A 57,385-nucleotide genomic window follows, 5' to 3' on the forward strand; every position below is an offset into this window, starting at 1 on the left:
TGGGGACGTAAAGCGAAGCAGTCCCCACACCAGGCCCCGCAGGCCCGTCACCGCACCCACAGCCCCGCGCAGCGGACCCCGCCCGCCGCAGGCGCAAACGCGGGCGCACCGCGCAGCGGCACCGCGCAGCGGCACCGCGCAGCGGCACCGCGCAGCGGACCTGGCCCGCCGCAGGCGCAACGGCGAGCAAACCCCACGACGGGAAAGACAAAAACGTGGGAAGGGCCTAGGACTCGGGCCCGATCCGGCTGCGGACGGCCGTCTGGACCTCGGCCTCCTCCGCCGGATCGGCGGCCAGGCGGCGCAGTTGTTCGACGACCCGGTCGTCGCCGGTGGCGGCGTGCCGGGCGGCCAGCTCGCGGGTGGTCTCCTCGCAGTCCCAGAGGCACTCGACGGCGAAGCCGGCCGCGAAGCCGGGATCGGTGGCGGCGAGCGCACCGGCGGCCCGGCCGCGGAGGTGGGAGGAGGACGTCTCGCGGTAGATGTGGCGCAGGACGGGGGCGGCGCAGGCGACGCCGAGGCGTCCGGCGCCGTCGACCAGCTCCCACAGCCCGTCCGCGTCGGGGCCCTCCTCGCGGACCGTCCGGCGCAGCGCGGCCAGCACCGCTTCGGCGTCGCGCCGCCCGCCGCGGCGGGCGAGCAGGGCGGCGGCGGCCGCGCCCAGCAGGTCGGCGCGCGGCGCCCAGACCCGGGCCCGGGCGACGGCGGCCACGCTGCGCATCCGCGCGAAGGCGGCGAGCGCCGCGGAGGCCAGCCGCTCGGAGGAGAAGGGGTCGACGACCGCGTCCTCGATCAGGTCGAGGGCGTCCGGATCGCCGCGTTCGGCGAGGTGGTGGAGCACGGCGGCGCGGGCCCCGTCGGGGGCGCTGCGCGCGGCGCGCACCAGCTCGGGGCGGTCCTCGGGGGCGGCGACGGCGGCCAGACAGCGGGCGGCGGCGATGTGCCGGTGCTCCTCGGGGGCCTCCGCCGGTCCCTGCTCTGCCCAGTGGAGGACCTCGGTCACGCTCCAGCCGGGGCGCGGCCCGCGGGGGCGCAGCTGCCGCTGCCAGCGGTCGAAGGAGCCCTGTTCCCCGGCGGTGGCCAGTCGCGTGCCGTAACGGGGGTCCTCGGCCCACAGGCGCCAGGGCCGGGGCTCGAAGGCGTCGCGGACAGCGGCGGCCAGTGCGCCGTCGCCCTCCTCGGTCTCCGGGAAGCGGGCGAGGACGGCGGGGGCGAGCGTCATCAGCCCGGCGTCGTCGTCACGCAGCGCAAGCTCGTCCAGGGCCCAGCGCCAGTTGCTGCCGGCCGCGGCGTAGCTGCGCAGCAGCAGCCGGGCGGCGTCCCTGCCGTAGGCGGCGAGGTGGCCGAGGACCGCGAGGGCGAGGCCGGTGCGCTCCTCGCCGGTGTCGACGAGGTCGTCGGGGTGGAAGAGGTGGCGTTCGATCTCCTCGAGCCCGCCGTCGAGCTGCATGTAGAGGCGCGCGTAGTAGAGGGAGCGGTTCTCGACCTGCCAGTCGCGACGGGGATCGCGCAGCACGCTGTCGTTGAGTGCCGCGAGCGCCTCGGCCCGCGGCGCCGCGAGGGCATGCAGGGTCCCGTCGCCGCGGCCTCGCTGCAGGAGGCCGAGCAGGGTGCCACTGGGCGCTATGTCTGGATCGAACATGAGGTCAGCATCCGGTGCGGGGGGCAGGCTGGCAACGGGATTTCCGCTGACCGGCATTCTTGCCGGTGACCGCGGGCCGTAAGCCTCGTTCCCACCATGGATCGGCGGAAGCGCCAGCTGACGGCGGCCGAAGCCTAGCTTGGAAGCTGTCATTCCGCCGATTCGCCCCGGGATTGCCCCGGAAAGCCGGGGGCATATGCCAGATGCACCACCGTATCGGGTAGTGCCAAATCCCTTACGGACGGTCGCCGCCTGTGCAACAGTCGTTACCGGCCCTCAGCCCGGCGCCGCCTGATCACGGAGTACGTCATGCCGTCCCCTCTCTTCGCGGATCACCCAGCCGACCGGCCCCCCGAGCGCGACACGGTCGAGTCACTCATCACGCAGGCCCGCCGCCTGCGCGGCGACCTCGATGCGGTGCGCAGGGAGTCCGCGGCGGACCCCGGCCTCGCCGCCGACCCGCAGCTGCGCTGGCAGCGGGCGCTGTGCGATCTCGCCGTGCATCACCTCGACGACCTGGGGGGCCACCTCGACCAGCTGAGAGAGGGGCTGCCCGCCGAGAGCGCGGACGAGACCGTGCCGGAGGCCGGACTCCCGCCGGCGGCCGAGGAGAGCACGCCCCCGGAGCGCGGCGCGCTGCTGCGCCGGGTCGGCAGCGCCGAGTGGAACCTCCTCACCGACGAGGTCAGCTGGTCCGACGAGCTGTTCGCGATGTTCGGCAGGGCGCCGTCCGACGGTCCGCTCACCCTCGACGAGCTGCCGTCCCTGGTCCACGCCGACGATCAGGAGGGGCTGGCCACGATGGTCACCGACTGCCTGGTGGACGGCCGCCCGATCGACGGCGAATTCCGCATCGTGCGCCCGGACGCGAGTCTGCGCACGGTGCACATGGTGGGCGAGCCGGTGCTCGACGCCGACGGCAGCACCGCCTGCATGTGGGCCGTGCTGCGGGACGTCAGCGAGCTGCGCCGCAGCCAGCAGGCGGTACGCGAGACCCGTGACTCGCTGCACCGCGAGCGGCACATCGCGCAGACCGAGCACCGGCTTGCGGTCGAGCTGCAGGAAGCCGTGCTCCCCCCGTGGCGCGGCTCCCTGCGGTTCCCGCAGGGCGGCCCGGTCGCGCTCGACCTCGCCGGGCGCTACCTGCCGTCCGGCACCCGCGCCCTGGTCGGCGGCGGCTGGTACGACGCGCTGCAACTCCCGGACGGCACCACCCTGTTGAGCGTCGGCGATCTCACCGGCCATGGCGCCACCGCCACGTCCGGGATGGCGATGGTGCTCGGCGCGCTGCGCGGTATGGCGGTCGCCGGACACCACCCGGGCCCCCTGATGTGCTTCCTCAACCAACTGCTCGACACCGCCGCCCAGCCGGCGCTGGGCAGCGCACTGTGCGGCCGCTTCGACCCCGCCGCACGGACCCTGGAGTGGTCCCAGGCCGGGCACCCCGCACCGCTGCTGTTCCGCGGCGGCACGGGGCGCGCGCTGGACCCGCCCGAGGGTGTCCTGCTCGGGGCGACCTCGGGTGCGGTCTACACCCAGCACACCGAGCAGCTCGAGCCCGGTGACCTGCTCGTCCTGCACACCGACGGCCTCGTTCCCCGCCGTACGCACGGCGCGAACGCCCCGCACGAGGGCACCGAGCGGCTCCTCTCCCTGGCGCCGCGGTTCGCCACGGCCCGCAGTGCGCAGGACAGCGTCCGCATCGTCGTCGAGGAGTTCGGCAGCACCGAGCGCGAGGACGACGCATGCGTGCTGGTCGCCAGGGTCGGCGACTGACGCGCACCGCGGTGGCGGAGGGCGGATGGGCGGTTCCGGAGCCGGCCGCCCCGGAGGCACCGGCGGGCGAGCCGCCGTTCGACGGGTGAGGCGGCGAGACCGAGGAGGACGCCCCGCCCCGAGGTGACGCGCCGTCACACCCGCCCCGTCCGCGCCCCTCAGGCCGAGAAGTTCCCTCCCGGACCCGTGCCGATTCCTGGGCCGAGACCCGACTCCTTGGTCTTCGGCTTCGCCTTCGGCAGGACATGCTGGATCTCCTCGCGCAGGTCCTGGATCTTCCCGTAGCTCGCGTACTGCCCCGTGAGCCGGAACATCTCGCGGAGCCGGTCCCAGGTGCGGTGCGAGGAGTTCTCCCCGATGGACACCAGCGCCAACCGGGCGTAGCGGTCGGCCTGTTCGGGGTCGTTGCCGATGAAGCAGGCCGAGGCCATCGAGATGTAGTCGAAGATCTGCGACCGCTGGCGGCCGTTCTCCCGTAGCCGCAGCGCCCGTTTGGCGTGGTCCTGGGCGATCCTGGCGGCCGACGGATCGTGATCGGCGAGCGTACGGAACGCCAGCGCCTGCATGCCGTGCAGATCCGCCTCGTCGAACATCTGCATCCAGCTCGGCGGCGGGACATCGCCCTTGTCCGAGACGAAGAGGTCCTCCGCCTCGCCCAGGGTGCGGCGCATCGCCTGGCCGTGCCCCTTGGACGCCTGCGCCCAGGCCTCGATGGTGTGCAGCATGGCGCGGGTGCGCGGCAGGGTCTCCTCGCCGGAGCCGGACTTGGCCAGCTTCATCAGGTCCAGCGCATCGTCGGGGCGGCCCAGATGCACCATCTGGCGGGCGGCACGGGAGAGCGCCTCGCCGGCGCGCGGGCGGTCGCCGCCCTCGCGCGCGGCATGGGCGGCGATGATGAAGTACTTCTGGGCGGTGGGCTCCAGGCCCACGTCATGGGACATCCAGCCGGCCAGCACCGCCAGGTTGGCGGCCACCCCCCACAGCCTGCGCTGCAGGTGATCGGGGTGGCGGTAGGCGAGCATGCCGCCCACCTCGTTGAGCTGGCCCACCACGGCCTTGCGCTGCAGCCCGCCCCCGCGGGCGGCGTCCCAGGCGCGGAACACCTCGACCGAGCGCTCCAGCGCGTCGATCTCCTGGGAGCCCACCGGGGCCGCCTCGTAGCGGTCGAGGCCGATCTGGTCGAGTGCGTCGAGGGAATCGGAGGAGTACGGGTCGGGGTGGCCTGCGGCGCCGGCCGGGGCCGGGTCGGTGTGCAGCCAGTCGTACATGGCGCCGGTGAGTGCGGAGCCCGCGGCGAGTGCGGCGCCCGCACCCACCAAGCCGCGTCGGTTGAGCATGAGGTCCATTCCCGTGAATTCCGTGAGGACCGCGGCGGTCCGTTCGGGAGCCCACGGCAGACCGTCCATGGCCTGCCGCTTCCCCGAGCGACCGGTTCTGGCGAACCCGAGGTCCTCGATGGTTACGACACGGCCGAGGCGCTCGGTGAACAGGGAAGCCAGGACCTTGGGCACCGGGTCGCGCGGGGTCTCCCCCATGTCGATCCAGCGCCGTACCCGCGAGGTGTCGGTCGCCAGCTGCGGATGCCCCATGGCCGCCGCCTGCCGGTTGACCATTCTCGCCAGCTCTCCTTTGGACCAGCCGGCCAGGCCGAAAAGGTCCGCGAGACGGGTGTTCGGCTGCCTGTCCACGTCAAGCCCCCAGGTTCCTCGACTGAGTTGACAGTAACGGCCGCTGACATGGGCTGTGGTCATTCGCCAGGGTTCGCCAGGGTGCGCCAGATGGTCTGCCACCCGCAGTCACGTGTTCTGTAGATATGCCGCCCCCGGCCTGGTGGCGGGACCGCATTCCCCAGGGTGCGCGCCCTTCACGGGGACCCTGGATCGGCCTCCTGCACGGGGCCCGTTCACGGGTTCCCACCACCGGGCCGGGAGCGCACGCAACTCGCCGGCGCACGAAGGGATCTGTTTCACCCATGTATGCAGCATCGTCCGCCGTGACCGCCCCCACCCGGCCGTACCGCCCGCATCCCACAGGAAGCGGGCCGTATCTCGACCCCTCGCCTTCCGCGGGGGCGGTCACCGGTCTCCCCGGCGGCCGTACCCGGCGGACGCAGGGGACGACGGGCTCCCAACCGCTCAGCGGGAGACTCGACCTGTCCGGCCCCCAGGGCGCCCAGTTGCGCGCCGCCGTCGCCTCGGTGCACCGCATCTGCCCGGAGTTCAACCCGGTGCAGGTGCTGCGACGCAGCAGCAGGTCCGTCCTCCTCGTCGGCACGACGGGCCGGATGACCGCGGTGGCCAAGTGTTTACTGGACCAGTCCCCCGCCTGGGCGGAGAGGTTCCGGCAGGAAATAAGTGCATACCGCGCGTTCGTCCGGCATCGTCCGCCGGTACGGGTGCCGCGGCTGGTGGCGGCCGATCCCGACAACTGCACGCTGATCGTCGAGCGGATGCCCGGCCGGGTCGCGGCGCTGACCCGGCACCCGTCCGAGGCACCGCCCCGTGCGGACGTACGGGCGGCGCTCAGCGCGATCTGCCGGATCAACCTCTGGCGTCCGCCGGCCGGGCTGTTCGACGCCCCGCTCGACTACGCGGGCCGGATCGGCCGGTACCACGACCTGGGGCTGCTCACCGACCGGGACCTGGGTGATCTGCAGAAGCTGATGCACGGCCTGTCGCACACCCAGGGCCAGTTCTGCCACGGCGACGCGCTGCTGAACAATGTGCTGCTCTCCCCCGCGGGCCCGGTCCTGCTGGACTGGGACAGCGCGGGCTGGTACCTGCCGGGCTACGACCTGGCGACCCTGTGGTCCGTTCTCGGCGACGCGCCGGTGGCCCGGCGGCACATCAGTCAACTCGCCCAGAACGCGGGACCGGCGTCACGGGACGCCTTCCTGGTGAATTTGATGCTGGTGCTCACCCGCGAGATCCGACGGTACGAAACCGCGATCCAGCGCACCATGCGCGAGCCCACGCCGACGAGCACACCCGGTCCGGGACTACCCGGTGTGCCCGCGGCGGGCGAGGAGCAGCGGCTGCTCCTCCGCCGGCTGCACGACGACTGCCAGATGGCTCGCCGTGCGGTGCGGGCGGCGGTCGGCACCCGCTGACCGCCGACAGGTGCCGGACACCACCGGCACCGCAAGGGGGGATCGTGAGCGGCGCGCCCGGGTACGGGGTGCGCCGCTCACCCATGTGCTCCTCCGGCCCGGTCCTCTTCTCCCGGCCGGCCGCGCCGGCCCGCTGCCCGGGTCCGGTGACTGGTCCATTCCACTGACGCCCCGCAGGCCGGGCAGCTGTCCGGGAAGGCTCCTCTGGAGATGCCCTGACATGCGGAATCCCGAGACGGCACGGTGATTGACGGACCCTCGGCAAACGTATAGCTCTAAGCCGACGGGGGCTCTAGTCTCGGGTCCCGCCCGTGCGGCCGTTTGCGCACCCACCGTCACACCGCCCCGGCTCGGGCCGGCTCGAGGAGGTTGCTTTGCGAGGATCCGCCCCGGAAGACGAGAAGAGATTCCACCGCCCCGCCCTGCGCAGGTCCGTCACCGCCGTCGCGGCCGCGGCCCTGCTGCTGCCGCTGTCGGGAGCGCCGTCCGCGCACGCCGGCCAGCCCCGGTCGGACGCACTGCAGCGGGCCTTCACCGATGCCGCCGCCCGCTTCCATGTGCCCCGCAGTGTGCTGCTCGGCGTCTCGTACCTGGAGTCCCGCTGGGACGCCCACAGCGGCGCGCCCAGCGTCTCCGGGGGCTACGGTCCGATGCATCTGACCGATGCCCGCACCGCGCTGACGCGGACCCCGGAGTTCAGCCAGGGCTCCGAGGACGCCCGCGGCGACGGCGCACGGCCTCGTAAGAAGGTGCCGTCCGCGGCGGCGAAGCGGTCCGCGCTGCCCGCCCAACTCCCGGCCCGGCTGCGGACCTTGACGACGGCCGCCACGCTGGCCGGCCTCCCGGCGGAGCGACTGCGCACCGACCCCGCGGCGAACGTGCTGGGCGGGGCGGCGCTGCTCGCCGCGGAGCAGCGCAAGCTGGGGCACACCACGGGCGGCGACCCCGCGCAGTGGTACGAGGCGGTGGCGCGCTACGGCGGCCAGGACAGTGCGCGTGGCGGCCGGGCCTTCGCGGACGAGGTCTACGACGTGATGCGCCGGGGCCAGGCGCGGACCACCGACGCGGGACAGCGGGTCACGCTCCCCGCCACGCCGGAACTGGCCCCCGACGCCGAGCAGCAGAAACGTCTCGGCACGCCGGCCACGAAGGCGGCGCCGGGGCGGGCCGACCACGCGCCGCAGTGCCCGCACCACGTCGCGTGCGAGTCGGTCCCGGCGCCGTACGAGGAGTTCGGGGACGGCGACTACGGCAACCACGACAAGGCGGACCGGCCCGAGGACCTGCGGATCAGCACCATCGTCATCCATGACACCGAGGGGTCCTGGGAAACCACGCTCAAGCTGATCAAGGACCCCACCTATGTGTCCTGGAACTACACCATCCGCTCCTCGGACGGCCTGATCGCCCAGCATGTGCGGGCCAAGAACGTCGCCTGGCACGCGGGCAACTGGTACATCAACTCGCACTCCCTCGGCATCGAGCACGAGGGCTTCCTCGCCGCGCCGGACGCCTGGTACACGGAGGCGATGTACCGCGCCTCGGCCCGGCTGGTGAAGTACCTGAGCAGCAAGTACGACGTGCCGCTCGACCGGCAGCACATCCTGGGCCACGACAACGTGCCCGGCACGACCACAGCCACCGTGGCCGGGATGCACACCGACCCCGGCCCGTACTGGGACTGGGCGCACTACTTCGCCCTGCTGGGCAAGCCCTTCAAGGCCACCTCGGGCGCGCACGGCGGGCTGGTCACCATCCGCCCGGACTACGCCGGGAACAAGCCGGTCTACACCGGCTGCGAGAAGGCCGGCGACACCTGCCAGCCGCACGGTTCCGCGGCGGTCCGGCTGCACACCGCGCCGGACGCCGACGCACCGCTGGTCAAGGACATCGGGCTGCACCCGAACGGCAGTGACTCGACCACGGGCGTGAACGACACCGGTGCCCGTGCCTCGACCGGCCAGCGGTTCGCGGTGGCGGGCCGGTCCGGCGACTGGACGGCCATCTGGTACCTCGGGCAGAAGGCGTGGTTCCGCAACCCGCACCACGCGCCGACGGCGGTGAACGCCGAGGGGATGATCGCCACGCCCAAGGCCGGCCGGGAGGACATCCCGGTCTACGGCCGCGCGTACCCCGAGAAGGAGGCCTACCCGGCCGGGGTGCCCTACCAGGCGGTCTCCCCCCTGCCGTACAAGCTCGCCGCCGGCCAGAAGTACGCCGTCGGGGACCGGATGAAGGGCGACTACTTCTACGCGCCGACCTTCGACCTCGCCCAGCACGCGATCGTGCGCGGCGAGGACGTCTACTACGAGATCCAGCTCGGGCACCGGGTCGGCTATGTGCGGGCGGCCGACGTCGACGTGCGCCGCTCGGATTCCTGAGCCCGCTCGGGCACACCGATCGGGTGAGCGCGTCGCGCCCGGTGGACGGGTCTCCCGTCCACCGGGCGCGACGGTGTCCGCTCCGGTACCGCGCCGGGGCTCAGCCCTGCTGGAAGAGCTCCGCGGGCAGCGGCTTGAGCAGCGCGTAGAGGTCGTCGGTGATCGGCCGGTCCCAGCTGGCGATGGTGACCAGCACGCCGTCGCTGCGGTCGAACTGGGCGCAGGAGATCCGGCTCTCCGAGCACTTGATGCGCTTGACGATCAGCAGGTTGTCCTCGTGCATCACGGGGGTGTCCTCGCTCTCGACGACCGTCACCGGCTCGTCGTTGCCGAGCGCCGCGAGCAGCTGGGCCACCTCGAAGGGCACCTGGTCGTCCTCCAGCTCGCGGGCGGGGGACCCCTCCGGCAGATTGCCGATGATCATCGCGGGACCGCGGCCGCCGAACAGGTCGTAGCGGAGGAAGACGCCCTGGCAGCTCCCGTCGGGCGCGGGCAGCAGCCCGGCTCCGAGATTGCCCGGCCAGTCCCCGGGGTCCATGGCGAGGACGTCGAAGTCAGGCCCGGCGGGCGTGGCTGCGCTGCGGCGGCGGAGGAAGGACATGCCGCCATCGTACGTGGCCCGGCCGGGCACGCGGCGCGGGCGTCGGGGTGAACGGCGACCCGTGCGCGCAGCCGCCGCCTCCTCCGCCGCCGGTCGTCATGCCTGGTCGGCCAGGGCGCGCAGCCGGCGCAGCGCCTCGTCGGTCGCGGCGTGCGGCACGAAGAGGTGGTCGTGGTGGAAACCGGCGACGACGTTGCAGCTGAGGCCGGCCTGGGCGAGGGCGGTGGCGACGGCGGCGGTCAGTCCGACGGCGTCCAGCGCGGAGTGCACCCGCAGGGTGATCCAGCCGGCGACATAGTCGTACGCCAGGCCCGCACGGTCGGCCTCCTCCTGGTGGACGACGAGGGTGCGGCCCTCGGGCTCGGTGACGGTGACCACCGGCGTCAGTCCGTCGGGGACCGCGCCGGGCACGCTCACGAAGACAAAGCAGCCCTCGTTCCGCTCGGGACGCATCCCGCTCAGCAGGGCCCGGAGATCACGTTCGCCCGTCATGCCACCACCCTACGGGGCGCCGGTCCGTCCTTCCTTGCGTCGCTCGTGGTGGCGGGCGACGCGGGCGCGGTTGCCGCACGAGGGGGTGCACCACTCCTGGCGGGCGTGGTCCTTGACGAAGTAGCGCACGCAGCGCGGAGCGGGGCAGGCCCGCAGCAGCGCCAGGTCGGGGCCGGTGAGGAAGTCCAGGGCGGCGCGGGCCAGGGCCGCGAGGATCCGGTCGGCGGGCGGCGCGGAGCCCGCCGGGTGGTGCCGCACAGCGGGCGGCGCGCCGGGCTCCCAGCCGAGCCGGGGCACCGTGGGGACGAGTGCGGCGGCGGCGTTCAGCCGGCGCAGCGCCTCCTCCTCGGGGAGCAGCCGGTGGGCGTCGGCGGAGCTGGGCGGGCCCGGCCGGACGGCACGGGCGAACAGCGACCGGACCGCGGCCCGCAGCTCCCGCACGGCGGTGTGCAGCGCCTCGTCCGGGAGGCGGGGGCCGGCCGTGCAGTCCAGCGGTGCGGCCCGCTCGCGCAGCCAGACCGCGAGGCCCTCCGGCTCCGCCAGGTCGTCGGCGACGCCACCGTGGCCGTCATGGCGGACGGTGACGGCGAGTTCGAGGGCGAGCCGTGCTGCGGTCATGACGCTAATGGTAGCGTCGCTGCCAACCATTACATACCTGAGGGGGCGGTATGGCCGACGTACGTCAACTGCTGCGTGATCTCCCGGTGTTCGCGGGCGACCTGCCCGCGTTCGATCCGCTGGAGACACCCGACGATCCGGTGGAACTGTTCACCGCCTGGCTGCTCGGCGCGGTACGGGCCCAGGTCCCCGAGCCGCATGCGATGACGGTCTCCACCGCCGGATCCGACGGCAATCCTTCGGCCCGGACCCTGATCCTCAAGGACATCGACGCGGACGGCTGGCGGTTCGCCGCGCACCGCGACAGCACCAAGGGGCGCGAGCTGGCGGATCGCCCGTTCGCCGCGCTGACCTTCTACTGGCAGCCTCTGGCCCGCCAAGTGCGCGTCCGCGGACCGGTGGTGCGGGAGAGCGCTGACCGCGCCGCCGCGGACTTCCTCGCCCGCAGCCCCGGCGCCCGGGCCGAGGCGCTGCTCGGCCGGCAGAGCCGCCCCCTGGGCGACCTGGCCGAACGGGACGCTGCGGTGGCGGAGTCGGCGGCCCGTCTCGCCCGCGAACCCGGCCTGGTGGCGCCCGGATGGACGCTGCACACGGTGCATGCGGAGTCGGTGGAGTTCTGGCAGGGCGACAAGGACCGCAAGCACACCCGGCTGGCCTACCACCGGGCCGACGGCGGCTGGCGCAAGGAGCTCCTGTGGCCATGACGGGTACGCACACGCTGCCGGCCGAGGCCGTACGGGCCGCCACCGAGACGGGCCAGGAGCGACTGCGGGCCCTGCTGCCCGCGCTGACCGACGAGGGGGTACGCGAGCCGAGCGAGCTGCCCGGCTGGACCCGTGCCCATGTCCTCTCGCACGTCGAGGGTGTGGGGCTGGCCCTGGCCCGGCAGGCCCGGTACGCACTGCGCGGTGAGCTGATCGAGCCGTACGACGGCGGGCGTCCGGCGCGCGCGGCCGCGATCGAGGCCGGTGCGCGGCGGGACGCGGCAGCGCTCGGGGACGCCGTACGGGCCGCCCTGGCCGAGGCGTCCGCGGCCTGGGCGGCGGCCGGTCCGGCCGACTGGTCGCGCCCGGTGCGGCACCGCAACGGCGATCTGCGCTCCGCACTGCTGGCGTGGTGGCGGGAGTTGGAGATCCATACGGCGGACGCCCGGATCGGCCACGCTCCGCGCGACTGGCCACGAGAGCTGTGCCACCACCTGCTGGATCACCTCTCCTCCCGCATACCGGAGGAGCTGCCTCTCGTCCTGACGGCCACGGACGACGCCTTCTCCCGGCGGTACGGTGACGCGGGCGCACCGGCGGTCACCGTCAGCGGCCCCCTCACCGACCTCGCTGCCTGGCTGGCCGGCCGCACACCGCACCGCCCGCCCGACTGCCGCCGGTCGGGCGCGCCCGTCCCGCCGCCCGAACTGCTCGCCTGGCCCTAGCCGGCGCCCACGGCACCGCTCCCGGAAGGAGACCACGGCCCCATGCCCCGCCCCGGTTCCGCCGCGCCGCCCGTCCTCAACCTCTGGAAAGCGGGCCTGCGTTCGGTGCCCGCCGAGGTCTGGCGGCGCGCGGACTGGGAGGTGCTGATCCTGGCCGGCAACGCCCTGACCGAGGTCCCGGCGGCGCTCGGCGGGCTGCGTGCGCTGCACACCCTCGACCTCGGTCACAACGCGCTGACCGCGGTCCCCGCCGAGATCGGTGCGCTCGCCGGGCTGACCCGCTTCCTCTACCTGCACGACAACCGGCTCACCGCCCTGCCGGACACGCTGGGCGACCTGGACCGGCTCGGCTGTCTCAACGTCGGCGAGAACCCGCTCGGCGCGCTGCCGGCATCGCTCGGCCGGATGGCCGGGCTGGTCGAACTCCGCGCCCAGCAGGCGGAGTTGACCTCGTTGCCCGACACGCTGGGGCGGCTCGGGCGGCTGCGGGAGCTGTGGCTGGGCGGCAATGCGCTGACCGAGCTGCCCGCGGGCGTCGCGGCGCTGCGCGAGCTGAGGGTGCTGGAGCTCCGGGACAACGCGCTCCCCCGGGTGCCCGACGCGCTGCGCACGCTGCCGCTGCTGCGCCGGCTGGACCTGCGCGGGAACCGGATCGAGGTGCTGCCGCCGTGGCTCGCGCGGCTGCCGTCGCTGGAGAAGCTGGATCTGCGCTGGAACCGCGTGGACGATGCGGCCGAAGCGGTCCTGGCGCTGCGGCGGCGGGGGTGTGTGGTGCTCACCTGACGCTTGCGCCACGACCGGCGGGCGTGCGTGAGGGGCGGCCTCCTCGCGAACCCGGCCGCGAGGAGGCGCCCGCCCGCCACCGGCGTCTTCCCGGCCGGGGCGCCGGGCACGCCCTAGGTCAGATCGAAGGCGCCCTCGCGGGCGTCGAGGACGAAGGCCCGCCACTCGGCGGGGGTGAAGATCAGCGCCGGGATCTCCGGGCTGCGGCGGTTGCGCATCGCGATATAGCCCTCGACGAAGGCGATCTCGACGCCGCCCACGCCCTGGGTGCTCGACTGCCACTCGGCCTGCGTCAGGTCGAGATCGGGCCTGGGCCCGCCCACGAGCCGCTGCTCGGTGATGCTGTCGGTCACGTGTCCCGCTCCTCCCGGTTCGTCGTCCGCGGTCAGCCTAACCACTGCGTCCGGGGACGGACAGGGGACGTGGCGAGGCGGTGGAGTGGTGGTCGGGGAAGGGGCGCGCCGACGTGGCGCGCCCGCCCCCGCCGGGTGTCAGGCGGCCGGTGCGTCGGCGCCCACCAGCCACATCGAGAAGAACTGGGAGCCGCCGCCGTACGCGTGCCCCAACGCCCGCCGGGCGCCGTCGACTTGGTGGTCGCCGGCCCGGCCGCGCACCTGGAGGGCGGCCTCCGCGAAGCGGATCATCCCGGAGGCACCGATGGGGTTGGTGGACAGCACTCCGCCGGACGGGTTGACCGGGAGGTCGCCGTCGAGCTCGGTGACGCCCGACTCGGTGAGCTTCCAGCCCTCGCCCTCCTCGGCGAAACCCAGGTTCTCCAGCCACATCGGCTCGTACCAGCTGAAGGGGACGTACATCTCCACCGCGTCGATCTGCCGGCGCGGGGCGGTGATGCCGGCCTGCCGGTAGACGTCCGCGGCGCAGTCCTTGCCGGCCTGCGGGGAGACGAAGTCCTTGCCGGCGAAGAGGGTGGGTTCGCTGCGCATGGCGCCGCCGTGCACCCAGGCCGCCGGGTACGGTGCGCGGGCGGCTCCGGTGCGGTCGGTGAGGATCATCGCGCAGGCACCGTCGGAGGAGGGGCAGGTCTCGGAGTAGCGGATCGGGTCCCAGAGCATCGGGGAGGCCTGGACCTTTTCGAGGGTGATGTCGTGTTCGTGGAGATGAGCGCAGGGGTTCTTGAGGGCGTTGCGGCGGTCCTTGTAGGCGACCAGGGACCCGACGGAGTCCGGGGCGCCGGTGCGCCGCATGTAGGCGCGGACGTGCGGGGCGAAGAAGCCGCCGGCGCCGGCGAGCAGGGGCTGCTGGAAGGGGATCGGCAGGGACAGTCCCCACATGGCATTGGACTCGGACTGCTTCTCGAAGGCGAGGGTCAGGACGGTGCGGTGGACCCGGGCGGCGACGAGGTTCGCGGCGACCAGGGCCGTGGAGCCGCCGACGGAACCGGCGGTGTGCACCCGCAGCATCGGCTTGCCGACGGCGCCCAGGGCGTCGGCGAGATACAGCTCGGGCATCATCACGCCCTCGAAGAAGTCGGGGGCCTTGCCGATCACCACGGCGTCGATGTCCGCCCAGGTCAACTCGGCGTCGTCCAGGGCGCGTCGGGCCGCCTCGCGGACGAGTCCGGCGAGCGAGACGTCGCGGCGCGCGGCGACGTGTTTGGTCTGGCCGACACCGACGACGGCCACGGGCTCCTTGCTCATCACTCACCTTCCAGGACGGCGACGAGGTTGTGCTGCAGGCACGGCCCCGAGGTGGCGTGCGCGAGGGCTCGGTCGGAGGCGCCCCGCTGGATGCGGGCGGCGGCCTCGCCGATGCGGATCAGGCCCGTGGCCATGACGGGGTTGGCGGCCAGCGCGCCACCGGAGGGGTTCACGCACACGGTGCTGTCCGGCGCGTCGAGGCGCAGGGCGCGGCGCAGCACGACCTCCTGGGAGGTGAAGGGGGCGTGCAGCTCGGCGGTGTCCACCATGGGGGCACCTCCCGTGCCCTGGTGGCCAGGGGGGAGCTCGAAGGCGCCGGCACGCTCGGCGGCGAGCCGGGTGGAGGGCGAGTCGGTGAGGTCGCGGACACCCAGGGCGTGGGCCTCGATGCGGTGGTCCAGGCCTCGGATCCAGGCGGGGCGGTCGGTCAGCCGGCGGGCGGTGTCGCCGGCGGCGAGGACGACGGCGGCCGCGCCGTCGCCGATGGGCGGGCAGTCGCCGGTGCGCAGGGGGGCGACGAGCGGTTCGCCCATGGGCACCTCGCCGCGCAGCTGGGCGTGCGGGTGAGTGACGGCGGCCGCGCGGCTGCGGGCCGCGATTTCGGCCAGCGCCTGCGGGTCGGTGAGTCCCGCGTCGATCAGGGCCTGGGCCTGGAGGGCGGCGAGCGCGACGGCGTCGGGCCACAGCGGGGCGACGTAGTAGGGGTCGAGCTGGCGGGTGAGGACGTCGCGGACGCTGCCCGGCGAGGACTTGCCGTAGGAGTAGACGAGTGCGGTCTCCGCCTCGCCGGTGAGGAGCTTCACCCAGGCCTCGTACAGTGCCCAGGCGCCGTCCATCTCGACATGGGACTCGGAGATCGGCGGCCAGGCGCCGACGCCGTCCAGGGCCATGGTGAAGGAGAAGGCCCGGCCGGCGAGGTAGTCGGAGGAGCCGGAGCAGGTGAAGTCGATGTCCCGGGCGGCCAGGCCGGTCTGCGCCAGTACGTCGTGCAGCACCGGCATCAGCATCTCGACCTCGGAGGTCTCCGCGCTGTCGCGGACGTGATCGCTCTGCCCGAAGGCGACGACGGCGACGTCGCGCATCAGATCAGCTCCTTGTAGCTGTCGTAGCCGGCATCGGGCTCGCCGGTGGGGCGGTAGTGGTCGGGGAAGCGACTGCCCTCGGTCCAGACGGGTTCGACGCGCAGCCCCATGCGGACCCGGTCGTAGGGGATGCCGCCGATGCGGGCGTGCAGGGCCAGGTCGGCGCCGTCCAGGGCGATGTGGGCGTAGACGTAGGGGACGTCGATGTCGAGGTTCTTGGCCTTGATGTTGACGATGCAGAAGGTGGTGACGGTGCCGCGGGGGCCGACCTCCACCTGGGTGCCGGTGGCGACGCCGCAGGTGGGGCAGGCGCCGCGGGGCGGGACGTAGACCTTGCGGCAGGACGGGCAGCGCTCGCCCACGATCCGGTGCTCCGAGAGCGCCTGGAGGTAGCGGGACTGGGCGCGGCCGGGTGCGTAGGTGTAGTCGAGCCGGGCGGGGAGGGTGATCTGGGTGACGGGGTCGGCGAACGCGCCGCTGTGCGGGGCCGGCCGGCCGTTGCCCGCGGCGGTGTCGTCCGGCTCGAAGCAGGCGATGTCGGTGATCGCGCCGGTGCGCTCCGGGGCCCAGCGGACCCGGACCCGCATGCCGGTGCGTACGGCGTCGGGGGCGGGCGCGTCCAGTGCGTGCAGCAGGGCGGTGTCGGCGCCGTCGAGCCGGACCAGGACCCAGGCGAAGGGGGTGGTGAGCGGCTGGCCGCGGCGGGGGGACGGGTTCCAGGCCCAGGTGGTGACGGTACCGCTGGTGCCGACCTCGACCAGGTCGCGGATCTCCTCGGCGGTGACCGGGTCGTATTCGGTGGGCGGTACGACCACCCGGCCGTCGCTCGCCGTGACGCCGAGGACGGTGCGCTCGCGCAGCCCGGTGAGGAAGGCGCTCTGGACGGGCCCGAGCGAGCGGGTGAAGGGGAATTCCACGACGAGGGGTGCCGTGAGGACCTCTGGCATACGGGGCTCCTTGGGTCAGGCGCGCCGGTAGACGGGTGGGCGCTTCTCGGCGAAGGCCCGGGAGCCCTCTTTGGCGTCAGCGGTGTCGAACACGGGCCAGCCGCGGGCGAGTTCGGCCTGCAGCCCGTCGGTCTCGGTCATCTCGGCGGTCTCGTAGACGGAGGCCTTGACGGCTTCGACGGCGAGCGGTCCGCAGCCGTTGATCAGTTCCGCGATCTCCAGGGCCTTGTCCAGCGCGGTCCCCTCGGGCACGACATGGCCGATCAGCCCGATGCGCGCGGCCTCGCGCGCGGGGTAGGGCCGGCCGGTGAGCAGCATCTCCAGGGCGTGGGTGCGGGGGATCTGGCGGGCGAGGCGGACGGTGGAGCCGCCGATCGGGAACAGCCCGCGCCGGACCTCGTAGAGCCCGAAGGTGGCGCTCTCGCCGGCGACGCGGATGTCGGTGCCCTGGAGGATCTCGGTGCCGCCCGCGACGCAGTGGCCCTCGACGGCGGCGATCACGGGTTTGCGGGGGCGGTGGTGCCGCAGCATCGCCTTCCAGTGCAGGTCGGGGTCGGCGCGCAGTCGGTCGCGGTACTGCTCGCCGGTCATGCCGTCGCCCGCGAGGGCCTTGAGGTCCATGCCGGCGCAGAAGGTGCCGCCGGCGCCGGTGAGGACGACGGAGCGGATCGCGTCGTCCTCGTCGGCGGTGATCCAGCCGTCGTACAGGCCCACCAGCATCGGCAGCGAGAGCGCGTTCTTCGCCTCCGGCCGGTTGAGGGTGAGCACCAGTGTCGCGCCGACGCGCTCCACCGACAGATGTTCCGTGCTGGCCATACCGTCCTCCCGTCTCACGACGTAGAACAGGTTGCAGTAGCCGCACACCGACTTCAAGACCTTTCTGACAGGTAGTCAGATTTCTTCGCCACGGCCCTTCCCTGCTCCTTCCGGCAGCGCTCTAATGACCGCCAAGCCGACGCCGCCCGGTCTGGAGGAGACGTGGAGTACAACCTTGCCGACCTCTTCGAGTCGATCGTCGACACGGTCCCCGACCGCGAGGCGCTGGTGTACGTCGACCATCCCGGGACCGGCAGCGAACGGCGGCTGACCTACGCCGAACTCGACCGCGCCGCCAACCGCCTGGCCCACCACCTCGAGAAGTGCGGCATCGGCCCGGGGGCGCACGTCGGGCTGCACCTCTACAACGGCGTCGAGTACCTCCAGGCCGTCTACGCCTGCCTGAAGATCCGGGCCGTCCCGGTGAACGTCAACTACCGTTACGTCGAGGAGGAGTTGGTCTACCTCTACCGGGACGCCGACCTGGTGGCGCTGGTCTTCGACGCGGAGTTCACCGCGCGGGTGGCCGCCGCCCTCCCCCAGACACCCGGGCTACGGCACCTCGTACGGGTCGGCACCCCGCCCGCCGGCGCCCCCGAGCCGCCGATCGCGCCCGTCGCGCTCGCGGACGCCGAGGCCGCCGCCTCCCCCGCGCGCGGCTTCGGGCCGCGCTCGGCCGACGACCAGATCGTGATCTACACCGGCGGCACCACCGGCATGCCCAAGGGCGTGATGTGGCGCCACGAGGACCTCTTCTTCGCCGGGATGGGCGGCGGGGCACCGACCGGCGAGCCGGTGCGGCGGCCGCCGGAACTGGCCGAGCGGGTCGCGGCCGGCGGCGACGGCATCGTCTTCTTCCCCGCTCCCCCGCTGATGCACGGCACCTCCACCCTCACCGCGTTCATCGCCTTCCACTTCGGCCAGAAGGTCGTCATCCACCGCAAATTCGTGCCCGAGGAGGTGCTGCGGACCATCGAGCGGGAGCGGGTCACCAGCGTCTCGCTGGTCGGCGACGCGATGCTGCGTCCGCTCGTCGACGCGCTCGCCGGGCCGCTCAAGGGCACCGACTGCTCCTCGCTGTTCAGCGTCAGCAGCTCCGGCGCGATCCTCTCCGAGACCGTCCGCGCGCAGTTCGCCGCGCTGCTCCCGCAGGTCATGCTGCTCAACAACTTCGGCTCGTCCGAGTCCGGCTTCAACGGCACCGCCACCGACGACTCGGGCCCCGGCAGGGGCTTCCGGCTGCACGTCAACTCCCGTACGGCGGTGGTGGACCCGGCGACCCACGAGCCGGCGCCGCCCGGCGAGGTGGGCCGGATCGCGCTGCGCGGGCATGTCCCGCTGGGCTACTACAACGACCCGAAGAAGACCGCCGAGACGTTCTTCGAGGCGCGCGGGGACCGGTGGGTGCTGCTGGGCGACATGGCGACCGTGGACGAGGCGGGCATCGTCACCGTCCTCGGCCGGGGCTCGCAGTGCATCAACTCCGGCGGGGAGAAGGTCTATCCGGAGGAGGTCGAACAGGCCCTGAAGGCGCATCCGGACGTCTACGACGCGCTGGTGGCGGGCGTGCCGGACGCCCGGTGGGGCAACCGCGTCGCGGCCGTGGTGCAACTGCGTCCCGGCGCTGCGCCGCTGGACCTGGCGGGCCTGCAGCTGCACTGCCGGAACCGGCTGGCCGGGTACAAGATCCCGCGCGCCGTCGTCTTCACCGACCACATCCGCCGTTCGCCCAGCGGCAAGGCGGACTACCGCTGGGCGAGGGCGGTGGCGGCGGGCGAGCCGACGGGCTGATCCTGTCCGGGCGCCGGAGCCGCCGTGGGCCGGGCCGCGGCGCAGACCGACCGCAGCGACCGCGCCAGGGCCGCCGTGTGCAGCCCGTCCAGATGCCGCACCCGGCGTACCTGCACGGCGGCCGCGGCCAGCAGCGGGGCGCAGGACGGCGCCGAGCGGGCGCGGGCGGAGCCGGCCAGGGCCCGCACCAGCGCGCCGTTGATGCGGTTGATCTCCTTGCGCACCTCGCTGAGGTCGGGCCGCCCGGCCGGCGCCTGCCCGGGGTCCGCGTCCCACCTGCGGTGCAGCCCCCGCTGCACGATCTTGCTGGCCTCGATCTGGTCCCGGAAGACCCGCACCGTCATGGCCGGATCGGCGCCCTGCTCACGGGCCTCCCGGGCGACCGCGTCCAGCACCTCGCGCTCACGCGCCGGATCGTCGACCGGGCTGCCGGTGCCCCACTTCGCCGCGGCCACCAGATCGCCGGTGGCCAGCCGCTCCGCGGACAGCGCGGCGAGCGGGTCGAGCCGGCCGTACGAGGAGTGCGCGCCCACAGCGGCCGGTGCGGCCGGGTGGACGGGCATCGCCCCAGTGGCCCGGCGGGCGGACGGCGCCGCCGCGGCCGGGTGAGCCGGCGCCGCAACGGCGGCCGCGCCGGTTCCGGAGCACAGGACGGCCGCGGCCGCGGCGGCGGCCAGGGCCCTCCGCATCGAACGGGTCAGGTGCACGGTTCGGCCTCTCTCGAACCCCGGAAGCCCCCGGGGAGTCCAGCGGACGGCATACGACTCCGACCCCAGGAGAGCCGGGCGGGTGCGGCACCCCCGGCCGCGCGGCGGACTACGACTGCGGTGCGAGGAACGAGGTGACCGCGGCGAGGAACTCCCCGGGACGCTCCTCGTGGACCAGGTGGCCGGCCCCTTCCACCGTCACCAGGCGGGCATCGGGGATCCGCTCGACCAGCTCGACGAGGTGCTCCGCCGGGACGAGCACGGAGTCGCCGCCGGCGATGACCAGGGTCGGGGCGGTGATCTTCGCGAGTTCCTCCCACCACCGGGGGTCGGGCGCATTGCGCTCGGCCACCACCGCGGTCTTGACCGGCCAGTCGAACGGCTGCGGGCCGGCCGGCCGCTCCGGCACCTCCTGCGGCGGGTCGGCGGGCAGCGGCGGCGGCACCTCCTCCAGGACCAGGCGGTCCACCAGCTCGGGCCGTTCCGCGGCCAGCAGGAGTGCGGCCGCCCCGCCCATCGAATGCCCGATCAGGGTCACCGGCGCCAGGCCGAGCGCCTCCAGGAAACCGGCCGCATCGTCGCGCCAGCGGGCGAAGCCGTACTCGCCGGGCCAGTCGCTGAGCCCGTGGCCGCGCTGATCGAGGGCGTAGACCCGATGGGTGCCGGCGAGCCGGCCGACGACGCCGCGCCAGTCCTCGCCGTCCTCCCCGAGGCAGTGCAGCAGCACGGCCGGGGGCGCATCCTCCTCCCCCCACACGCGGTACGCCAGCTGGACCTCACCGACCTGCACTTTCCGGACGTCACTCATGCGCTGGACGCTACCCGGGAGGTACCGGCGCCACGCCCCTTGACGTGTTCGCCGCGCGCTGATTACTTGGATCCGCATGCGGCTACCGAATGATCGGTAGGGAAACGAGGCGGTGAACTCCATGCCGGAAGCGGCTACGGGCAGTGAGACGTTCGACGAAGCGGAGCGGCTCTCCGCGGACGCGTTGCACGCCCTGCAACTGACACGCCTGCGCGCCTCGTTGCAGCACGCCTACGACCACGTCCCGTTCTACCGGGAGTCCTTCGACCGGGCCGGGGTGCATCCGCGGGACTGCCGCTCGCTCGGCGATCTGGCCCGCTTCCCGTTCACCGTCAAGGACGATCTGCGCGCCCAGTACCCCTTCGGGATGTTCGCCGTCCCGAAGGACACGGTGCGCCGCATCCATGCCTCCAGCGGCACCACGGGCCGGCCGACCATCGTCGGCTACACCGAGCGCGATCTGTCGCACTGGTCGGACGTCGTCGCCCGCTCCCTCCGCGCGGCCGGCGCCCGCCCCGGGCACACCGTCCATGTCGCCTACGGGTACGGGCTGTTCACCGGCGGCCTGGGTGCCCACTACGGCGCCGAGCGGCTCGGCTGCACGGTCGTCCCGGCGTCCGGCGGGATGACCAGCCGGCAGGTCCAGCTCATCCAGGACCTCCGGCCCGAGATCATCATGGTCACGCCGTCCTACATGCTCACGCTGCTGGACGAGTTCGAGCGGCAGGGCGTCGATCCCCGTACGACCTCGCTGCGGGTGGGCGTCTTCGGCGCCGAGCCCTGGACGCAGGAGATGCGCCGGGAGATCGAGGAGCGGTTCGCCATCGACGCCGTGGACATCTACGGCCTGTCGGAGGTGATGGGGCCGGGCGTGGCCCAGGAGTGCGTGGAGACCAAGGACGGGCTCCACATCTGGGAGGACCACTTCTACCCGGAGGTGGTCGACCCGATCACCGGTGAGGTGCTGCCGGACGGAGCGCACGGCGAGCTGGTGTTCACCTCCCTCACCAAGGAGGCCATGCCGGTCGTCCGCTACCGCACCCGCGATCTGACCCGGCTGCTGCCCGGCACCGCGCGGGCCGCCTTCCGCCGGATGGAGAAGATCACCGGCCGCAGCGACGACATGATCATTCTGCGCGGGGTCAATCTCTTCCCCGCGCAGGTCGAGGAGATCGTGCTGCGGACGCCCGGGGTGGCCCCGCACTTCCAGCTGAAACTGACCCGGGAGGGCCGGATGGACCGGCTGACCGTACGCGCCGAGGCCCGGGCGGAGACGACTCCCGAGACCCGCGCGGTCGCCGCCGGGCTGATCGCACGCGGCATCAAGGACGGCATCGGCGTCTCGGTCGAGGTCGAGATCGTCGACCCGGAGACCCTGGAACGCTCGGTCGGCAAGATCAAGCGCATCGTGGACGCCCGCCCGCGGGACAGGGGAACGGAGACCGCCTAGCGCGGGTCTCGTTGGCCGGCCCCCAACGGAGCGAGCCGCACGCTCATGCTCCCTTGGCCGGCCCGGTGAAGCGGCCGCTCGGCTCTCCGCGGAGCCGATCGCCCGGGATCCTGCGGCCGTACGCCAGGAGCAGGAGGTCCTGGGCGAGGCCGTACACCGGCGAGCCGGAGCCGTACGACCAGTCGAGGTCCTCGGCGCACAGCCGCACGCCGTCGAGGTCGGCGCCGAAGAACTTCAGCCCGCTGGGCCGGATCTCGTCGAGCAGGATGCGCAGCCGGTCCTCGGGGACGCGCCGGTCGAGGCCGAGGGCGACGGTGATGTCGAGTCCGTGGACCACGTCGTGGCCGAGCGCCCCCGCCAGCCCGCCGACCGGTGGTGTCCAGGGGTGGCCGGCGTTGTCCCGCAGGAAGGCGGCGAGCGCGGCGGTGGAATGGGCGGCCGCGTCCCGGCGCGCGACCCGGTCGGTCATGCGGTGGAGGTTCCCGCGCGCCTTGGCCAGCTCACCCAGCGTCGCGGGCAGCGAGAGCCGGAACCCCATCGACATATGTGCCGCGACCTCGCGGACCCGCCATCTCCCGCAGAGGCTCTGCCCGTCCCACTGGTCGGCCCGCAGCGTGTCGAACAGGTCGGCCAGTTCCCGTCGTTCCGCCGAAATCGCGGCCCTGACCTCGGCCTTCTTCGCATTGCGGGCTGTTGCGTTCGCCATGCGGTCCAGCCTGCCGCCGGCCCGGGCACAACTCCAATAGAGGGTTCTGCTGGCACCCAGAAGCACGGGTGCTGACACTTCACCGGCCGTGCCGCTTCGTGGCCGTGGTCGGGACGGCGGTTTGCCCCGCGCCGCGGCCCGGCGGCAGCCGGCGCAGCGGGCCCTGCCGCATGCCCGCGCCGCACCGGCCTCGGCGGAGGGGTGCAGCAGATGGTGGCTGCGTACACGGGGGCCTGCGCAGCCGGGTCGCTCTCGGGCCGGGCTGCGGCGGCGTGCTGGGGGGCCGCGGCCCGTGGTTGCTCAGCTCGTCGGGGGCAGGCGGGCGGTGAGGTCGGCGAAGGCGGTGCGGATGGAGCCGGGGTTCTCGATCCAGGGGAAGTGGCCGGCGCCGCCGATCCGGTGGTGGGTGATGTGCGGTCCGTGGAAGCCGGGTTCGTCCTGCCAGAGGCGCTGGTCGACGATGCGGTCCTGGTCGCCGCTGACGATCAGGGTCGGCAGGGTGTGTGGTGTCCAGCGGGCGCGGTAGTCGTCGTCGAAATGGGCATCGGCCCAGGCGACCGCGTCATGGCAATAGGGGAGGCCGGTCAGGAGCGCCCGGCCTTCGGCGGAGGCGGACGGAGTGAAGTTCCAGGGCGCGGCGGCCAGCGTCAGGGCGCGCAGGGTCCGGTCGTCCGGCTGTTGGGCATAGCGCTCGGCCGCGGCGTCGACGTCGGGGAGCGGGTGGTGCTGGGCGTAACGGGCGAAGGCGGGTCGCCATCCGGCGTGCGGGGCGCTGCTGATCAGGGCCAGGCCCGCGAGGCGGGCCGCGAGTTCCGGGACGGACAGCAGGAACATGCCGCCGGTGGAGTGACCGACCATCACCACCTCGTCCAGCGCCTGCGCGGCCTCGGTGAGGGCTCCCGGCCAGTGGGCGTAGGGGTCGGCCGGGATCGCGGGGACGCCGCGGTTGGAGCCCTCGCCGGGCAGATCGACCAGCCAGGCGGTTCCGGGGACCTGGGCCGCCGCCACCAGGCCGAGCAGGGACTCGGAGCCGAGTCCTGGTCCGCCGGGCACGAAGAGCCAGTTTCCGCGCCCGGCACCGGAGGAGACCCGGCGCAGCCTGACTCCCGAAGCCGTCCACCACTCCTGCCGTTCCGCTTCCACCGCGCCCACTCTCTCCGTCTTGCGGCGTGCCGGTGCCGCCGCGTCGCTCCGCCCGGCGGCGTGTTTCCTCGCCGCTCTCTCTGCCCGGCGGCGGCATGCGCTTCCCTCCGCCAAGCGGAACGCGTGCCACCGCCCCGGGGGGACGATAGGCGTTGTGGCGGTTGCGGGCCCGTCATTTTCGGAGGCGCGGGGCGGGGAGAGCGCGGCCCCGCGGAAAGGACGGCTCAGGCCAGGGTCGGGTCCCCCTTGATCAGGGCGAACGGGGCTCCCGCCGGGTCCTTGACCATCGCCAGCCGGCCGACCCCCGGGGCGTCCATGGGCGGGATCAGGACCGTGGCGCCCTGGCCGGTGGCCGCGGCGAAGGTGGCGTCGCAGTCGGTCACGCCGAAGTACGGGTGCCACTCCGAGGACGAGCCGGCCTGCAGGTGCTCCTTCTGCAGCTGCATGATGCCGCCGTGCCCGGTGTCGTCGCCCTTGCCGCCGCCCGGCGCGGAGACGACGGAGTAGATCATGTCCCCGCCCATCGGCATGTCCTGGTGGCTCCAGGAGAAGACCGAGCGGTAGAAGTCCTTCGCGGCGGCCGCGTCCGTCGTGTACAGCTCCGTCCAGCACAGGGAGTTCGGTTCCATGACGGTGTCCAGGCCCTGGACGTCGCCGGGCTGCCACACGGCGAATTCGGCGCCCGTGGGGTCGGTGAACGCGGCCAGCCGGCCCGCGGTGAAGACGTCCATCGGGGGGACGCGCACCGCGCCGCCGGCCTGCTCCACCGACTTGAGCGTGGCGTCCGCGTCGGAGGTCTGGAAGTACACCGTCCAGGCGGACTGCGCACCCTCGTCCATCAGCGGGCCGATGGCTCCCACCGTCCTGCCGTCGAGCTGGAAGAAGCCGTACCCGCCGGCGTCCGGGCCGGCCGACTGGAAGGTCCAGCCGAACACGGCACCGTAGAAGGCGACGGCGGCGTCGATGTCGGGGGCCCCGAGGTCCAGCCAGTTCGGTGTGCCCGGGACGTAGTGGGTCGTCAGCATGGGTGGTCCTCCGTCGCACGGATGGTGGCGTGCACGGCTGTTGCCCGCCGTTTCTCAGGATGGCAGGGGGCACTGACAACCGCCCTTCCGCGCGCCGGGCCCCGCCCGGGCTCAGGGCGCGCCGAAGCGTGCCCGCAGCTCCCGCTTGAGGACCTTGCCGCTGGCGTTGCGCGGCAGCGCGTCCACGAACATCACCCGTTTGGGCGCCTTGAAGGGCGCGAGACGGGCGCGGGCCGCCTCGATCAGCTCCTGCTCCCCCACGCCCTCGCCGCCGTCCGCGTCCCCGGCGCCTCCCGTGCCACCCGTGCGCCGTACGACCACCGCGGTCACGGCCTCGATCCAGCGCTCGTCCGGAAGCCCGATGACCGCGACCTCGGCCACCTGCGGATGCTCGTAGAGCACGTCCTCCACCTGGCGCGAGGCGACCAGGACGCCACCGGAATTGATGACGTCCTTGACCCGGTCGACCACCGTGAAATAGCCCTCGGCATCGCGGACGGCGAGGTCGCCGGAGTGGAACCAGCCGTCCCGGAAGGCCTCGGCGGTCTCCTCGGGCTTGTCCCAGTAGCCGGTGCACAGTTGCGGGGAGCGGTAGACGATCTCGCCCCGGGTGCCGTCGGGTACCTCCCGGCCCTCCTCGTCCACCACCCGCGCCTCCACGAACAGCACCGGGCGCCCGCAGGAGTCCATCCGGCCCTCGTGTTCCCCGGGGCCGAGCACGGTGGCCAGCGGCCCGATCTCGCTCTGCCCGAAGCAGTTGTAGAAGGCGAGCCCGGGCAGCCGGGCGCGGAGCCGCTCCAGGACCGGCACCGGCATGATCGAGGCACCGTAGTAGGCCTTGCGCAGGCCGCTCAGCTCCCGGGCGGTGAAGTCGGGGTGGTTCGACAGCCCGATCCACACGGTCGGCGGCGCGAACAGGCTGTCGGCCAGGCCCTTTTCCACCAGGTCGAAGATCCGGTCGGGGTCGGGTCCGTCCAGGATGGTGTTCTCCGCGCCCACCGCCAGGTAGGGCAGCAGGAAGACGTGCATCTGCGCGGAGTGGTAGAGCGGGAGCGAGTGCAGCGGCCGGTCCGTCTCCTTGAGGTCGAGGGCGACGACGGCGCTGGTGTACTCGTGCACCAGGGCGCGGTGCGTCATCATCGCGCCCTTGGGCAGGGCGGTGGTTCCGGAGGTGTAGAGGAGCTGGACGACGGCCTCGTCGGACACCTCGGCCGCCGGCCCTTCGGCGCCGGGCCCGCCGGCATCGGACTCGGCAGCACCCGGCTCGTCGGCGCCGGTCCCGCCGGTTCCCGTACCGCCGCCCGGCCCCTCGGCGTCCCGCTCCCCGCCGGCTCCCGCCCCGGCACAAGCCGCCAGCCGCTCCAGCAGGCCGTCCGGCGCCCCGTACAGCGGCATGGTGCGGACGGCTTCCGGCAGCCGGTGGGCGAGCGCGGCGTCGGTGAGCACCAGGGCGCTGCCCGACTGGTCCACCAGGTAGCGCAGGTCCTCGCCGGTGAGGCTGTGGTTGACCGGCACATGCACCAGTCCGGCGCGTGCGCAGGCCAGGAACCCGATCAGGTACGCATCCGAGTTGTGGCCGTAGGAGGCGACCCGGTCGCCGGGCCGCAGCCCTTCGCCGCGCAGCACCCGGGCCGCGGCGCTCACCGCGTCGTCCAGCTCGCGGTAGGTCCAGGACCGGTCCGCGTACCGCACCGCGGTCCGCCCCGGCACCCGTCGGGCGCTGCGCCGCAGGACTCCGTCGACCGTATTGCTCCGCGCTGGCGTCATGGCGCGATCCTCGGCCGCCCCGCACCGCCGGTCAAGCCACCCGACCGGCGTCCGGGGCGGCAACCGCCCGCACATCCGGGCCCCGGACCCACGGACCGCCCGTTACACGGCGCGTTCGCGTCCCTCCCAGTACGGTTCGCGCAGTCGGCGCTTGTACAGCTTGCCGTTGGGGTCGCGTGGCATGACGGCGAGGAAGTCGACCGACTTGGGCCGTTTGTAGCCGGCCAGTTGCCGCGCACAGTGGGCCATGATCTCCGCGGCCAGTTCGGGCCCCGGCACCTGGCCCTCGGCGGGTTCCACGACGGCCTTGACCTCCTCGCCCCAGTCGTCGTGCGGGATGCCGAAAGCGGCCGCGTCGGCGACCGCGGGGTGGGCGAGCAGGACGGATTCGATCTCGGCGGGGTAGATGTTCACCCCGCCCGAGATGATCATGTCGATCTTGCGGTCGCGGAGGAAGAGGTATCCGTCCGCGTCCAGGTACCCGAGGTCGCCGACGGTGAAGAAGTCGCCGATCCGGTTCTTCTGCGTCTTGCCCTCGTCCTTGTGGTAGCGGAAACCGCCGGTGCTCATCTTCATGTAGACGGTGCCGAGTTCGCCCGGTGGCAGCCGGTTCCCGTCGTCGTCGAAGACGGCCAGCTCGCTGATCGGCCAGGCCTTGCCGACCGTCCCGGGCTTCTTGAGCCAGTCCTCGGCGGTCGCGAAGGCGCCGCCGCCCTCACTGGCCGCGTAGTACTCCTCGACGCAGTCGCCCCACCACTCGATCATGGCGCGTTTGACGTGGTCGGGGCAGGGCGCGGCGCCGTGCAGGGCGTGCCGCATCGAGCTCACGTCGTACCCGGCGCGGATCTCCTCCGGCAGGGCGAGCAGCCGGTGGAACTGGGTGGGCACCATATGGGTGTGGGTGCAGCGGTGTTCCTCGATCAGGGCCAGCATGGTCTGCGGCGTCCATTTGTCCATCAGGACGAGGAGGTGGCCGATGTGCAGCGAGGCGCCGGCGAACTGCAGGACCGCGGTGTGGTAGAGCGGCGAGCAGACCAGATGGACGTTGTCGTCGAACGGCCTGATGCCGAAGATGGCGAGGAATCCGCCGAGGTGGGCGGCCTCGGGCTCGGTGCCGGGCAGCGGCCGGCGGATGCCGCGCGGGCGTCCGGTGGTGCCCGAGGTGTAGTTCATGACCCAGCCCAGCGTGCGGTCGCCGGGCGCGGACTCCGGCTGCCCGTCGAGGAGTTGGGCGTAGGGCCGGAAGCCGTCGGCCGCACCGACGGCGTAGCGGTGGGACGCGGGCAGTTGCGCCTCGTCCGCCGCCTGCCGGGCCGCTGGGGCGAACCGCTCGTGCGCGATCAGCACCTTCGCCCCGGAGTCGGCGACGATCCAGGCGATCTCCGGGCCGACCAGGTGGTGGTTGACGGGAACGAGGTAGAAACCGGCCTGGGAGGCGGCGAGATAAGCGGTGAAGAACTCGACGCCGTTCGGGAGGACCACGGCGAAGGCGTCACCGCGCCGCAGGCCCGCCGCGCGCAGCCCGTGGACCAGCCGGTTGCTCGCGGCGTGCAGCCGCCCCGCGGTCCACTCCTCGCCGTCCGGGGCGATCAGGACCGTACGGTCCGGGTCGGCGGTGGCCTGCGCCCAGAAGCCGTTGGGCGGTGGGGAGTCTTGGGTCATTCCGCTGTCCTCCTCGGGGATCAGGCACGTCCGGCGATGCGGTCGATGCGGTCGACGGCCCGCTCGAAGCCGCGGGTGAGGTCGTCGAAGACGGCCGCTACGCTGCGTTCGCTGTTCATCCGGCCGACGATCTGGCCGACCGGGGTGCCGAGCAGGGGCTCGACCTCGTACCGCTGGATACGGGAGTTGGCCTCGGCGACCAGCAGCCCCTGCAGCGGCATCGGGAGGGGGCCCGGGCCGTCCGGCCCGTCCCAGGCGTCGGTCCATTCGGTGCGCAGCTGGCGGGCGGGTTTGCCGGTCAGGGCGCGGGAGCGGACGGTGTCGCCCGGTCCCGCGGCGAGCAGCTTCGCGGTCAGCCGCCGGGAGTGCAGATCGGCCTCCTCGGTGGTCAGCCAGAGCGAGCCCAGCCAGACGCCCTGGGCGCCGAGGGCGAGGCCGGCGGCGATCTGCTCGCCGGTGCCGATGCCGCCCGCGGCGAGCACCGGCAGCGGATCGACGGCGGCCACCACTTCCGGGGTGAGGACCATGGTGGCGATCTCACCGGTGTGGCCGCCGGCCTCGTACCCCTGGGCGACGACGATGTCGATGCCGGCCGCCTTGTGGTGGCGGGCGTGGCGCGGGCTGCCGGCGAGTGCGGCGACGAGGATGCCGTGGTCGTGGGCGCGCCGGACGATGTCGGGCGGGGGTGAGCCGAGGGCGTTGGCCAGCAGCTTGATCGGATAGTCGAAGGCCACGTCGAGCTGGGTGCGGGCGACCTGCTCCATCCATCCGGTGATCCGCCAGCCGGACGTCTCGCCCTCCGCGAGCCGCGGCACCTGGTGCTTGTCGAGGAGGTCGGTGACGAAGCGGCGGTGCTCCTCGGGGATCATCGCCTCGACCTCGGCCTCGGTGACGCCTTCGACCTTCTTGGCGGGCATCACCACATCGAGCCCGTACGGCAGCCCTTCGGTGTGCTCCTGCATCCAGTCCAGGTCGCGGGCGAGTTCGTCCGGCGCGGTGTAGCGGACCGCGCCGAGCACCCCGAACCCGCCGGCCCGGGTGATCGCCGCGGCGACCGCGGGGAAGGGCGTGAACCCGAAGACGGCGTGCTCGACTCCCAGGGCGTTGCTCAGCTCCGTCTGCATGGGCGAAGGATGCCGCAGCGGACCGTACGAGGGAAGAGACTTTCTGATGCAGCGTCAGAAACTTGCCCGGGGCCGGGAGGGCGGCCGCCACCGTCCGCGCGGCCACCCCGGAACGGGCGTGCGCCGGCCCTCCACGCGAGGCCTACGACCTGCGGCCGTCCGCCCTCTCCCCGAGTTCCCGGGGCGGCCGGCGCACGCCCCTCACCCCTCCTCCAGTACCGCCATCGCCGCGTTGTGCCCCGGGATGCCGCTCACTCCCCCGCCCCGCACCGCGCCGGCACCGCACAGGAGCACGTTGGGGTGGGTGGTCGCCACGCCCCAGCGGGCCGGTGCGGACCGGGTGTCGCCGGGGTCCTCGTCCGAGGGATCCGCGTACGGGAAGGCCAGGTCGCGGTGGAAGATGTTGCCGCCCGGCAGGCCGAGTTCGCGGTCCAGGTCGAGGGGCGAGCGGGCCTCGACGCAGGGGCGGCCGTCGGCGTCGTGTGCCAGGCAGTCGGCGAGCGGCTCGGCGAGGTGGCGGTCCAGTTCGGCGAGGGTGGCCGCGAGGAGGCGGTCTCGGGTGGCGTCGTTGTCGGCGGTGAACAGGCGCGCCGGGGCGTGCAGGCCGAACAGGGTGAGCGTCTGGTAGCCCTGCCGGACCAGGTCGGCACCGAGGATCGAGGGGTCGGTGAGGGAGTGGCAGTAGATCTCGGAGGGCGGGGAGGAGGGCAGGGCGCCGGACGCGGCCTGCTGGTAGGCGCTCTCCAGCTGGCCGTAGCCCTCGGCGATGTGGAAGGTACCGGAGAAGGCCTCGCGCGCGTCCACCTCGGTGTCCCGCAGCCGCGGCAGCCGGGTGAGCAGCATGTTGACCTTGAGCTGGGCGCCTTCCGCGGGTGGCGGCGGGGCCTCGCCCAGCAGGCGGGCCAGCTCGCGCGGGGCGGCGTTGACGAGGACCCGGCGGGCGCCGACGGTGCCCAGCTCGCAGGTCACCTCCGCGCCGCGGCCGTCCGTCGCGATGCCGGTCACCGCGCAGTCGGTGACGATCTCCGCGCCGGCCCGGCGGGCGGCGTCGGCGAGTGCGTCGGTGAGGGCGCCCATGCCGCCGAGGGGCACGTCCCAGTCGCCGGTGCCGCCGCCGATGACGTGGTAGAGGAAACAACGGTTCTGACGCAGCGACGGATCGTGGGCGGTGGCGAAGGTGCCGATGAGGGCGTCGGTGAGGACCACCCCGCGGACCAGGTCGTCGGTGAAGGTCTCCTCGACCGTCTCCCCCAGGGGGCGTTCGAACAGGGCGTGCCAGGTCGCGTCGTCGTCGACCGTGGCACGGAGCGCGGCGCGGGTGGGCAGCGGCTCGGTCAGGGTGGGGAAGACGCGCTCGGCGAGCCGCGCCGTGGTGCCGTAGAAACGCTGCCAGGCGGCGAACTCCCGGTCCGATCCGGTGAGTTCGGCGAAGGCGGCGCGGGTCCGGTCCTCGCCGCCGCCGACCAGGAGACCGGTGGGGCGGCCGTCGCGGACGGTGGGGGTGTAGGAGGAGACGGTGCGTTTGCGGACCGCGAAGCGCAGCCCGAGGTCCCGCACGATCTTCGGCGGCAGCAGGCTGACGAGGTAGGAGTAGCGGGACAGCCGGGCATCGACCCCGGCGAACGCCCGGGTCGACACGGCGGCACCACCGGTGTGGTCCAGCCGTTCCAGCACCAGCACGCTGCGCCCGGCGCGTGCGAGATAGGCGGCGGCCACCAGTCCGTTGTGCCCGCCACCGACGATGACCGCGTCATACGAAGTCCGTTCCGGCATGCCCCTTGGTAGCACGCGGTGATCTCGGTCGCCAGGGTGCAGGCGGCTGAAACCTCCACCCGGGCCGGTGCGGCTTCTTGACCGGGCATGGGGCTGCTCCTAGCGTCCGGCCGTGCTCCGCCCCGGCCCCACCGTCACCGCCCGCTCCCCAGGCCGTCCCGCCCACCCGTGAGGTGACCCGTGTCCCACTCGTCGGTACCCCGCATCGGCCGCACGCTCGCCGGACTCACCGCCGTCGCCGCCTGCTCCGCCGGGCTGCTCACGGCCCCCGCGCCCGCCTCCGCCGCCCCCGCGCCCGCCTCCGCCGCCCCCGGTCCGGACCGTGCGCCCGGGGCCCGGACGGCCGCAGGGGCCTATCCGAACCTGGCCCCGACGCCCCCCATGGGCTGGAACAACTGGTCGTACTACATGTGCGACCTCAACGAGAAGGTCGTCCTCGACAATGCGCGGGCGCTGGTCCGTTCGGGTCTGGCGCGGCGCGGCTACCGCACCGTCACCGTCGACGACTGCTGGATGAGCAGACAGCGCGGCCCCCGGGGGGAGCTGACGGCGGACCCGGCGAAGTTCCCGCACGGCATGGCCCACCTCGGGCGGGAGCTGCACCGGATGGGGCTGAAGTTCGGGATCTACGAGGACGTCGGCACCCTCACCTGTGAGAAATATCCGGGCAGTCTCGGCCATTTCCGGGAAGATGCGGAGCTGTTCGCCCGCTGGAAGGTCGACTACGTCAAGGCGGACGGCTGCAATGTGCCCGTCGCCCCGGGGCACACCAAGGAGGAGACCTACCGGGACCTGTACGGGCAGATGAGCCGTGCGCTGCGGGACACCGGCCGCCCGATCACCTTCTCGGTGTCGGCGCCGGCCTACTTCCAGTTCGAGGGCGACAGCGTCTGGCACCGGGTCATCGGCTGGTCGGCCGAGCTCGGCAACCTGTGGCGGGGCGGGCGGGACGTGGCGCTCCAGAAGAGCACCCCGGCCGCGAAGTGGTCGTCCATCGTCTACAACTTCCGCTACAACGCCCGGCTGGCGAACCTGCAGAGTCCCGGCCGCTGGAACGACCCGGACTTCCTGCTGGCCGGTGACACGGGCCTGACGCGGCAGGAGATCCAGAGCCAGATGTCGCTGTGGGCGATGATGGCCGCGCCGCTGATCTCCAGTACGGATGTCGGCGGTCTGTCCGCGGCGGCACGCAAGGTACTGGGCAACAAGAAGGTCATCGCCGTCGACCAGGACGCACTGGGCATCCAGGGGACCGTCGTGCAGCAGGACGACGGCTCCGCGGTGCTGGCCAAGCCGCTGAAGAACGGCGACCGGGCGATCGCCCTGTTCAACTCGGGCGACACACCGCGCACGCTGTCGGTCACGGCGGACACGGCCGGGCTGCCGGACGCCGACTCCTACCGGCTGCACGATCTGGTCACCGGCCGCCGGACGGACAGCGACGACACGATCGTGGCGCGCGAGGTCCCGCCGCACAGCACGGTGCTCTACCGCGTCACCCCGGAGTGACCCGCGCCCCGCGGGCCGCCCGCCCGGCACATACGGGCGGTCCGCGGTCCGTTCCGGCGGCAGGGGCGCCGTCCCGGTAAGGGTGCCGTCCCTGGCGACACGGTCCCCGGGGACGCCGTCCGGGTCGCCGTCCCCTAGCCACGGCGTGCGGCCCGCTCCCGGCGCAGTGCCGCGACCCGGCGGTGGAGGGCGGCCGCCTCGTCCGCACGGCCCAGTTGCTCCAGGCACTGGGCCAGGTCGCCATAGCTGGCCAGGGCGTCGAGATGGGCGGCGCCCAGGACCCGTTCGCGGGCGTCCGCGACCTCGCGGTAGCGGTCCAGCGCCTCGTCCCAGCGCCCGAGCCAGCCGAGCGCCACGGCGGTCTCCCGGCGGCTGACCAGGGTGTCGGGGTGGTCGGGGCCGAGCACCCGGGCCCGTGCCGCGGCGACCTCACGGGCCTCCACGAGCGCCTCCTGCCAGCGGTTCTGCCGTCCGAGGTTGACGCCCAGGCCGTGCCGGGCCCGCAGCGTCTCCGGATCGTCGGCGCCCTGGGCGCGGGTACGGGCGGCGGTCAGGTCCCGGTAGAGCGCCAGGGCCTCGCCGCTGCGGCCGAGCCGGCCGAGGCCGATGCCGACCTCGTAGCGGGCGGCGAGGGTGTCGGGGTGGTCGGGGCCGAGCACGGCGGTGCGTGCGGCCGCGATGTCGCGGTAGGTGTCCAGCGCCTCCGTCCACAGCCCCAACCGGCCCATCACCTGGGCGAGTTCACAGCGGGTGGCGAGGGTGTCGGCGTGGTGCGCGCCGAGCACCCGGGCGCGGGCCCCGGCCACCTCGTGGGCCATCGCCCGGCAGTCCTCCAGCCGCCCCAGCCGGCCGAGGTTCAGCGCGACGTGGTGCCGGCAGGTCAGCGTGTCGGGGTGGTCGGGGCCCAGCGCGCGTTCCCGGCCCGCCAGCACCTCGGCGTAGATCTGGTGCGCCTCGAAGCTCCGGCCGAGACGGCCCAGGGCGTGGCCGGCCTCCAGGCGGCTGGTGAGGGTGTCGGGGTGGTCGGGGCCGAGGAGCCGCTCGCGTTCCGCGGCGAGCGCACGGTGCGCCGCGCCCGCCTCCTCCCAGCGGCCCAGCCGGCCGAGGTCCAGGGCGGCGGTGTGCCGGCCGGCCAGCGCGGCGAGGGTGGCGCGGCGGTCGTCCGGCGGTGCCGGGCTGGCGATGCCGGCGGGCGGCGACACCTCGCCGCCCAGCAGCTCGCGCCCGCCGGTCCAGGTGTCGGTGAGGACCGTGGTGGCCCGGTCCGCCGGGTGTCCGTGCGGCCGCCGGGCGGGCCCCGCGGGCGAGCCGAGGGTCATCCCGCGGGTCCAGGAGGGCAGCCGCGGGGTGGGGACCGTCAGGTCGTCCGGGCCGGCCGCGGCGCCCCGCACGGGCTGCGGATGACGGGCATCGGCGAGGCGTTTGCCCAGCTGGCCGGCGTCCCTGGGGCGGTCGTCCGGGTCCTTGGCGAGCAGTTCGAGGATGATGCGCTCGTAGGCCTCGGGAAGGTCGGGGCGGAGCGTACGGGGCGGCTCCGGGGCCAGGTCACGGTGGCCGACGAGCACCGCCCAGGCGTCGCCCAGGTCGAAGGGGGGCACGCCGGTGGCGATCTCGTAGAGCACACAGCCGAGGGAGTAGAGGTCGCTGCGGTGGTCGACGCCGTGGGCGCCGATCTGTTCGGGCGACATGTAGTGCGGGCTGCCCATGGCGACACCGGTGCCGGTCAGGCGGGCGGTGAAGCCGATGTCGTGGCCGAGGCGGGCGATGCCGAAGTCGCAGATCTTGACCGTGCCGTCGGCGGTCCGGACGATGTTCGCCGGTTTGAGGTCGCGGTGCACGACGGCCTGTTCGTGGGTGTAGGCGAGCGCGGCGGTGACCTGTTCGGCGATCTCGACGAGGTCGGGCACGGGCAGCGGCTGGCGGCGGCTGTCGTCCAGCAGCTGGCTGAGGTTCCGGCCGCTGAGCAGCTCCATGACGATGAAGAGGGTGCCGTCGTCCTCGCCGAAGTCATGGACGACCGTGATGCCGCGGTGCTGGAGCGCGGCGGCGACGCGGGCCTCGCGGCGGAAACGTTCGCGCAGCACTTGCAGGAACGACGGTTCGTGCCGCGGCCCCGTGGGCTTGAGGCACTTGACCGCGACCTGCCGGCCCAGTGACTCGTCGCGGGCCCGCCATACCTCCCCCATGCCGCCGCGCCCGATGGTGCCGAGCAGCCGGTACCGCCGTTGGATCAGTCTGTTTTCCACCACCATGGATCGCCGCCCCCGTCCCCCGTGGTCAGCCGCGCAGTTCCCCCTGCGCGTCCTTGGGCCCGTCCAGTATGGCGGCGGACGGGCGGAGCTTGTAGGGCGCTGGGCGGGTGCCGGGACCGAGGCGCGCGACGGCGCGCAGGATGTGCCGGGGCGGGAGCTGCCAGCGGACGGCGGGCGGAATGGCGCGAAGGAGGCGGCCGGTGGCCCGGAGCCGCCGGGTGACGGTGGCGGGCGGAGGCGCGGGGCGTCCGTAGAGCTCGTGGGCGTACGCCGGGAGTGCGCCGTAGGCCAGTTGTGCCACCCGCTGCCAGACCAGGGCGCGGGCCGGTACCAGGGCGGCCGGGGTCGGGGGCCTGCGCAGAAAGGACTCCACCTCGCGGGCCTCGGGGGTCGGCGCCAACTCGCGTTGTACGCGGGCGAAGTAGGCGGCGAGCTCGGCCCGGCTGCCGGGCACGGCGGCCGGTTCGAGGCCGACGAGCCGGGCGCTCTCGCGCTGCTCGTGGAGGTAGGCGTCGGCGTGGGCGTCGCTCAGGGGGTAGCCGGAGCGGCGCAGGACGTGCAGGTAGGAGTCCACTTCCGCGCAGTGCACCCACAGCAGCAGGTCCGGCTCGTCGACGCCGTAGCGCTCGCCGGTGGCGGGATCGGCGGCGGACAGCCGGCGGTGGATGCGGCGCACCCGGGCACCGGCCTGTTCGGCGGCGTCGGTGGTGTCGTAGGTGAGGGTGCCGACGAAACGGGCGGTGCGCATCAGCCGGCCCCAGGCGTCCCGTCGGAAGTCGGAGTTCTGCAGGACCCCGCGCACCGCGCGCGGGTGCAGCGCCTGGAGGTACAGCGCACGGACGCCCGCGATCCACATCATCGGGTCGCTGTGCATCTGCCACGTCACGGAGCGGGGGCCGAAGAGCCCCGGGTCGCCTGCCACGCACCACACCTCCCGCCGCCGGCCCGCCGCCCGGCGGCAGCCGTGTCCGGAACCTCTCGATGAGCCGCTTCGGTGCCCGGCCCCCGGGTTCCGGCACGCGCCGGCCGCTGCCCCGTCTGCGTGTTCCCATTGTCGGTCCCGCGACGGCTCACCCGCATCATCGCCCGGCGGGCCGTCGTACGACAGATGCGGTCCGGCCACCGGCGTGCGCAGGGGCGCTCCCGCTTCGCGGCACGCGCCGGCCCGCGCGGCCGGGCCGGCGCGTGCCGCCCCGTCAGCCGGTCTGCTCGACGCCGGACCGGCCCGCCGCGCGGTCCCCCTGGTCGAGAACCGTGCCCGCCACCATCCGGGCGGCCTCCGCCGGGGAGGGCGCGACGGTGCGCTCGGACAGCGGCAGGGGGGCGGGCAACGGCTCCCCGGCGCCGAGGAAGGTGCGGCGGACCACCCGCTCGGCGGCGTGGCCGTCGTCCCACGGGCAGAACCGCGCGCGGAACGCGGCGCGCAGCTCGCCGGCCCCGGCCCCCTTCCAGCGCCCGCTGCGGAACGCCTCGATCAGCTCGTCCTCGCCGGTGGCGATGACGCCCGGCGTCTCCCCCGGCTTGCCGGAGAGCAGGTCGAAGGTGACGCCCCGGGAGCGGACGTAGGTCTCCCAGTCGTCGGCGTAGGTGATGATCGGCCGATCGAGGCCCGCGTAGTCGAACATGATCGACGAGTAGTCCGTGACCAGCGCGTCCGCGGCGAGGCACAGCTCCTCCACCGAGGGGTGCCGGGAGACGTCGATCAGCGCGCCCTGCTCCTGGAGTTTTTGGAGGTGCGGGTTCCGGTCGTAGAAGTAGTGCGTACGGACCAGCAGGACGACGTCCGGGCCGAGCTCGCGGGTGACCTTCTCCAGGTCCAGCTGCGGCACGTAGCCGACCTGGTAGTCGCGCACCGTCGGGGCGTAGAGGACCGCGGTGCTGCCGGGGGCGATGCCCAGCCGCGCACGGATGTCGAGCACCTCCTGGGCACCGGTCCGGAAGAAGACGTCGTTGCGCGGATAGCCGGCGTCGACCGACTCGAAGCCGCAGGGGTAGACCCGCTCCCACTGCTCGGTGGAGTGCGGGTTGGACGAGAGCGACAGGTCCCAGCGGTCGGCACGTGCGAGCAGCTTGCGCATGCTCATGCCCTTGGCGGCGGCCGGGTACTTCTGCTGGTCGATCCCCATCCGCTTGAGCGGGGTGCCGTGGTGGGTCTGGAGGTGGATCTGGCCGGGGCGCTTGACCACGTGGTCGGCGAAGTTGACGTTGTTCACGAAGTACGTCGCGCGCGCCATCACCTCCCAGTACCGCGGGGTGTTGACGACGACGTGGTCCATGCCGGCGGGCACGGTGTCCACGGCGTCCTCGCGCACCACCCACACCCCCCTGATGTGCGGGGCCAGCTCCCTGGCCTTCTCGTGGACCGCGAGCGGGTTGCAGGACGGGGTGCGGTTCCAGTAGGAGCTGAAGACCGCGAGGCCGGGGTCGAGGGGGCGCCGGCGCTGGATCCGGTAAGCGGCCGACGAGGCCCGGCCGTTCATGGCGCGCCGGGTCCTGCGCAGGCGCTGCCGGCCGCTCTCGCGGGTGCGGCTCACCAGTCCGAGGGCCTGGAAGGCACGGTACGAACCGCGTTCCAGCGCCTGGAACTGCCCGGCGTCGACGTCGTCGGGCGGGGTGAAGCCGGCCGGCTTGTGCCGCCGGTACATCGCCGCGGCGAGCTGGAAGTACTCCGGCCGGTCCGCGGCCGGCACGCGGCTCTCGCGGGCGCCGGTGAACAGGAAGTGACTGACCATCCGCTCGAAGAACAGCGGCCGCAGGTGGTCCAGGTCCGGCCGGCCGTCGAGGAACTCGAAGAGCCGCTGGTACTGGTCGAAGATGGTGAAGTGCTTGCGGCCCGGCGTCTTCATGGAGTTGCCGTGGCGGCGCTGGCGGTACTCGACGCAGGCATGGTCCATGCTCACCGCGCGCTCGGCGGTGAGCATGGTGGTGTACACCATGAGGGCGTCCTCGTAGAGGCCGTCGGTGTACCGGAACCCGTTGTCCACGAAGAAGTCGCGCCGGAACGCCCGGTTCCACACCACCGCGAACATCTGCAGGAACTCGGTGCGCTCAGCCGGCTTGAACACCTCCGCCCCGGCCGCGGCGAGGAGCTCGCGGGCGGCACTCGGCTGGACCGCGTGCCACCAGTAGGTCCGCACATGGTCGAAGAGCAGGAGGTCGGGGTCCTCGGACGCGGCCAGGCGGTCGGCCATGGCCCGCAGCGCGCCCGCGGTGAGGGTGTCGTCGCTGTCGAGGAACAGCAGGTAGTCCCCGCTCGCCCGGTCCACCCCGGTGTTGCGGGCCGCACCGATGCCCCGGTTCTCCTCATGGCGCACGGTGATCACCCGCGGGTCGCGGGCAGCGTACTCCGCCAGGATCTCGCCGCTCAGATCCGGCGAGCGGTCGTCGACCGCGATGACCTCGAAGTCGGTGAAATCCTGCTCCAGCAACGAGTCCAGGCACGCGCGAAGATACCCCTGCACGTTGAACACGGGAACGATGATGCTGAAACGCGGGGCGGATCCGGGGCCCGTCTCGGGCATGGCGGTGGTGCTCCTCGAAGGTGTCGGCCTCATGACGAAGGCCTGAAATGTCAACGACCGTGAGTGGGACCACCGGCGCCCCGCAAAGGTTGTGTGCGAGCTGCGGGGGGTGGGTGTTGCGCCTCTCACATGTCCGCCGGGCCGCGGGCCCGATTCAGCGGGCCCGATGGCCCGGCCGCCCGACAGGCCGCGGGCGCACCGCCTCAGCGCCGTACGCGGGGCATCCCCAGGCCGATCCAGGAGATGATCTCGCGTTGGATCTCGTTGTTGCCGCCGCCGAAGGTGAAGATGACGGCGGAGCGGTAGCCGCGTTCCAGTTCGCCGTGGAGGACGGATCCGGCGGAGCCCTCCTTGAGGGGGCCCGCGGCGCCGACGATCTCCATCAGCGAGGCATAGGCGTCCCGGCGGGCCTCGGAGCCGTAGACCTTGACCGCGGAGGCGTCCTGCGGGGTGAGGGTGCCGTGCTGGAGGGCGTCGACCATCTGCCAGTTGAGCAGCTTCATGGCGTCGAGCCGGGCGTGGGTGCGGGCGAGCCGGCCGCGTACCCAGCCCAGGTCGATGACCCGGCGGCCGTCGGCGAGTGCGGTGCCGGCGGCCCAGTGCTGGACGTCGTGCAGGGCGCGGATGGCCATGGTGCCGTGGGCGGCGAGGGTGACCCGCTCGTGGTTGAGCTGGTTGGTGATGATCCGCCAGCCCTTGTTCTCGCCGCCGACGCGGCGGGAGGCGGGGACGGTGATGTTCTCGTAGTAGCTGGCGGTGGTGTCGTGCGAGGCGAGGGTGTTGATCAGGGTGCAGGAGTAGCCGGGGTCGCTGGTGGGGACGAGGAGCATGGTGATGCCCTTGTGGGGCGGGGCTTCCGGGTCGGTGCGCACGGCGAGCCACACCCAGTCAGCGGTGTCGCCGTTGGTCGTCCAGATCTTCTGCCCGTTGACGACGTAGTGGCCGCTCTCCTCGTCGCCCACCCGGACGGCGCGGGTCTTGAGGGCGGCCAGGTCGGTGCCGGCGTCCGGTTCGCTGTAGCCGATGGCGAAGTCGATCTCGCCGGAGAGGATCCGGGGCAGGAAGTAGGCCTTCTGCTCGTCGGTGCCGAACTGCATGATCGTCGGGCCGACGGTGTTCAGCGCCATCAGCGGCAGCGGCACGCCCGCCTGGGCCGCCTCGTCGAAGAAGATGAACTGCTCCGTCGGGGACAGGCCGCGTCCGCCGAACTCCTTGGGCCAGCCGACGCCGAGCCAGCCGTCGGCGCCCAGCCGGCGCACGGTCTCGCGGTAGAACCGCTTCTGGGCGGCGGGGTCGGCGTGGGGGGCACGTCCGGGGACGGCGGAGCCGCGGGGGCCCTCGGGGGCACGGTCCGGCACCAGCGCGGCGAAGTACGTGCGCAGCTCGGCGCGCAACTGCTGCTGCTCGGGGGTGTATTCGAGGTGCACGGCCCCTCCAGTTCGTCCGGTCCGGTCGTCCGGTCCGAGGGGCACGAGTAGCTGACGGCCCGTCGGCTGCCGGATCGAGGGGCACAGTAGAACTTGTTCCAGTAATACGGAAGGGCGGGGCGGCGGAAGGGCGCCCGGGCGGGGTGAGGCGGCCGGGCGAGGGAGGGACGGGCCCGCCCGGCGGGGGCCGGGCGAGGGCCGGGCGAGGGCCGGGCGAGGGCCGGGCGAGGGCCGGGCGAGGGATGGGCCCGCCAGGAGAGGGCCGGGTGAGGGCCGGGCCCACCGGGAGCGGGCCGGACGAAGAGCCGGCCCGCCAGGCAGGGTGGCAGGGGCCGGGCGGCCGGGAGGGGGGTCCTGCGGCCGGGCCGTCGTCGGTCAGGGGACGATCGAGTCGACGTATCCGCCGTCGACACGGACGGCCGCGCCGGTCGTCGCCGAGGCGAGCGGGGAGCTGAGGTAGACCACCATGGCGGCGATCTCCTCCGGTTCGATCAGCCGCTGGATCAGCGACTGCGGCCGGTACTCGCGCATGAACGCCCGCTGCGCCTCGTCCCACGGCAGGTCCCGGCCGACGAGGCCACGGACGAAGTCCTCGACCCCGCCCGTGTGGGTCGGCCCGGCGATGACGGAGTTCACGCACACCCCGCTGCCGGCCGCCTCCTTCGCGAAGCCCCGGGACACCGCGAGCAGCGCCGTCTTGGACATCCCGTAATGGATCATCTCGGCCGGGATCACCACGGCGGAGTCGCTGGCGATGTTCTGGATGCGGCCCCAGCCCCGCTCGGTCATGCCGGGCAGGTAGTGGCGGATCATCCGGACCGCCGTGAGCACATTGATGTCGAAGTACCGCCGCCACTCGGCGTCGTCGATCTCCAGGGCGGGCCGGGAGCCGAAGACGCCGAGGTTGTTGATGAGGATGTCCGCCTGCGGCACGGCCTCGGTCACCTGGTCGAGGCCCTCGTCGGAACCGATGTCACCGGGCGCCGCGACGAAGTCGCCCCCGGGCTCCCGGGTGCGCATCCGCTCCAGCGCCGCGTCCACGGACCCGGCGCTGCGGCCGTTCACGGCGACCCGGGCTCCGGCGCGGGCCAGCCCCAGGGCGATGGCCGCCCCGATGCCCTGCGTCGAGCCGGTCACCACCGCGGTCCGGCCGGTGAGATCGATCTGCACGGCTCTGCTCCGTTCTCGGTCTCCCGCCCCCGCACTCCGCGAGCGGGTCCTGCACCTCGCACGCACGAGGGCCCGGCCCGGCGCCTTCGCGGCACCGGACCGGGCCCTGAACCGGCTTCCTCAGCCCACGGGGTGCTGCTTCGCGACATGGTTCGGCTGCATCCGGGTGCGCTGGACGTCCTTGCAGTACCGGACGGCGCCGCTGCTGGTCACGTACCGGGCCGAGACCCAGGTCGCCCGCTCCTCGCGGGTGAGGTACCAGACGGTGTTGCCGCCGACGCTCTGGGTGCGGACCTTGCACACCAGGCCGACCTGCGTGCGGTGACGGAGGTGACCCCGCACGGAGGAGTCGGTGCTGGGGTACTGACGCTGGCTCAGTCCCGACTTGGCAGTGACCACACCGAAGGGCTTCGTGGGCCCGGGGGTCGTCGCGTGCGCCGGGGCCGCGGCCAGCAGCGTCGCGCCGAGGGCGACGGCCGCGGTGAGTGCGCCCGCGCCGGCTGCGAGCTGCTTGCCTCGGGCCACGAGGAGGTCGGTCGTGGGCATAGGGGTCTCCTGTTCTCGACGCGCAATGCCACCCATTGCCGCGAGGTGGACATTACGCGCAATTCACCCTGGGAATGCGGGGAAACGGCGAACAGGCCGCCGATCGTGTGACGGCACCGGCACGCCCTCGGCACGGGCGTCCGCCGCCTCGCAAGCGGGACGGCACCGGCGCGGGTCAGCCCTCGGTTCCGGCGCCGTGGATCCCGAAGTGCCCGCCCTGCGGGTCGCGGACCACCGCGACCCGCGGCCCCTCGGGCACATCCGTCGGGGGCACCAGCAGCATGCCGCCCGACTCGGCGGCCCGGGCGGCCGCCGCGTCGACGCCGGCGACCGCGAAGTACGGCAGCCAGTGGGCCCGGACGTCGTCCGGGTAGAACTCGTCCAGCGCGCTCATCCCGCCGAAGTCGGCGCCGTCGACTCCCCATTGCGGGTAGTCCTTGTGCGTGCCCACGGTCCAGCCGAAGATCCGCGTGTAGAAGGCCTTGGCGGCCTCCTCGTCCCGGGTCGCGAGTTCGACCCAGCCGAGCGAGCCCGGCGCGTTGAACACCGCGGCGCCGGCGAAGGACCGGCCCTGCCACAGCGAGAAGACCGCGCCCTCCGGATCGGCCACCACGGCGAAGCGGCCCAGGTCGAAGACGTCCATGGGCGGCATCAGCTGACGCCCGCCGGCCCCGGTGACCGCGGCGGCCTGCGCGTCGGCGTCCCGCGTCGCGAACGACACGGTCCAGGCGGTCGGCTGCCCGGGGGCGTAGAGCGGGGTGAGGGCGGCAACCGGGGCGCCCCCGAGGTACAGCATGGTGTAGCCGCCCGCCTCCTCCCGCGGGTCGGTCTCGGCGCGCCAGCCGAAGACCTGGCGGTAGTACACCTTGGCGGCTTCCACGTCCGACGTCCCCAGCTCCACCCAGCAGGGCGCGCCGGGCGTGGGCTCAGTGATCTTCACGGTGTGTTCCGTCCCTCCGCGCCGGGCCGCGGCCGGGCGGTGCCGCGCTCGCGTCCGCACGCCGCCGGTCGGCATGCATACGCTGCCGATCGTCCGACGCGGGCGACGGGGCCGCAACCGGAAGCGGAGGCGGGGCGGCCGCGGCGCCGGGGCGGCCGGCTCCCTGGCGTTGGCGGCGGGCCGGCTACGGCTGCGGGTCACCGAAGGTGGTGCGCAGTTGGTGCAGTGAGCCGCGCGGGGCGTCGGGGGCGAGGGCGTCGGCCAGCGCGCGGGCGGCGGCCTCGGCGGCCGCGGCGGCGCGGGGCAGCATCACCGCTTCGTAGGCACGTACCGCCTCGTCGGCCTCGTCGTGCGCGGCGAGGGCCCGGGCGAGGTCGGCGCCGTCGAGCAGGGCGAGGTCGGCGCCCCGTGCGGTGGACGGTGGCATCAGGTGCGCGGCGTCGCCGAGCAGGGTCAGGCCCGGCGTGTGGGTCCAGGTGTGCGGCACAGGCAGGGCGAAGAGCGGCCGGTTGACGAACCCGCCGTCGTTCTCGCGCAGCAGGGCCAGCAGCCGTTCGTCCCAGCCCGCGAACCGGTCGAGCAGCACCGCGCGGACGGCGTCGGTGTCCGCCATCCGCACTCCGGCCTCCAGCGCCCAGTCCTGGGAGCCGCGGAAGGCGGCATAGAGGCGGATCCGGCCGCGGCCCTCGCGCCGGGCGAACAGCGCCCGGCCGGCGGACCCGGCCGCCATGCTGCCGCCGCCGACCAGCCGGGCGGCCTCCGGGTGGCGGGTGCCGGCGTCCTCGCATCCGGACTCGACGAAGGTGACACCGGTGTAGTGGGGGTCGGCGTCGGAGAGCATCGGGCGGACCCGGGACCAGGTTCCGTCGGCGCCGACGACCAGGTCGAAGGTCTCGGTGTGGCCTTCGTCGAACTCGGCCCGGTGGCGGCCGTCGCCGAGCGGATGCAGGGTGCGCAGGTAGCTGTTCCAGCGGACGGTCGCGGGGGCGAGGGAGGCCAGCAGGAGGCGGCGCAGGTCGCCCCGGTCGATCTCGCAGCGGTCGGTCCCGGGCCCGTCGGTCCCGGACCGGCCGGTCGCGCCGGGGTGGGCGCTCCCGGGGCGGGCGCCGGCGGGACGGTCGCTCGGGCCGGGGCCGGGGGTGTGGTGGAAGAGCACCGTCGCGGTGTGGTCGAGCAGCCGCACCTCACGTCCCTCGGGGCGGGCGAGCGCGGCGAACTCCTCGTACAGGCCGGCCGCCCGCAGGGCCTCCTGAGCGGTCGTCATCGGCAGGCCCAGCACGCCGCCCCGGGCGCGGGCGCCCTCGGAAGCGTCACGGTCGAAGACGGTGACGGGTACGCCGTGGCGCTGCAGGACGCGGGCGCAGGTCAGCCCGCCGGGGCCGGCGCCGATGATCGCGATACGCGCAGTCGTGGGGGTCATGGCGCTCCTTGGCCGGGCAGGACGGCGATGCCTCCCCCTCAGAAAAGCACATCGGGGGAAAAGCCCTCTTGATGCGCTTTCCGTGCCACTCGCGCCGCTCGTCCCCCGCGTCGGGAATTGCCGCCGCCACCTCACCGGCCGCAATTCGCCGGAGTGGACAGGCGTGCGGGCGGGTAGATCACCCCAGGTCGGGGCCTTGCGGGAGCCGGTGGCACGATCCGTCCGACAAAAAGGACAGTTGATTGTTTAACGCCGGACGGGTTTGCAAGTTTAGGTATGCCTAACCTAATGTAACGACGCGTGCCGACCATCAAACCACCTGCCACCGCACCCCCTGTGCCCGATGCGCTTCCCGCCGCGAAGGTCCTGCGGCGCGTCCCGTTGTTCGTGGCCGGACTCTGTGCCCTGGCAGTCTGTGCCGCCCTGAGCCTCGCCCTCGGCGCCCGGTCCGTACCGCTGTCCACCGTGTGGGACGCGCTGTCCGGGACCGTCCACGGGCGGGACGCCCTGGTGGTGACGGGCCTTCGGCTGCCGCGCACCCTGGTCGCCCTCGCGGTCGGCGCGGCGCTCGGTGTCGCCGGAGCGGTCGTCCAGGGCGTCACCCGCAACCCGCTCGCGTCCCCGACGACGCTCGGCATCAACGCGGGTGCGGGCTTCGCGGTGGTCACCGCGATCTATGCGCTGCATCTGACCCGCCCCACCCAGTACGTCTGGTTCGCGTTCGCGGGGGCCGCGGCCGCCGCGGTGTTCGCCCAGGCGCTGGCCCGGCGCGCGGGCGACCTCGACCCCGCGCGGCTCGCGCTGGGCGGCACCGTCCTCCAACTCGTCCTGCTCTCCTGGACGTCGACCGTCATGCTGGCCAGCAAGCGGTCGCTGGACGAGGCCCGGTTCTGGATGGCCGGCTCACTGGCCGAGCGCCCGCTGTCGGTGCTCTACCCGGTGCTGCCGACCCTGGCGCTCGGACTCGTCCTCGCGCTCGCCCTCGCCCCCGCGCTCAACGCGCTGGCGCTGGGCGACGACGCGGCGCAGGCGCTGGGCGTGCGGGTGTCGCGGATCCGGGTGGCCGGCGGGCTGGCCGTCGTGCTGCTCGCCGCGTCGGCGGTGGCCGTTGCCGGTCCGCTCGCCTTCATCGGGCTGGCCGCCCCGCACCTGGTCCGCCAGCTGCTGCGCACCTCCGACCACCGGGTCCTGGTACCCGGCTGTCTGATCGCCGGTCCGCTGCTGCTGCTCGCCGCCGACATCCTCGGACGGGTCGTCATCCGGCCGTCCGAGCTGCAGGTCGGCATCATCAGCGCGTTCCTCGGCGCGCCGCTGCTGGCGCTGCTGGCCCGGAAGGTGGCCCGATGACCGACCTCGTACGGAACAAGAAGACGCCCGGTCCGGCGTCCGCCGCCGCGGCACCGGGACGACGGCGCATGGTCCGCCGGACCCCGCTGCTCGCCCTCGTCGGCGTGGTGCTGCTCGGGGCCCTGGTGACGGTGTCCGTGGCCAACGGCGACATGCCGCTGCCGCCCGCCGACGCGGTCAAGGGCCTCCTCGGGATCGGTGATTCCGCCACGGTGCTGGTGGTCCAGGAGTTCCGGGCCCCGCGGATGGTTGCGGCGATCGTCGCCGGGGCGGGCCTGGCGGTGGCCGGTGCCCTGCTCCAGCGGCTGTTCCGCAACCCGCTCGCCTCCCCCGATGTGATGGGGGTGACCGGCGGCGCCTCGTTCGGCGCGGTGGCGATGCTGGCCGCCGGAGCCTCGCAGGCGCTGATGCCGCTGGCCGCGCTGGGCGGCGGGCTGCTCGCCGCGGTGCTGCTGGGGGTGTTCGGCTGGCGCTCCGGGGTCAGCGTGACCCGCCTGGTGCTGGTCGGTCTCGCCGTGCAGGCGGGCCTGTCGGCGGCGGTGAGCTTCATGGTCGTCCGCTTCCCCACCGAACTCGCGGGGTCGGCCCTGCAGTGGACGACGGGGTCGGTGTACGGGCGGACCTGGACCGAAGTGTGGTCCGCCGGCGGGGCGATGGCCGTGGCGCTGCTCGCCGCCTTCGCCCTGCACCGCCGGCTGGCCGTCCTCGACCTGGGCGACGACTCGGCCGGGGCGCTCGGGCTGCACACCCACACCGCCCGGCTGCAGGTCCTGGTCTGCGCCATCGTGCTGGCCTCGCTGGCCGCCGCGCTGACCGGCCCGGTCGCCTTCGTCGCGCTGGCCGTTCCGCACATCGTGCGGTTCCTCGCCGGGCCGCCGACCGCCGGGACGCTGGCGCTGTCCGGCCTCGCCGGTGCCGTCCTGCTGCTCGCCTCCGACCTCGTGGCGCAGTACCTGCTGCCGGTCGGCGGGCTGCCGGTCGGCGTGGTGACCGCCACGCTGGGCGCGCCGTGGCTGCTGGTGTTGATGATCCGTCAGAGCAGTTCCGTCAACAGGAGTGTCCGATGACCGCCAACCAGCTCTCCACCCAGGGACTCGATCTGCGCTACGGCGACCGGCTGATCGTCGGCGGCCTCGACCTGGTGCTGCCCGGCGGCGCCGTCACCGCCGTCGTCGGCCCCAACGCCTGTGGCAAGTCGACGCTGCTGCGCGGTCTGACCCGGCTGCTGACGCCGTCCGCCGGCACGGTCGCCCTGGACGGCTCCGACATCCACCGGATGCCGGCCAAGGCGCTGGCGCTGCGCATGGGGCTGCTCCCCCAGCAGCCGGTCACCCCCGACGCGATCACGGTCGAGGCGCTGGTACGACTGGGCCGCTACCCCCACCAGCGGCTGCTGAGCCCCTGGTCGGCGGCCGACCAGCAGGCGGTGGAGGAGGCGCTGCGGCGCACCGGCACCGTGGAACTGCGCGACCAACCCGTCGACCGGCTCTCCGGCGGCCAGCGGCAACGCGCCTGGATCGCGCTCGCGCTGGCGCAGGACACCGAACTGCTGCTGCTCGACGAGCCGACCACCTTCCTCGACCTGCGCCACCAGCTCGACGTCCTCGACCTGGTCGCCGAACTGCACGCCGAGGCGGGCCGCACCGTGGTGATGGTGCTGCACGACCTCGGGCAGGCGGCCCGCTACGCGGATCACCTCGTGGTCCTCAAGGACGGGCAGCTGGCGGCGGCCGGCGCACCGGCGGACGTGCTCGACGCCGAGCTGGTCAAGTCCGTGTTCGACGTGGACTGCCGGGTCATCCCCGACCCCGAGACCGGCACCCCGCTGGTCGTCCCCAAGGGCAGCGCGAAACGGCACACCGCCGTCTCCGCCTGACCCGCCCCCACGCCCTCTCCCCTTTTCCGCTCCCCCTAAGGAAGTTGCCCTCATGTTCACCAGATCCTCTCTGCACGGCTCCGGCCGGCTGCCGGCCACGCTGCTCACCGTCGTCCTGGGCGCCGGCGCCCTCACCGCGTGCGGGGGCGGCACCTCCTCGGGAGGCGAGGACGCGGCGAAGGGCGGCGCCGGGTTCCCGCGCACCGTCAAGAGCGTCATGGGCGGCGACGTGAAGATCCCCGGCAAGCCCAAGCGCGTGGTCGTCCTGGACACCGGTGAGCTCGACGACGTCACCACGCTCGGCATCAAGCCCGTCGGCGCGGTCTCCCCGCACATGAAGACCGAGGGCGGCTTCCCCACCTACCTCAAGGACGAGATCGGCGGCGTCAAGGACGTCGGTCCGCTGCTGGAGCCGAACCTCGAAAAGATCATCGCCCTCAAGCCCGACCTGATCCTGTCCTCCAAGGTCCGGCACGAGAAGATCTACGACAAGCTCCAGCAGATCGCGCCGACCGTCTTCACCGAGACCACCGGCGGTCCCTGGAAGGCCAACCTCAAGGTCCACGCCAAGGCGCTGGGGCTGGAGAAGGAAGCCGACCGGAAGCTGGCGGAGTACCAGAACCGGGCCAAGGCGCTGGGCGAGGCCATCAAGAAGAAGTACCACGGCAAGATGCCGTCGGCGTCCGTGGTGCGCTTCGTCGCCGGCCCGACCCGCCTCTACCAGAAGTCCTCCTACAGCGGTGTGGTCCTCGACGACATCGGCCTGGCCCGGCCGAAGTCGCAGAGCTCGACCGACCCGGCCAAGACGATGCTCGACGTCAGCCCCGAGCAGATCGACAAGGCCGACGCGGACCTGGTGTTCGTGACGACCGCGGACGAGCCGAGCAAGACCCAGCAGAAGGACGTCACGTCCAACCCGGTCTGGAAGGACCTGCCGGCCGTCAAGAAGCACAAGGTCTTCGACGTGCCCGACGAGACCTGGATGTCCGGCATCGGCATCCAGGCCGCCGAGCACATGCTCGCCGACGTGGCCAAGGCCACCGGCGTGCCGCTGCCGAAGGCCTGACCCGCCCGAAACGGGGGTGGGCCGCCGTCCCCACGGCCCGCCCCCGTCCCCGACGTCCCTCGCGCCACCCTTGATCCTGAAGGGCCCCGTCCCATGCGGATGTACCTGCTCGCTCTCAACCCCACCGACTCGGTCACCGAGGGATTCCTCCCCGCCGCCGCCCGCCTCGGTCTCGATGTCACCGTGCTGACGGACCAGCCCGAGGCCCACCGGCGTGCCGGCTGCCGGGCCGACGAGGTCCTGGAGTGCGACGTCCGTGACTTCCGTGCGGTCATCACCCGCATCGCCACGCACCACCCGGCCGCCGCGGTCTTCACCAACAGCGACCACCTGCAGACCCAGGCGGCCCTGGCCGCCGAGTACTTCGGGCTGCCCGGCAAGGACTGGCGGGCCACCCTGCGCGCCAAGAACAAGGCCGAGATGCGCCGCCACCTCGCCGCGTCCGGCGCCGACACCGTGCGGTCCGCCGAACTCGCGCCCGGCCAGGACCCCTCCGCGCTCACCGCCGCGGGGCTGCCCTACCCCTGTGTCGTCAAACCCCGCGAGGGCGTGGCCAGCGAGGACGTGCTGCTGGCCGACGGCCCCGCGGAACTGGAGGCGCGCGCCCGGGAGATCCAGGCCCGGCGCCCGCAGGCGGCGCTGGTCGCCGAGGAGTTCCTGGCCGGCGAGCTCTACACCCTGGAGACCCTCGGCGACGGCCGGCGACGGCACGTCCTGGGCGGTTTCCACACCACGCTCTCCGCGCCGCCGTCCTTCATCGAGGAGCGGCACGACTTCGTCGCCGCCCACCCGGAGCCCGTCGTCGCCCAGGTGCTGGCGCAGCTCGACGCGCTGGGCGTCGGGTTCGGCGCCTGCCACACGGAGTTCGTGGTGCACGAGGGCCGGGCGCGGCTCATCGAGGTGAACTACCGCGTCATAGGCGACCAGTGCGATCTGCTGCTCGCCCGGGTCCTGGGCATCGAGCTGTTCGAGCACGTCCTGCGCACCCACCTCGGCGAGCCGCTGCCCGCCGACCTCGGTGCCCGGCAGGACGGCGCGGGCCGGGTGGAGTACGCCCTCGCCGACCGGGCCGGGACGCTCACCGCCGCGCCCACCGCCACGGACCGCGAGACGGACGGCGTACGGCTGGCCTACCGGCCGCTGCGCGCGGTGGGCACCGAGCACCCGCACTACGGCACCAACCGCGACTACCTCGGCGTCCTGCGGGCCACCGGCACCGATCCCGGCGCCCTGGACCGGGCCGCGGAGTCCTTCTTCGCCGCCGAGCGCTGGGAGATCTCGTCATGACCGTCTCCCTCGAGACCGCCGCCGCTCCGGCCGGGCAGGAGACGGCCGGCGCGGACGAGGAGTCCGAGCTGCTGCTGCGGGTGCTGAGCGCGCTGCTGCGCGAGGACGTGGTCGGCCTGCGCAGCGGCGGCACCCTGCTGGAGCGGCCGGACGGCCCCTGGCTGCGGCTGCCCGCGGGTCCGGCCGCCGGTGCCCTGCTGCTGCCGCTGGACGCGGACGGCTACCAGAGCACCTGGGCGGCCCGGCTGCCGCTGCTGGTCCGCGAGTCCGACGGCGCCCGGCTCACGACCGTCGACGCGGTCCTCGCCGCGCTGCGCGCGCTCGCCGACCCGGCCGACCGGCCCGGCTTCGACGCCTTCGCCCAGGAGTGCCGGCAGACCCTGGCCACGATGCGGCTGCACACCCGCACCCGGGACGCGGTCGACCAGCTGCTGACGGAGCGTCATGGCGCCTCGCCCGCCGCCTGGCGGGGGCTGACCGGCGGCCTGGCGTACGACACCCTGGCCGCCCGCACCGACCACCCCGTCTACCCGACCTCGCGGGGCCGCTCCGGCCTGGACGAGGACCAACTGCACGCCTACGCGCCCGAGTTCCACCCGCGGTTCGCGCTGCGCTGGCTGGCCGTGCCCCGCGCCGCGACGACCGTCGCGGGCGGCGGCGCCGCGGCCCTGCCCGAGTGCTGGCCGACGCCGGCCGAGCTGGGCCTGCCACACCTCGGCGAGAGCCATCTCGCCCTGCCCGTCCACCCGTTGACGCTCGGCGACCCGCTGCGCGAGGCCCTGCGCGCGACCGGCCTGGAGCGCGACGCGGTGCTGTCCGCACGCCCGCTGCTGGACGCCGTGCCGACCCTGTCGATGCGGACCGTGGCGGTGGACGCCGATCCCCGCCTGCACCTGAAGCTGCCACTGGCCACCGCGACGCTGGGGCTGCGCAACCGGCGCACCATCAAGCCCCGCACCCTCATCGACGGTGCCGCGGGCCAGCGACTGCTGGACCAGGTCATCGCCCGCGAACCGCGGTTCGCGGAGTCGGTCCTGCAGGCCGACGAGACGGTGTACGCCCACGCGGACCACGAGCTGCTCGCCGTGCTGTGCCGGCGCTACCCGGCCGGGCTGGACGGCAGTGCCGTGGTGCCGATGGCCGCGCTGCTGGGCCGGGCGCCCGGCGGACGGCTGGTGATCGACGAACTCGCCGACCGCTTCTACCGCGGCGACCCCCTTGCCCTGCTGGACGCCGTACTGACCCTGCTCTTCGACTGGCAGACCACCCTGTTCGACTACGGGATCGGCCTGGAGTCGCACCAGCAGAACATCTCGCTGGTCCTGGACGAAGGGGCGCACGGCACCCGGCTGCGGCTGCTGTTCAAGGACAACGACGCGCCGCGCATCAACGCCGTACGGCTGCGCGAGACCCTGGGCGACGACGCCCCGGACCCCGCGGACTTCGCCGACCCGCGGATCTTCGCGGAGCACGACCGGCCGGTGCTGGACCTGTTCACCACCATCACCCTCCACCTGTGCGCGGGCTCCTACGCCTTCGGGCTGGCCCGGCACGGACGGGCACCGCTCGACCGGCTGCTGGGCCTGGTCCGCGACCGGCTCGCCGAGGCCGTCGCGCGGCTGGGCACCGCGCCGGGCGGACCGGGCGCCGCGCTGCGCGCGCATGTCCTGGACGCCGCGGAGCTGCCGGTCAAGGCGATGGTCAGCGCCGGGTCCCTGCTGACCAAGGAGCGGTCCGGCGCGGCCGACATCAACAAGCACTACACCACCGGCCCCAACTATCTGCTGCCGACGGGGATTTCCCGATGAGCCCGATGAAAACCGCCACCGCCGCACGGGCCGAACCGAACGCCGTCGAGACCAAGGACAGTCCCGGACTCGCCCGCCGCCAGGTCTTCGCCGTGGCCGGCTGCTACTTCGTGGCCTCGTTCGCCGCGCTGGGGCTGCCGCCCTACCTCACCGAGATCCTGCCCGAGCTCGGCGACGGCGCCGCCCGCTGGGCGGGTCTGCTCTACATCGTGCCCACCATCTTCGGCGCCATCGGCGCGCCGCTGTGGGGACGGCTCGCGGACCGGTTCGGCCGCAAACGGCTGCTGTTGCGGGCGCAGTTGGGGCTCGCCGCCGCGTTCCTGCTGGCGGGCTGGGCCGACTCGATCGCCACCTTCGCCGCCGCGCTGGTGCTCCAGGGCGTGCTGGGCGGTACCTTCGCCGCGTCCAACGGCTATCTGGGGGCGGCGCTGGAGGGCCATGCGCTGTCCCGGGCGCTGACGCTGATGCAGGGCAGCGCCCGTGCGGCGCTGGTGTGCGCGCCGATCGTGGTCGGGTCGCTGACGCCGTGGCTGTCGCCGCACCGCCAGTACGCGCTGCTGGCCGTGCTGCCGCTGGCCGCCGCCGTGATGCTGGCGGCGCTGCCGGAGCCGCCGCGGTCCCGGACCGCCGCGCCGCAGGCCGCCGCCGCACCGGAGGTCGAGGCGGACGGGACGCCGCCGGTCGAGGCGACGGCGGAGCCCTCCGGGCGTGCCCCGGCCGCTTCCCTGCGGGCCCTGTACGCCATCGAGTTCGCCTTCGTCTTCGCCACCGTCATCTCCTTCCCGTACCTGATCTCCCTGATCAAGGAGCGGATACCCGGCACCGGGCCGATGGTGTCCGGTGTCCTCTTCGCCCTCCCTCACATGTGCTACCTGATCGCCGCGATCCCGGTGCACTCGCTCTTCCGCGGCCGCCCCCGGGCCGGCATAGCGCTCGGCTTCGGCTGTATCGCGCTGGGCCTGGCCGGGCACGGGATCGCCCACTCGCTCACCGCCTTCGTCGCGGTCCGCCTGGTGCTCGGCGCCGGCCTCACCCTGGGCCTGGTGTGCATGTCGGTGCTGGCCGCCGACTGCGCCAAGGGCCGTGCCCCCGGCGGGCTGTTCGGCTCGATCGAATTCTTCTCCAAGGCCGGCGCGGTCGCCGCCGGCGTGGCCGCGGCGGTCGGGAACGACTGGTTCGGCCCCACCGCGCCCGTCCTGACCGGGACCGCGATAGCGCTGGTCACCGTGGTGGCGACCACCCTCCCCCGCCTTCCCCGTACTCTCCGCACCCGCAGGAGCCTTTGATGCCCTCGCTGACCAATTCGCCCGCCCCCGCCGCGGCCGGCGCCGCCCCCGCCGGCCTGCCCAGCGCGGACCGGGCCGTGGCGCACACCCTGCTCAACTGCCTGCTGCGGGAGGTGTCGGGACCCGAGCACCAGACCGCCGTCGACCACGGGCGGCTGCTGCTGCGGCTGCCGCGCCGCGGAGTGCTGCTGCGGGTCGCGCTGCGCCGGACCTCGCTGTTCGGCGCGCACCGGTTCACCGGCCCGGTGTCCGAACAGACCGCGGACGGCTGGGCCGAGGTCGGCTGGCGCCGGCTGGCCGAGTACGTGCACGCCGAGCTGTCGCTGCGCACCGGTGTCGACAACGAGGAGTTCCTGGCCCAGATCGCCTCCAGCCACCAGGCCGTCTCGGCGGCGCTCGCGGCCCGTACGGAGCAGGACCCGTCCGCCCCGGCGGCCGGCGCGGACGACTGGCAGGCCGCCTACGTCACCTCCGAGCAGTCGCTGCTCCTCGGCCACCGCTTCCACCCGACCCCCAAGGCCCGCACCGGCGACCCCACCGCCTGGCAGTCCTACGCCCCCGAGACCGGGGCGGTCTTCCCGCTGCTGCTGTTCGCCGTGCGCGAGGAGCTGATCGCCGAGGAGCGGTCCGCCGACGGGGCCGCCGACCCGCTGGACACGCTGCACGCCGACGTCCCGGAGGGCTACCGGCTGCTGCCCGTCCACCCCTGGCAGTACGAGTTGCTGCGCGACCACTCGGGCCTGGCGGAGGCGCTGGAGCGCGACGACATCCGCGTCCTGGGCAGCAGCGAGACGCCGTTCGCCGCCACCGCTTCGGTGCGCACGCTCTACGACGGCGACGCCTTCCTGAAGTTCAGCCTCAACGTCCGGATCACCAACTGCCTCCGGAAGAACGCCAGTTACGAGCTGTCCGGGGCGGTGGCCCTCACCCGGCTGCTGGCACCGGCGCTCGCCGACCTCGCCGCCCGGTTCCCCGGCGCCGCGGTGCTCCGTGAGCCCGCCTACCGCAGCCTCGCGCTGCCCGGCGCCGACGGCCGCCCGGACACCGAGCTGCTGGAGGGCTTCGGCGTCATCGTCCGCGAGGGCCTGTCCCAGCGGCTGCTGCCGGGCACCACCCCGCTGCTGGCGGGCGCGGTCGCCGACGAGTACCCCACCAGCCCCGCCCACATCTCGCGCCTCCTGGACGGCGCCGGTCCGCAGGCCGCGCTGGAGTGGTGGGCCGCCTACCTCAACCTGCTCGTGCCGCCGGTGCTCGCCGCCTACTTCGACCACGGCCTGGTGCTGGAGCCGCACCTGCAGAACGTGCTGGTCTGCGTCGACGGCGACGGGATGCCCGCACAGGTCCTCTTCCGCGACCTGGAGGGCACCAAGCTCGTCCCCGAACACCACGCCGACCTGCTGGCCTCGCTGCCCGAGCAGGTCGCGGCGCCGATGACCTACGACGCCCAGCGCGGCTGGGACCGCGTCGTGTACTGCCTGCTGGTCAACCACGTCGCCGAGATGCTCGCCGCGCTCGCCGACCTGCACCCGGACACCGAGACGGAGCTGTGGGCACAGGTCCGCCGCACCCTGCAGACCCACGCCGACCGGTACGGCTGCCCGCCGCGGCTGGCCGCCCTGCTGGCCGGCGTCCCGCTGCCCGCCAAGGCCAATCTGCTCACCCGCTGGGAGCGCAAGGCCGACCGCGAGGCCGGCTACGTCCGGCTGCCGTCGCCGCTGGCCGAGGCCGTTCTGTCGGGCGCCGTGCGCACCGACGACACCACCCCCTGGAGCGCCTGATGACCACCCCCGCCCCCGCCCTCACCCCGGGTGTCCGCGAGCGCACCCTGTCCCTCGCGCCCGGGGAACTGCCCGCCTACCTCTACGACCTGGCGGCGCTGCGCACGCATCTGGCCGACGTACGGGCGGCGCTGCCGGACCGCGTGGAGCTGTACTACGCGGCCAAGGCCAACCCCGAGCCGGAGATCCTGGCGGCGCTGCGCCCGTACGTGGACGGCTACGAGGTCTCCTCCGGCGGCGAGCTGGCGCACGTCGGCAAGGCCGTGCCGGGCGCCCCGCTCGCCTTCGGCGGACCGGGCAAGACGCCCGCCGAGGTCGCCCGGGCGCTGGAGCTGGGCGTGGAGCGCTTCCACGTGGAGAGCGTGTACGAGATCCACATGCTCGCGAACCTGGCCGCCCGCCTCGCCCCGGAGCGCCGGATCGCGGTGCTGGCCCGCTTCAACCTGCCGGTCGACGACGGCTCCCTGGACGGCAGTTCGCTCGCCATGGGCGGCCGTCCCACCCCCTTCGGGCTGGACCCCGACCAGGCCGGTGAGGTCGTCGCCCTGCTCACCGACGGCACCTGCCCGCAGCTCGAACTCCGCGGCATCCACGCCCACCTGGCCAGCGGCCTGGAGGCGCCCGAGCAGCTCGCGGTGTCCGAGGCCATCGTGAAGTGGGCCGCCGGCCTGGCCGCGCACCACCGCGTCCCGCTGACCGAGGTGACGATCGGCGGCGGAATGGCCGTCGACTACGCCGACCCGGAGCGCCGGTTCGACTGGACGGCCTTCGGCGCGGGCCTGGCGCGGCTCGCCGACGCCCACCCCGGCCTCACCCTGCGCCTCGAACCGGGGCGCGCGCTCACCGCGTACTGCGGCTGGTACGCCACCGAGGTGCTGGATGTGAAGCACAGCCACGGCGAGGAGTTCGCCGTGGTCCGCGGCGGCACCCACCATCTGCGCACCCCCGCCACCAAGGGCCACGACCAGCCCTGCACGGTCCTGCCGTCCGACGCGCCCTGGCCGCACCCCTGGCCGCGGTCGGCCGCGCGGGGCGATCTGGTCACCGTCACCGGGCAGCTGTGCACCCCCAAGGACGTCCTCGCCCGCGACGTCCCGGCACCGGGGCTGCGGGCCGGTGACCGGGTGGTGTTCGGGGTCGCCGGGGCGTACGCCTGGAACATCTCGCACCACGACTTCCTGATGCACCCGCGGCCCGGCTTCCACTTCCTCGGCGCCGCGGAGCCCGGCGCGAGGGGGGAGGCCTGAGATGCTCCGCCCCAACGAGGTCCGGCGCCGGCTCGCCGCGGGCGAGGAGGCGTACGGGCTGTTCAGCACGCTGCCCGAGCCCGCCATGGTCGAGATGATCGGCTGTGCGGACTACGACTTCGTGATCCTGGACACCGAGCACACCCTCGTCGATCCGCAGCGGCTGGAGAACCTCATCCGGGCCGCCGAGACGACCGGGCTCACCCCCTTCGTCCGGGTCCCCGAGGCCGATCCCGGCGCCGTGCTGCGCGCCCTGGACGCCGGGGCGATGGGCATCGTCGTCCCGCACGTCCGCAGCCGCGCGGACATCGACGCCACGATCCGTGCCGCCCGCTACGCACCCGAAGGCATGCGCTCCCTCAACGGCGGCCGGGGCCCCGGCTTCGGCCGCATCGATCCGGCCGAGTACCTCCGCCGGGCCAACGCGGAGATCATGATCGTGGCGCTCCTGGAGGACCGTGAGGGGGTCGAGGCGATCGACGAGATCCTCGCCCCCGGCGGCGTCGACCTCGTCCTGCCCGGCCCCGGCGACCTCTCCCAGTCCTACGGGGTCCCCTGGCAGGTCCGTCACCCCCGCGTCCAGGAGGCGGTCCGGGGCCTCCGCGACGCCTGCGCCCGCCACGGCGTGCCCTTCTGTGCCATGTCCACCACCCCGGAGCGGCGCGCCGAGTGGCACGCCGACGGTGTCCGGGCCTTCGTCCTGGGCGAGGACCGCGACCTGACGGCGCGGGCGCTGCGGGGTCACCGGGAGCGGACCGCCGGGCAGGGGTGACGGCAACTCCTTCGGCGGTACCTCCGCGCGCTCCGGGCGGGTAACTGATGACCGGGTAACCGATCGTCCGAAGGAGCTGAGCGGGACATGGCCCAGAACACAGCATTCATCATCGCGGGAGCGGGGCTGGCCGGCGCGAAGGCCGCGGAGGCGCTGCGGGCGGAGGGCTTCGACGGCCCCGTCCTGCTGCTGGGCGAGGAGCGCGAGCGTCCCTATGAGCGGCCGCCGCTGTCCAAGGGCTACCTCCTGGGCACCTCCGAGAAGGAGAAGGTCTACGTCCACCCGCCGCAGTGGTACGCCCAGCACGACGTCGACCTGCGCACCGGCAACGCCGTCACCGCCCTCGACCCGGCCGCCCACGAGGTGACCCTCGCCGACGGCAGCCGGCTGGGCTACGCCAAGCTGCTGCTGGCCACCGGCTCCACCCCGCGCACGCTGCCGGTGCCCGGTGCCGACCTCGACGGGGTCCACACGCTGCGGCGCCTGGCGGACAGCGACCGCCTCAAAGGCGTCTTCCGGTCCGCGTCGCGGATCGTGGTGATCGGCGGCGGCTGGATCGGGCTGGAGACCGCGGCCGCCGCGCGGGCCGCCGGGGTCGAGGTGACCGTGCTGGAGTCGGCGCCGCTTCCCCTGCTGGGGGTGCTGGGCCGCGAGGTCGCCCAGATCTTCGCCGATCTGCACACCGGGCACGGTGTCGCGCTGCGCTGCGACACCCAGGTCACGGAGATCACCGGCACCGACGGCGCGGTGGACGGGGTGCGCCTGGCCGACGGCACCCGGATCGCGGCCGACGCCGTCATCGTCGGCGTCGGGATCACCCCCAACAGCGAGCCGGCCGCCGCG

At 73.8% G+C, this 57,385-nt stretch carries 47 protein-coding genes (1 of these 47 cut by a window edge); 20 read left to right on the forward strand and 27 right to left on the reverse strand.

Features of this window, described 5'->3' with window-relative positions; all coding sequences use genetic code 11:
* Positions 1-226 precede the first annotated feature (226 nt).
* The gene (locus AB0411_RS21855) at positions 227-1,642 is read right to left on the reverse strand and encodes a HEAT repeat domain-containing protein (RefSeq protein ID WP_366418950.1); all 1,416 of its coding nucleotides are present in this window, start codon (positions 1,640-1,642) and stop codon (positions 227-229) included.
* A 309-nt stretch (positions 1,643-1,951) separates the two neighbouring features.
* Here AB0411_RS21855 and AB0411_RS21860 point away from each other — a divergent pair, with 309 nt between their 5' ends.
* A complete protein-coding gene (locus AB0411_RS21860) occupies positions 1,952-3,418 on the forward strand; it encodes a PP2C family protein-serine/threonine phosphatase (RefSeq protein WP_366418951.1) in 1,467 nt (488 codons plus the stop codon).
* Positions 3,419-3,576: 158 nt separating this feature from the next.
* Here AB0411_RS21860 and AB0411_RS21865 read toward each other — a convergent pair whose 3' ends face one another.
* On the reverse strand, positions 3,577-5,106 hold the full coding sequence (locus AB0411_RS21865; RefSeq protein WP_366418952.1) for a DNA-binding protein NsdB: 1,530 nt from the start codon (positions 5,104-5,106) through the stop codon (positions 3,577-3,579).
* Between the two features lie 284 nt (positions 5,107-5,390).
* Between AB0411_RS21865 and AB0411_RS21870 the strand changes: the two genes are divergently transcribed.
* Positions 5,391-6,527 carry an aminoglycoside phosphotransferase family protein gene (locus tag AB0411_RS21870; protein WP_366418953.1) on the forward strand — a complete coding sequence of 379 codons (1,137 nt, stop codon included), beginning with the start codon at positions 5,391-5,393 and terminating at the stop codon, positions 6,525-6,527.
* A gap of 374 nt (positions 6,528-6,901) precedes the next feature.
* Positions 6,902-8,908: an N-acetylmuramoyl-L-alanine amidase gene (locus AB0411_RS21875; protein ID WP_366418954.1), complete on the forward strand. Its 2,007-nt coding sequence runs from the start codon at positions 6,902-6,904 to the stop codon at positions 8,906-8,908.
* A gap of 100 nt (positions 8,909-9,008) precedes the next feature.
* Here AB0411_RS21875 and AB0411_RS21880 read toward each other — a convergent pair whose 3' ends face one another.
* The 3 genes from AB0411_RS21880 to AB0411_RS21890 all read right to left on the reverse strand — a co-directional run bounded on the left by AB0411_RS21880 (position 9,009) and on the right by AB0411_RS21890 (position 10,619).
* A complete protein-coding gene (locus tag AB0411_RS21880) occupies positions 9,009-9,509 on the reverse strand; it encodes a hypothetical protein (protein WP_018090673.1) in 501 nt (166 codons plus the stop codon).
* A 96-nt stretch (positions 9,510-9,605) separates the two neighbouring features.
* Positions 9,606-10,001 (reverse strand): ACT domain-containing protein, encoded by a 396-nt coding sequence (locus AB0411_RS21885; protein ID WP_366418955.1) that lies wholly within the window; start codon positions 9,999-10,001, stop codon positions 9,606-9,608.
* Between the two features lie 9 nt (positions 10,002-10,010).
* Positions 10,011-10,619, reverse strand: coding sequence for a CGNR zinc finger domain-containing protein (locus AB0411_RS21890; protein ID WP_366418956.1), 609 nt, complete (start codon positions 10,617-10,619; stop codon positions 10,011-10,013).
* A 50-nt stretch (positions 10,620-10,669) separates the two neighbouring features.
* On the opposite strand from AB0411_RS21890, the gene AB0411_RS21895 reads away from it, so the two are divergent.
* From AB0411_RS21895 to AB0411_RS21905, 3 genes are read left to right on the forward strand one after another with little or no spacing between them, the layout of a single operon-like run.
* Complete coding sequence (locus AB0411_RS21895; RefSeq protein WP_366418957.1) at positions 10,670-11,323, forward strand: pyridoxine/pyridoxamine 5'-phosphate oxidase; 654 nt, start codon at positions 10,670-10,672, stop codon at positions 11,321-11,323.
* On the forward strand, positions 11,320-12,048 hold the full coding sequence (locus AB0411_RS21900; RefSeq protein ID WP_366418958.1) for a maleylpyruvate isomerase family mycothiol-dependent enzyme: 729 nt from the start codon (positions 11,320-11,322) through the stop codon (positions 12,046-12,048). Before AB0411_RS21895 ends, AB0411_RS21900 begins: the two co-directional genes overlap by 4 nt.
* Before the next feature lie 42 nt (positions 12,049-12,090).
* Positions 12,091-12,831: a leucine-rich repeat domain-containing protein gene (locus tag AB0411_RS21905; protein ID WP_366418959.1), complete on the forward strand. Its 741-nt coding sequence runs from the start codon at positions 12,091-12,093 to the stop codon at positions 12,829-12,831.
* A gap of 113 nt (positions 12,832-12,944) precedes the next feature.
* Here the strand turns inward: AB0411_RS21905 and AB0411_RS21910 are convergent, their stop codons facing one another.
* From AB0411_RS21910 to AB0411_RS21930, 5 genes are all read right to left on the reverse strand, one after another.
* Positions 12,945-13,184, reverse strand: a complete 240-nt coding sequence (locus AB0411_RS21910) for a DUF397 domain-containing protein (protein ID WP_366418960.1) — start codon at positions 13,182-13,184, stop codon at positions 12,945-12,947.
* A gap of 138 nt (positions 13,185-13,322) precedes the next feature.
* The gene (locus tag AB0411_RS21915) at positions 13,323-14,489 is read right to left on the reverse strand and encodes a thiolase domain-containing protein (protein ID WP_366418961.1); all 1,167 of its coding nucleotides are present in this window, start codon (positions 14,487-14,489) and stop codon (positions 13,323-13,325) included.
* Positions 14,489-15,571: a thiolase domain-containing protein gene (locus AB0411_RS21920; protein ID WP_366418962.1), complete on the reverse strand. Its 1,083-nt coding sequence runs from the start codon at positions 15,569-15,571 to the stop codon at positions 14,489-14,491. The genes AB0411_RS21915 and AB0411_RS21920 overlap by 1 nt, the downstream gene beginning before the upstream one ends.
* The gene (locus AB0411_RS21925; protein ID WP_366418963.1) at positions 15,571-16,518 is read right to left on the reverse strand and encodes a Zn-ribbon domain-containing OB-fold protein; all 948 of its coding nucleotides are present in this window, start codon (positions 16,516-16,518) and stop codon (positions 15,571-15,573) included. The genes AB0411_RS21920 and AB0411_RS21925 overlap by 1 nt, the downstream gene beginning before the upstream one ends.
* Before the next feature lie 15 nt (positions 16,519-16,533).
* Complete coding sequence (locus AB0411_RS21930) at positions 16,534-17,334, reverse strand: crotonase/enoyl-CoA hydratase family protein (RefSeq protein ID WP_366418964.1); 801 nt, start codon at positions 17,332-17,334, stop codon at positions 16,534-16,536.
* Positions 17,335-17,496: 162 nt separating this feature from the next.
* On the opposite strand from AB0411_RS21930, the gene AB0411_RS21935 reads away from it, so the two are divergent.
* On the forward strand, positions 17,497-19,125 hold the full coding sequence (locus AB0411_RS21935; protein ID WP_366418965.1) for an acyl-CoA synthetase: 1,629 nt from the start codon (positions 17,497-17,499) through the stop codon (positions 19,123-19,125).
* Here AB0411_RS21935 and AB0411_RS21940 read toward each other — a convergent pair.
* Both AB0411_RS21940 and AB0411_RS21945 read right to left on the reverse strand, forming a co-directional pair.
* Positions 19,080-19,832 (reverse strand): chorismate mutase, encoded by a 753-nt coding sequence (locus AB0411_RS21940; protein ID WP_366418966.1) that lies wholly within the window; start codon positions 19,830-19,832, stop codon positions 19,080-19,082. The genes AB0411_RS21935 and AB0411_RS21940 overlap by 46 nt on opposite strands.
* A 109-nt stretch (positions 19,833-19,941) precedes the next feature.
* Complete coding sequence (locus AB0411_RS21945) at positions 19,942-20,640, reverse strand: alpha/beta fold hydrolase (protein ID WP_366418967.1); 699 nt, start codon at positions 20,638-20,640, stop codon at positions 19,942-19,944.
* A gap of 121 nt (positions 20,641-20,761) precedes the next feature.
* Here AB0411_RS21945 and paaK point away from each other — a divergent pair, with 121 nt between their 5' ends.
* Complete coding sequence (paaK, locus tag AB0411_RS21950; protein WP_366419096.1) at positions 20,762-22,090, forward strand: phenylacetate--CoA ligase PaaK; 1,329 nt, start codon at positions 20,762-20,764, stop codon at positions 22,088-22,090.
* A 43-nt stretch (positions 22,091-22,133) separates the two neighbouring features.
* Here paaK and AB0411_RS21955 read toward each other — a convergent pair whose 3' ends face one another.
* From AB0411_RS21955 to AB0411_RS21985, 7 genes are all read right to left on the reverse strand, one after another.
* Entirely contained in the window at positions 22,134-22,796 is a 663-nt protein-coding gene (locus tag AB0411_RS21955; RefSeq protein ID WP_366418968.1) for a maleylpyruvate isomerase family mycothiol-dependent enzyme, read from the reverse strand.
* A 300-nt stretch (positions 22,797-23,096) separates the two neighbouring features.
* Positions 23,097-23,939, reverse strand: a complete 843-nt coding sequence (locus AB0411_RS21960) for an alpha/beta fold hydrolase (RefSeq protein WP_366418969.1) — start codon at positions 23,937-23,939, stop codon at positions 23,097-23,099.
* A 224-nt stretch (positions 23,940-24,163) separates the two neighbouring features.
* Positions 24,164-24,964 (reverse strand): VOC family protein, encoded by an 801-nt coding sequence (locus tag AB0411_RS21965; protein WP_366418970.1) that lies wholly within the window; start codon positions 24,962-24,964, stop codon positions 24,164-24,166.
* A 111-nt stretch (positions 24,965-25,075) separates the two neighbouring features.
* On the reverse strand, positions 25,076-26,731 hold the full coding sequence (locus AB0411_RS21970) for an acyl-CoA synthetase (RefSeq protein ID WP_366418971.1): 1,656 nt from the start codon (positions 26,729-26,731) through the stop codon (positions 25,076-25,078).
* A gap of 102 nt (positions 26,732-26,833) precedes the next feature.
* Entirely contained in the window at positions 26,834-28,393 is a 1,560-nt protein-coding gene (locus tag AB0411_RS21975) for an acyl-CoA synthetase (protein ID WP_366418972.1), read from the reverse strand.
* A 20-nt stretch (positions 28,394-28,413) separates the two neighbouring features.
* The gene (locus tag AB0411_RS21980; RefSeq protein ID WP_366418973.1) at positions 28,414-29,517 is read right to left on the reverse strand and encodes an NAD(P)H-dependent flavin oxidoreductase; all 1,104 of its coding nucleotides are present in this window, start codon (positions 29,515-29,517) and stop codon (positions 28,414-28,416) included.
* Positions 29,518-29,718: 201 nt separating this feature from the next.
* The gene (locus tag AB0411_RS21985; protein ID WP_366418974.1) at positions 29,719-31,290 is read right to left on the reverse strand and encodes a phytoene desaturase family protein; all 1,572 of its coding nucleotides are present in this window, start codon (positions 31,288-31,290) and stop codon (positions 29,719-29,721) included.
* A 180-nt stretch (positions 31,291-31,470) separates the two neighbouring features.
* Between AB0411_RS21985 and AB0411_RS21990 the strand changes: the two genes are divergently transcribed.
* Positions 31,471-32,799, forward strand: a complete 1,329-nt coding sequence (locus AB0411_RS21990; protein ID WP_366418975.1) for a glycoside hydrolase family 27 protein — start codon at positions 31,471-31,473, stop codon at positions 32,797-32,799.
* Between the two features lie 134 nt (positions 32,800-32,933).
* Here AB0411_RS21990 and AB0411_RS21995 read toward each other — a convergent pair whose 3' ends face one another.
* From AB0411_RS21995 to AB0411_RS22030, 8 genes are all read right to left on the reverse strand, one after another.
* Positions 32,934-35,048, reverse strand: a complete 2,115-nt coding sequence (locus AB0411_RS21995; protein ID WP_366419097.1) for a serine/threonine-protein kinase — start codon at positions 35,046-35,048, stop codon at positions 32,934-32,936.
* 28 nt (positions 35,049-35,076) lie between these two features.
* Positions 35,077-35,925 (reverse strand): oxygenase MpaB family protein, encoded by an 849-nt coding sequence (locus AB0411_RS22000; RefSeq protein WP_366419098.1) that lies wholly within the window; start codon positions 35,923-35,925, stop codon positions 35,077-35,079.
* Positions 35,926-36,247: 322 nt separating this feature from the next.
* Entirely contained in the window at positions 36,248-38,572 is a 2,325-nt protein-coding gene (locus AB0411_RS22005) for a bifunctional glycosyltransferase/CDP-glycerol:glycerophosphate glycerophosphotransferase (RefSeq protein ID WP_366418976.1), read from the reverse strand.
* 203 nt (positions 38,573-38,775) lie between these two features.
* Positions 38,776-39,999 carry an acyl-CoA dehydrogenase family protein gene (locus AB0411_RS22010; protein ID WP_366418977.1) on the reverse strand — a complete coding sequence of 408 codons (1,224 nt, stop codon included), beginning with the start codon at positions 39,997-39,999 and terminating at the stop codon, positions 38,776-38,778.
* Between the two features lie 375 nt (positions 40,000-40,374).
* Positions 40,375-41,169 carry an SDR family NAD(P)-dependent oxidoreductase gene (locus AB0411_RS22015; RefSeq protein WP_366418978.1) on the reverse strand — a complete coding sequence of 265 codons (795 nt, stop codon included), beginning with the start codon at positions 41,167-41,169 and terminating at the stop codon, positions 40,375-40,377.
* A gap of 120 nt (positions 41,170-41,289) precedes the next feature.
* A complete protein-coding gene (locus AB0411_RS22020; RefSeq protein ID WP_366418979.1) occupies positions 41,290-41,715 on the reverse strand; it encodes an SH3 domain-containing protein in 426 nt (141 codons plus the stop codon).
* 175 nt (positions 41,716-41,890) lie between these two features.
* Complete coding sequence (locus tag AB0411_RS22025) at positions 41,891-42,655, reverse strand: VOC family protein (protein WP_366418980.1); 765 nt, start codon at positions 42,653-42,655, stop codon at positions 41,891-41,893.
* Positions 42,656-42,839: 184 nt separating this feature from the next.
* Positions 42,840-44,075: an FAD-dependent oxidoreductase gene (locus tag AB0411_RS22030; protein WP_366418981.1), complete on the reverse strand. Its 1,236-nt coding sequence runs from the start codon at positions 44,073-44,075 to the stop codon at positions 42,840-42,842.
* A gap of 336 nt (positions 44,076-44,411) precedes the next feature.
* Here AB0411_RS22030 and AB0411_RS22035 point away from each other — a divergent pair, with 336 nt between their 5' ends.
* From AB0411_RS22035 to AB0411_RS22085, 11 genes are all read left to right on the forward strand, one after another.
* Positions 44,412-45,422, forward strand: coding sequence for a FecCD family ABC transporter permease (locus AB0411_RS22035; RefSeq protein WP_366419099.1), 1,011 nt, complete (start codon positions 44,412-44,414; stop codon positions 45,420-45,422).
* Positions 45,419-46,489 carry a FecCD family ABC transporter permease gene (locus AB0411_RS22040; protein ID WP_366418982.1) on the forward strand — a complete coding sequence of 357 codons (1,071 nt, stop codon included), beginning with the start codon at positions 45,419-45,421 and terminating at the stop codon, positions 46,487-46,489. The genes AB0411_RS22035 and AB0411_RS22040 overlap by 4 nt, the downstream gene beginning before the upstream one ends.
* Positions 46,486-47,298: an ABC transporter ATP-binding protein gene (locus tag AB0411_RS22045; RefSeq protein ID WP_366418983.1), complete on the forward strand. Its 813-nt coding sequence runs from the start codon at positions 46,486-46,488 to the stop codon at positions 47,296-47,298. The genes AB0411_RS22040 and AB0411_RS22045 overlap by 4 nt, the downstream gene beginning before the upstream one ends.
* A gap of 52 nt (positions 47,299-47,350) precedes the next feature.
* Positions 47,351-48,364, forward strand: a complete 1,014-nt coding sequence (locus AB0411_RS22050; protein WP_366418984.1) for an ABC transporter substrate-binding protein — start codon at positions 47,351-47,353, stop codon at positions 48,362-48,364.
* 93 nt (positions 48,365-48,457) lie between these two features.
* Positions 48,458-49,651, forward strand: a complete 1,194-nt coding sequence (locus tag AB0411_RS22055) for an ATP-grasp domain-containing protein (RefSeq protein WP_366418985.1) — start codon at positions 48,458-48,460, stop codon at positions 49,649-49,651.
* Positions 49,648-51,459 (forward strand): IucA/IucC family siderophore biosynthesis protein, encoded by a 1,812-nt coding sequence (locus AB0411_RS22060; RefSeq protein ID WP_366418986.1) that lies wholly within the window; start codon positions 49,648-49,650, stop codon positions 51,457-51,459. Before AB0411_RS22055 ends, AB0411_RS22060 begins: the two co-directional genes overlap by 4 nt.
* A gap of 5 nt (positions 51,460-51,464) precedes the next feature.
* Positions 51,465-52,745, forward strand: a complete 1,281-nt coding sequence (locus AB0411_RS22065; protein WP_366419100.1) for an MFS transporter — start codon at positions 51,465-51,467, stop codon at positions 52,743-52,745.
* The gene (locus tag AB0411_RS22070) at positions 52,745-54,523 is read left to right on the forward strand and encodes an IucA/IucC family protein (protein WP_366418987.1); all 1,779 of its coding nucleotides are present in this window, start codon (positions 52,745-52,747) and stop codon (positions 54,521-54,523) included. The genes AB0411_RS22065 and AB0411_RS22070 overlap by 1 nt, the downstream gene beginning before the upstream one ends.
* The gene (locus AB0411_RS22075) at positions 54,523-55,770 is read left to right on the forward strand and encodes a type III PLP-dependent enzyme (RefSeq protein WP_366418988.1); all 1,248 of its coding nucleotides are present in this window, start codon (positions 54,523-54,525) and stop codon (positions 55,768-55,770) included. Before AB0411_RS22070 ends, AB0411_RS22075 begins: the two co-directional genes overlap by 1 nt.
* Before the next feature lies 1 nt (position 55,771).
* Positions 55,772-56,542, forward strand: a complete 771-nt coding sequence (locus AB0411_RS22080) for an HpcH/HpaI aldolase family protein (RefSeq protein ID WP_366418989.1) — start codon at positions 55,772-55,774, stop codon at positions 56,540-56,542.
* Positions 56,543-56,629: 87 nt separating this feature from the next.
* Positions 56,630-57,385 carry the 5' portion of an NAD(P)/FAD-dependent oxidoreductase gene (locus AB0411_RS22085; protein WP_366418990.1) on the forward strand. The gene runs 477 nt beyond the window's last position, so only the first 756 of its 1,233 coding nucleotides appear in the window; its start codon is at positions 56,630-56,632; the stop codon falls past the right edge of the window.

The organism is Streptomyces angustmyceticus, assembly GCF_040701845.1.
In the GTDB taxonomy this organism is placed as follows: Bacteria; Actinomycetota; Actinomycetes; order Streptomycetales; family Streptomycetaceae; genus Streptomyces; species Streptomyces angustmyceticus_A.

Bases quoted from the DNA above. Each gene is read 5' to 3' on its own strand.
- AB0411_RS21855 (WP_366418950.1), bottom strand. From the start codon at position 1,642: ATGTTCGATCCAGACATAGCGCCCAGTGGCACCCTGCTCGGCCTCCTG.
- AB0411_RS21860 (WP_366418951.1), top strand. From the start codon at position 1,952: ATGCCGTCCCCTCTCTTCGCGGATCACCCAGCCGACCGGCCCCCCGAG.
- AB0411_RS21870 (WP_366418953.1), top strand. From the start codon at position 5,391: ATGTATGCAGCATCGTCCGCCGTGACCGCCCCCACCCGGCCGTACCGC.
- AB0411_RS21880 (WP_018090673.1), bottom strand. From the start codon at position 9,509: ATGTCCTTCCTCCGCCGCCGCAGCGCAGCCACGCCCGCCGGGCCTGAC.
- AB0411_RS21885 (WP_366418955.1), bottom strand. From the start codon at position 10,001: ATGACGGGCGAACGTGATCTCCGGGCCCTGCTGAGCGGGATGCGTCCC.
- AB0411_RS21890 (WP_366418956.1), bottom strand. From the start codon at position 10,619: ATGACCGCAGCACGGCTCGCCCTCGAACTCGCCGTCACCGTCCGCCAT.
- AB0411_RS21895 (WP_366418957.1), top strand. From the start codon at position 10,670: ATGGCCGACGTACGTCAACTGCTGCGTGATCTCCCGGTGTTCGCGGGC.
- AB0411_RS21900 (WP_366418958.1), top strand. From the start codon at position 11,320: ATGACGGGTACGCACACGCTGCCGGCCGAGGCCGTACGGGCCGCCACC.
- AB0411_RS21905 (WP_366418959.1), top strand. From the start codon at position 12,091: ATGCCCCGCCCCGGTTCCGCCGCGCCGCCCGTCCTCAACCTCTGGAAA.
- AB0411_RS21915 (WP_366418961.1), bottom strand. From the start codon at position 14,489: ATGAGCAAGGAGCCCGTGGCCGTCGTCGGTGTCGGCCAGACCAAACAC.
- AB0411_RS21920 (WP_366418962.1), bottom strand. From the start codon at position 15,571: ATGCGCGACGTCGCCGTCGTCGCCTTCGGGCAGAGCGATCACGTCCGC.
- AB0411_RS21925 (WP_366418963.1), bottom strand. From the start codon at position 16,518: ATGCCAGAGGTCCTCACGGCACCCCTCGTCGTGGAATTCCCCTTCACC.
- AB0411_RS21930 (WP_366418964.1), bottom strand. From the start codon at position 17,334: ATGGCCAGCACGGAACATCTGTCGGTGGAGCGCGTCGGCGCGACACTG.
- AB0411_RS21945 (WP_366418967.1), bottom strand. From the start codon at position 20,640: ATGAGTGACGTCCGGAAAGTGCAGGTCGGTGAGGTCCAGCTGGCGTAC.
- paaK (WP_366419096.1), top strand. From the start codon at position 20,762: ATGCCGGAAGCGGCTACGGGCAGTGAGACGTTCGACGAAGCGGAGCGG.
- AB0411_RS21955 (WP_366418968.1), bottom strand. From the start codon at position 22,796: ATGGCGAACGCAACAGCCCGCAATGCGAAGAAGGCCGAGGTCAGGGCC.
- AB0411_RS21965 (WP_366418970.1), bottom strand. From the start codon at position 24,964: ATGCTGACGACCCACTACGTCCCGGGCACACCGAACTGGCTGGACCTC.
- AB0411_RS21970 (WP_366418971.1), bottom strand. From the start codon at position 26,731: ATGACGCCAGCGCGGAGCAATACGGTCGACGGAGTCCTGCGGCGCAGC.
- AB0411_RS21975 (WP_366418972.1), bottom strand. From the start codon at position 28,393: ATGACCCAAGACTCCCCACCGCCCAACGGCTTCTGGGCGCAGGCCACC.
- AB0411_RS21980 (WP_366418973.1), bottom strand. From the start codon at position 29,517: ATGCAGACGGAGCTGAGCAACGCCCTGGGAGTCGAGCACGCCGTCTTC.
- AB0411_RS21985 (WP_366418974.1), bottom strand. From the start codon at position 31,290: ATGCCGGAACGGACTTCGTATGACGCGGTCATCGTCGGTGGCGGGCAC.
- AB0411_RS22000 (WP_366419098.1), bottom strand. From the start codon at position 35,925: ATGCACAGCGACCCGATGATGTGGATCGCGGGCGTCCGTGCGCTGTAC.
- AB0411_RS22005 (WP_366418976.1), bottom strand. From the start codon at position 38,572: ATGCCCGAGACGGGCCCCGGATCCGCCCCGCGTTTCAGCATCATCGTT.
- AB0411_RS22020 (WP_366418979.1), bottom strand. From the start codon at position 41,715: ATGCCCACGACCGACCTCCTCGTGGCCCGAGGCAAGCAGCTCGCAGCC.
- AB0411_RS22030 (WP_366418981.1), bottom strand. From the start codon at position 44,075: ATGACCCCCACGACTGCGCGTATCGCGATCATCGGCGCCGGCCCCGGC.
- AB0411_RS22040 (WP_366418982.1), top strand. From the start codon at position 45,419: ATGACCGACCTCGTACGGAACAAGAAGACGCCCGGTCCGGCGTCCGCC.
- AB0411_RS22045 (WP_366418983.1), top strand. From the start codon at position 46,486: ATGACCGCCAACCAGCTCTCCACCCAGGGACTCGATCTGCGCTACGGC.
- AB0411_RS22050 (WP_366418984.1), top strand. From the start codon at position 47,351: ATGTTCACCAGATCCTCTCTGCACGGCTCCGGCCGGCTGCCGGCCACG.
- AB0411_RS22055 (WP_366418985.1), top strand. From the start codon at position 48,458: ATGCGGATGTACCTGCTCGCTCTCAACCCCACCGACTCGGTCACCGAG.
- AB0411_RS22060 (WP_366418986.1), top strand. From the start codon at position 49,648: ATGACCGTCTCCCTCGAGACCGCCGCCGCTCCGGCCGGGCAGGAGACG.
- AB0411_RS22065 (WP_366419100.1), top strand. From the start codon at position 51,465: ATGAAAACCGCCACCGCCGCACGGGCCGAACCGAACGCCGTCGAGACC.
- AB0411_RS22070 (WP_366418987.1), top strand. From the start codon at position 52,745: ATGCCCTCGCTGACCAATTCGCCCGCCCCCGCCGCGGCCGGCGCCGCC.
- AB0411_RS22075 (WP_366418988.1), top strand. From the start codon at position 54,523: ATGACCACCCCCGCCCCCGCCCTCACCCCGGGTGTCCGCGAGCGCACC.
- AB0411_RS22080 (WP_366418989.1), top strand. From the start codon at position 55,772: ATGCTCCGCCCCAACGAGGTCCGGCGCCGGCTCGCCGCGGGCGAGGAG.